General features: G+C 47.4%; 44 protein-coding genes (1 of these 44 only partly in view). 25 read left to right on the forward strand and 19 right to left on the reverse strand.

Going from position 1 to position 57,671, the window contains the following annotated elements; all coding sequences use genetic code 11:
• Nucleotides 1-431 carry the 5' portion of a UDP-N-acetylmuramate:L-alanyl-gamma-D-glutamyl-meso-diaminopimelate ligase gene (gene mpl, locus H5647_RS01420; RefSeq protein ID WP_045855728.1) on the reverse strand. The gene continues 967 nt to the left of window position 1, outside the view, so 431 of the gene's 1,398 nt are visible here — the first part of the coding sequence; its start codon is at nt 429-431; its stop codon lies beyond the left edge, outside the window.
• 317 nt (nt 432-748) lie between these two features.
• Here mpl and H5647_RS01425 point away from each other — a divergent pair, with 317 nt between their 5' ends.
• Nucleotides 749-997 carry a DUF6316 family protein gene (locus tag H5647_RS01425; RefSeq protein WP_045855730.1) on the forward strand — a complete coding sequence of 83 codons (249 nt, stop codon included), beginning with the start codon at nt 749-751 and terminating at the stop codon, nt 995-997.
• A gap of 10 nt (nt 998-1,007) precedes the next feature.
• Here the strand turns inward: H5647_RS01425 and H5647_RS01430 are convergent, their stop codons facing one another.
• Together H5647_RS01430 and H5647_RS01435 are read right to left on the reverse strand one after the other, a co-directional pair.
• Nucleotides 1,008-3,947, reverse strand: a complete 2,940-nt coding sequence (locus H5647_RS01430; RefSeq protein ID WP_162926259.1) for a response regulator — start codon at nt 3,945-3,947, stop codon at nt 1,008-1,010.
• A gap of 95 nt (nt 3,948-4,042) precedes the next feature.
• Entirely contained in the window at nt 4,043-6,061 is a 2,019-nt protein-coding gene (locus H5647_RS01435) for a sodium-translocating pyrophosphatase (RefSeq protein ID WP_045860960.1), read from the reverse strand.
• 352 nt (nt 6,062-6,413) lie between these two features.
• Here H5647_RS01435 and ppa point away from each other — a divergent pair, with 352 nt between their 5' ends.
• Entirely contained in the window at nt 6,414-6,962 is a 549-nt protein-coding gene (gene ppa, locus H5647_RS01440; protein WP_045855731.1) for an inorganic diphosphatase, read from the forward strand.
• 42 nt (nt 6,963-7,004) lie between these two features.
• On the opposite strand, the gene H5647_RS01445 is transcribed toward ppa, so the two are convergent.
• Nucleotides 7,005-7,751, reverse strand: coding sequence for a hypothetical protein (locus H5647_RS01445; RefSeq protein ID WP_045855732.1), 747 nt, complete (start codon nt 7,749-7,751; stop codon nt 7,005-7,007).
• Nucleotides 7,752-7,969: 218 nt separating this feature from the next.
• Here H5647_RS01445 and H5647_RS01450 point away from each other — a divergent pair, with 218 nt between their 5' ends.
• On the forward strand, nt 7,970-8,284 hold the full coding sequence (locus H5647_RS01450; protein WP_236074733.1) for a hypothetical protein: 315 nt from the start codon (nt 7,970-7,972) through the stop codon (nt 8,282-8,284).
• Between the two features lie 3 nt (nt 8,285-8,287).
• Here the strand turns inward: H5647_RS01450 and H5647_RS01455 are convergent, their stop codons facing one another.
• Nucleotides 8,288-8,944 carry an HAD family hydrolase gene (locus H5647_RS01455; protein ID WP_045855733.1) on the reverse strand — a complete coding sequence of 219 codons (657 nt, stop codon included), beginning with the start codon at nt 8,942-8,944 and terminating at the stop codon, nt 8,288-8,290.
• Between the two features lie 67 nt (nt 8,945-9,011).
• Nucleotides 9,012-9,701, reverse strand: a complete 690-nt coding sequence (locus tag H5647_RS01460) for a M15 family metallopeptidase (protein WP_236074734.1) — start codon at nt 9,699-9,701, stop codon at nt 9,012-9,014.
• A gap of 238 nt (nt 9,702-9,939) precedes the next feature.
• Between H5647_RS01460 and H5647_RS01465 the strand changes: the two genes are divergently transcribed.
• Both H5647_RS01465 and H5647_RS01470 read left to right on the forward strand, forming a co-directional pair.
• On the forward strand, nt 9,940-10,236 hold the full coding sequence (locus tag H5647_RS01465; RefSeq protein WP_045855735.1) for a TfoX/Sxy family protein: 297 nt from the start codon (nt 9,940-9,942) through the stop codon (nt 10,234-10,236).
• Between the two features lie 35 nt (nt 10,237-10,271).
• The gene (locus tag H5647_RS01470) at nt 10,272-10,589 is read left to right on the forward strand and encodes a Rieske (2Fe-2S) protein (RefSeq protein WP_045855737.1); all 318 of its coding nucleotides are present in this window, start codon (nt 10,272-10,274) and stop codon (nt 10,587-10,589) included.
• Between the two features lie 20 nt (nt 10,590-10,609).
• Here the strand turns inward: H5647_RS01470 and sfsA are convergent, their stop codons facing one another.
• Complete coding sequence (sfsA, locus tag H5647_RS01475) at nt 10,610-11,335, reverse strand: DNA/RNA nuclease SfsA (protein WP_045855739.1); 726 nt, start codon at nt 11,333-11,335, stop codon at nt 10,610-10,612.
• Nucleotides 11,336-11,664: 329 nt separating this feature from the next.
• Here sfsA and dksA point away from each other — a divergent pair, with 329 nt between their 5' ends.
• The 13 genes from dksA to H5647_RS01540 all read left to right on the forward strand — a co-directional run bounded on the left by dksA (nt 11,665) and on the right by H5647_RS01540 (nt 30,455).
• Nucleotides 11,665-12,105, forward strand: coding sequence for an RNA polymerase-binding protein DksA (gene dksA, locus H5647_RS01480; protein ID WP_045855741.1), 441 nt, complete (start codon nt 11,665-11,667; stop codon nt 12,103-12,105).
• Between the two features lie 6 nt (nt 12,106-12,111).
• Complete coding sequence (gluQRS, locus tag H5647_RS01485; RefSeq protein WP_045855744.1) at nt 12,112-13,035, forward strand: tRNA glutamyl-Q(34) synthetase GluQRS; 924 nt, start codon at nt 12,112-12,114, stop codon at nt 13,033-13,035.
• 77 nt (nt 13,036-13,112) lie between these two features.
• Nucleotides 13,113-13,295 (forward strand): hypothetical protein, encoded by a 183-nt coding sequence (locus H5647_RS01490; protein ID WP_082086922.1) that lies wholly within the window; start codon nt 13,113-13,115, stop codon nt 13,293-13,295.
• An 11-nt stretch (nt 13,296-13,306) separates the two neighbouring features.
• Nucleotides 13,307-16,303: an ATP-binding protein gene (locus H5647_RS01495; protein WP_045855747.1), complete on the forward strand. Its 2,997-nt coding sequence runs from the start codon at nt 13,307-13,309 to the stop codon at nt 16,301-16,303.
• Between the two features lie 50 nt (nt 16,304-16,353).
• Nucleotides 16,354-17,766 (forward strand): sigma-54-dependent transcriptional regulator, encoded by a 1,413-nt coding sequence (locus H5647_RS01500; protein ID WP_045855749.1) that lies wholly within the window; start codon nt 16,354-16,356, stop codon nt 17,764-17,766.
• 760 nt (nt 17,767-18,526) lie between these two features.
• Entirely contained in the window at nt 18,527-19,894 is a 1,368-nt protein-coding gene (pcnB, locus tag H5647_RS01505) for a polynucleotide adenylyltransferase PcnB (protein WP_045855751.1), read from the forward strand.
• Between the two features lie 8 nt (nt 19,895-19,902).
• Complete coding sequence (folK, locus tag H5647_RS01510) at nt 19,903-20,385, forward strand: 2-amino-4-hydroxy-6-hydroxymethyldihydropteridine diphosphokinase (protein ID WP_045855754.1); 483 nt, start codon at nt 19,903-19,905, stop codon at nt 20,383-20,385.
• Nucleotides 20,386-20,410: 25 nt separating this feature from the next.
• A complete protein-coding gene (locus tag H5647_RS01515) occupies nt 20,411-21,109 on the forward strand; it encodes a deoxynucleoside kinase (RefSeq protein WP_236074736.1) in 699 nt (232 codons plus the stop codon).
• A gap of 71 nt (nt 21,110-21,180) precedes the next feature.
• On the forward strand, nt 21,181-21,993 hold the full coding sequence (gene panB, locus H5647_RS01520) for a 3-methyl-2-oxobutanoate hydroxymethyltransferase (RefSeq protein WP_121495405.1): 813 nt from the start codon (nt 21,181-21,183) through the stop codon (nt 21,991-21,993).
• A 179-nt stretch (nt 21,994-22,172) separates the two neighbouring features.
• Nucleotides 22,173-24,803 carry a phosphoenolpyruvate carboxylase gene (gene ppc / locus H5647_RS01525; RefSeq protein ID WP_045855756.1) on the forward strand — a complete coding sequence of 877 codons (2,631 nt, stop codon included), beginning with the start codon at nt 22,173-22,175 and terminating at the stop codon, nt 24,801-24,803.
• A 114-nt stretch (nt 24,804-24,917) separates the two neighbouring features.
• Nucleotides 24,918-26,837 carry a 1-deoxy-D-xylulose-5-phosphate synthase gene (gene dxs, locus H5647_RS01530; protein WP_045855758.1) on the forward strand — a complete coding sequence of 640 codons (1,920 nt, stop codon included), beginning with the start codon at nt 24,918-24,920 and terminating at the stop codon, nt 26,835-26,837.
• Nucleotides 26,838-27,460: 623 nt separating this feature from the next.
• On the forward strand, nt 27,461-28,036 hold the full coding sequence (locus H5647_RS01535; protein WP_045855763.1) for a YfiR family protein: 576 nt from the start codon (nt 27,461-27,463) through the stop codon (nt 28,034-28,036).
• Complete coding sequence (locus H5647_RS01540) at nt 28,026-30,455, forward strand: bifunctional diguanylate cyclase/phosphodiesterase (RefSeq protein ID WP_045855765.1); 2,430 nt, start codon at nt 28,026-28,028, stop codon at nt 30,453-30,455. The genes H5647_RS01535 and H5647_RS01540 overlap by 11 nt, the downstream gene beginning before the upstream one ends.
• A 32-nt stretch (nt 30,456-30,487) precedes the next feature.
• Here the strand turns inward: H5647_RS01540 and H5647_RS01545 are convergent, their stop codons facing one another.
• Entirely contained in the window at nt 30,488-32,131 is a 1,644-nt protein-coding gene (locus H5647_RS01545) for an alkaline phosphatase (protein ID WP_052692252.1), read from the reverse strand.
• A gap of 534 nt (nt 32,132-32,665) precedes the next feature.
• Between H5647_RS01545 and hemB the strand changes: the two genes are divergently transcribed.
• On the forward strand, nt 32,666-33,661 hold the full coding sequence (gene hemB, locus H5647_RS01550) for a porphobilinogen synthase (RefSeq protein WP_045855767.1): 996 nt from the start codon (nt 32,666-32,668) through the stop codon (nt 33,659-33,661).
• 31 nt (nt 33,662-33,692) lie between these two features.
• On the forward strand, nt 33,693-34,688 hold the full coding sequence (locus H5647_RS01555) for a hypothetical protein (RefSeq protein WP_045855768.1): 996 nt from the start codon (nt 33,693-33,695) through the stop codon (nt 34,686-34,688).
• Nucleotides 34,689-34,804: 116 nt separating this feature from the next.
• Here H5647_RS01555 and H5647_RS01560 read toward each other — a convergent pair whose 3' ends face one another.
• A complete protein-coding gene (locus H5647_RS01560) occupies nt 34,805-35,923 on the reverse strand; it encodes a polysaccharide deacetylase family protein (protein ID WP_162926260.1) in 1,119 nt (372 codons plus the stop codon).
• Nucleotides 35,924-36,066: 143 nt separating this feature from the next.
• On the opposite strand from H5647_RS01560, the gene H5647_RS01565 reads away from it, so the two are divergent.
• From H5647_RS01565 to H5647_RS01575, 3 genes are all read left to right on the forward strand, one after another.
• Nucleotides 36,067-38,226, forward strand: a complete 2,160-nt coding sequence (locus tag H5647_RS01565; protein WP_052691806.1) for an MltF family protein — start codon at nt 36,067-36,069, stop codon at nt 38,224-38,226.
• Nucleotides 38,227-38,390: 164 nt separating this feature from the next.
• Nucleotides 38,391-39,926 (forward strand): toll/interleukin-1 receptor domain-containing protein, encoded by a 1,536-nt coding sequence (locus H5647_RS01570; RefSeq protein WP_045855774.1) that lies wholly within the window; start codon nt 38,391-38,393, stop codon nt 39,924-39,926.
• A complete protein-coding gene (locus H5647_RS01575) occupies nt 39,923-42,703 on the forward strand; it encodes an nSTAND1 domain-containing NTPase (RefSeq protein ID WP_052691807.1) in 2,781 nt (926 codons plus the stop codon). The genes H5647_RS01570 and H5647_RS01575 overlap by 4 nt, the downstream gene beginning before the upstream one ends.
• Nucleotides 42,704-42,755: 52 nt before the next feature.
• Here the strand turns inward: H5647_RS01575 and H5647_RS01580 are convergent, their stop codons facing one another.
• On the reverse strand, nt 42,756-44,159 hold the full coding sequence (locus tag H5647_RS01580) for an MATE family efflux transporter (RefSeq protein ID WP_052691808.1): 1,404 nt from the start codon (nt 44,157-44,159) through the stop codon (nt 42,756-42,758).
• A gap of 182 nt (nt 44,160-44,341) precedes the next feature.
• Here H5647_RS01580 and H5647_RS01585 point away from each other — a divergent pair, with 182 nt between their 5' ends.
• Together H5647_RS01585 and H5647_RS01590 are read left to right on the forward strand one after the other, a co-directional pair.
• Nucleotides 44,342-45,193 carry a helix-turn-helix transcriptional regulator gene (locus tag H5647_RS01585; protein WP_045855776.1) on the forward strand — a complete coding sequence of 284 codons (852 nt, stop codon included), beginning with the start codon at nt 44,342-44,344 and terminating at the stop codon, nt 45,191-45,193.
• A 40-nt stretch (nt 45,194-45,233) separates the two neighbouring features.
• A complete protein-coding gene (locus H5647_RS01590) occupies nt 45,234-45,719 on the forward strand; it encodes an FKBP-type peptidyl-prolyl cis-trans isomerase (RefSeq protein ID WP_045855778.1) in 486 nt (161 codons plus the stop codon).
• A gap of 133 nt (nt 45,720-45,852) precedes the next feature.
• Here H5647_RS01590 and H5647_RS01595 read toward each other — a convergent pair whose 3' ends face one another.
• The 9 genes from H5647_RS01595 to H5647_RS01635 form a co-directional block, all read right to left on the reverse strand.
• Nucleotides 45,853-47,310: an MATE family efflux transporter gene (locus H5647_RS01595; RefSeq protein WP_045855781.1), complete on the reverse strand. Its 1,458-nt coding sequence runs from the start codon at nt 47,308-47,310 to the stop codon at nt 45,853-45,855.
• A gap of 117 nt (nt 47,311-47,427) precedes the next feature.
• Nucleotides 47,428-50,544: an efflux RND transporter permease subunit gene (locus H5647_RS01600; RefSeq protein ID WP_082086923.1), complete on the reverse strand. Its 3,117-nt coding sequence runs from the start codon at nt 50,542-50,544 to the stop codon at nt 47,428-47,430.
• Nucleotides 50,545-50,648: 104 nt separating this feature from the next.
• Nucleotides 50,649-51,815 carry an efflux RND transporter periplasmic adaptor subunit gene (locus H5647_RS01605; RefSeq protein WP_045855785.1) on the reverse strand — a complete coding sequence of 389 codons (1,167 nt, stop codon included), beginning with the start codon at nt 51,813-51,815 and terminating at the stop codon, nt 50,649-50,651.
• An 85-nt stretch (nt 51,816-51,900) separates the two neighbouring features.
• Entirely contained in the window at nt 51,901-52,146 is a 246-nt protein-coding gene (locus tag H5647_RS01610; protein WP_045855787.1) for an acyl carrier protein, read from the reverse strand.
• 41 nt (nt 52,147-52,187) lie between these two features.
• On the reverse strand, nt 52,188-53,759 hold the full coding sequence (locus H5647_RS01615) for a condensation domain-containing protein (RefSeq protein ID WP_045855789.1): 1,572 nt from the start codon (nt 53,757-53,759) through the stop codon (nt 52,188-52,190).
• A 301-nt stretch (nt 53,760-54,060) separates the two neighbouring features.
• Nucleotides 54,061-55,002 (reverse strand): amidohydrolase family protein, encoded by a 942-nt coding sequence (locus H5647_RS01620; RefSeq protein WP_052691809.1) that lies wholly within the window; start codon nt 55,000-55,002, stop codon nt 54,061-54,063.
• On the reverse strand, nt 55,003-55,254 hold the full coding sequence (locus tag H5647_RS01625; protein WP_045855790.1) for an acyl carrier protein: 252 nt from the start codon (nt 55,252-55,254) through the stop codon (nt 55,003-55,005).
• A 5-nt stretch (nt 55,255-55,259) separates the two neighbouring features.
• The gene (locus H5647_RS01630) at nt 55,260-56,738 is read right to left on the reverse strand and encodes an AMP-binding protein (RefSeq protein ID WP_045855791.1); all 1,479 of its coding nucleotides are present in this window, start codon (nt 56,736-56,738) and stop codon (nt 55,260-55,262) included.
• A 138-nt stretch (nt 56,739-56,876) separates the two neighbouring features.
• Nucleotides 56,877-57,563, reverse strand: a complete 687-nt coding sequence (locus H5647_RS01635; RefSeq protein ID WP_045855793.1) for a hypothetical protein — start codon at nt 57,561-57,563, stop codon at nt 56,877-56,879.
• Nucleotides 57,564-57,671 lie beyond the last annotated feature (108 nt).

The raw sequence follows: 57,671 nt of genomic DNA on the forward strand, positions 1-57,671 counted from the left end.
TCAAAGTTCGTCGGTACACCACCAATGAGGTAACCTGGCGCCATGCCCGCATATTCGAGAATCCAGGCCAGCATGCTAGCGGTGGTAGTTTTACCGTGCGTACCCGCGACGGCCAACGTCCAACGCCCGCCCAAAATATGATCGCTCAACCACTGAGGGCCCGACGTATAAGGCAGGCCAGCGTCCAGTATCGCTTCCATGAGGGGGTTGCCTCGCGAAATCACATTGCCAATCACAAAAATATCGGGTTTTAAACGAATTTGATCTTCAGAAAAACCCTCGATCAGCCCAATTCCCGCGCGCTCTAATTGAGTACTCATTGGCGGGTAAACCCCTTTATCCGATCCCGTCACTTTATGCCCCGCCGCTCGCGCCAACTGCGCCAATGACCCCATAAAAGTGCCACAAATTCCAAGTATATGAATATGCATAAAAAACCGATATAAGTCCGTTGTTAGGCCGAATGGCGCGAGCTTAACATGCCGATAAAGTCTGAGCCACGCACAGCAGAAAACAAATAATAGCGGCTACTTTTATTAACCCTACAAAACATAAGAAAACTGAATACTCTAAAAAACCAGTTCGCTTTTAACTGAAAACTATTAAAAACATTAAAACACCCTTTTTCATGCCAATTAAATACGATTTCGCCATTATCGAGCACCAAAAAATCTAATTCGCCGAGAACCAGTTCATATACTGAGAATATTCAGTAGTAATTATCACCAGATGTAGCGAAGGGTTGTTCATGGCTGTAAGAAATGGCGAGATTGACGAAAAAGTTTGGTACCGTAACGAGCGTTTTTTTTGTGTTGACGGCAGTTGGTTTTTCTCCACTCGGGAAGGAACAGAAATAGGCCCTTATACCACTCGGCTTGGCGCGAGTAACGGCCTACAACTTTACGTACATTATATGCAAGCAAGCCCGCCACAAGGTCAGGAGTATGCGAGCAAGATTGCCAAGCAAGGTCTATGGGCCACAACACTGTGGCACTAATGGCGGCCGCTTATTTCAAGTAGTGGCGTAAAGTTGCGAGCAGCTTGTCTTGATCCACTGGTTTCGGTATCACAGTATCTATTCCACAAGATTTCAACTCTTCTGTATCTGCGGCTGCGTTCAATGACGTTACGGCAATAATCGGCGTGTCACGATAAGACTTCGTGGCGCGTAAGCGACGGGTGATCTCGCGGCCGTCAATATCCGGTAAATTAATATCGAGAAGCAACAGGCTATAGCTGTGGATTAGCACCTGTTTGAGCGCTTCTCTGCCACTATACACACAGTCGTAATGAATGTTTGCCCCCTCTAGTATCCAACCGACCAATTCAGAATTATCGCGGGAGTCTTCTACAACCAATATACGTTCCGCTCGCACCTCTTCCTGCTCCAATATTGCCGACTCTTGCTGAGCAACACTCCCGCCTCTATCATTAAGACTTCTGTTTAACGTTTGAATACGCACCAAACTAGTCTTTACACGTCGACGTAAAGTAAATATTGCCGAAAAAATACTCTTGGCATCAGGCTGAACCAAAGCCAGCTCTTCCTGCGTATCATTACTGAATATTACTTTTCGCTCTTGATTCATTCCGTTATACAAAACTTGAGGTAATTTTCGGCATTGCTCATCATTATTCAGTGACACCATTAAGCGAGTGGATTCGACCGTAGGATTGCCCAAATTAATCACCAAAAAATCTGGCAAACTCAAATGCATTTCATGTAGTGCCTGCTCGGCCGTTTCTACGAATATCAGCTCAATATTTAATATCGAAAATTCAATGTCCAACGCATTTTTGTGCAATGGCGTAGCGCCAATGACCATCGCTCTAGAAAAGTCTCGATAGACTAGTTTAATCAGAGCCTCTGCAATAGACGCTTTCTCCCATGGCTTGCAGACAAATAAGTCGGCCCCTTCCAGAATAATTTTCTTTTCTTCACTTGGGTTGGTACTAAAGGCTACTTTAGGAATGTCGGCTAATAAATGATGGCCATATAATCGCCGCAGTATTTCACTCCCCGCCAACTCAGGTAAGTCCATATCAAAACCAACAATATCGGGTAAGTTTTCTTCACAATCCTTAATGATCATAACAGGGTCTTGCTCAGTAAAAACGGTGAAACCATCATGTTTTAAATCGTCCTCCATTAACGGAAGATACACAGTGCTATTATCAATATATAAAAAGGATAGGCCTCGTCTATCCCACTGCCCTTCATCAAGAAGAGTCGGTTCTTCCGCGCCATAATTGACCGGAATATAGATTCGAAATTCACTGCCAACACCATATTCACTATCAAAATCAATAAAACCGCCTAAAAGATTGGTTAATTTTGCAGTGATCATTAACCCTAAGCCAGTCCCTTCAATTGCCAGTTTTTGTACCTCTTCTGCACGACCAAACTCCGTAAACAATTTATCTTTGTCGGAATCTGCTATACCAATCCCTGTATCTTTAAACCCGATTTTAACCGTATTACCTAATGGCCCCGCTTTTTCTCGTTCGACAGAAATAATAACGGAGCCGCGCTCAGTATATTTAATGGCATTGGAGCCCAAATTCAACATGATTTGCTTTAGTTTTGTGCGATCACTCATTACGGCAATATTGCGAGCGTAATTTACAATTTTTATATCCAGCTTTTTTTCTTCTGCCAGAGGTAGGAGTTCAGCCGTTATTTCACTGACAATATCGCTTACCGTAAAACTATCGTGTTTAACGGTCATTCGACCAGCATCTATCTTTGATAGATCCAAAATATCGTTAATAAGCCCTAACAGATGCGTGCTATTACGAAAGATTGACTGGACGGCTCGGTCACCGCGAACATCATCAGATACCGCAAGATCTTTGCGCAATATACGACTAAAACCAATAATGGAGTTCAGCGGTGTTCGAAGCTCGTGCGACATACTCGCTAAAAACTCAGATCGATATTGATTAGTTTTTTCGAGATTTTTATTACTTTTAGTAAGCTGCTGCGTTCTTTCTTCTAGCTCTCGATACGTTCTATGGAGCTGTTCTGTTTTCAGTTTATCCTTACGGTAGGTCATATAGTAATCGAGAAGCAGACCCAAAAACGGCACCATATACACCAGTACTTTTAACATATGCGCAGCATAGTAATGGCTGTCGTATAACGACGCCGAGCCAAACACCATATGCAGCTCAAGTATCACCGCGGGAACAGTACTTAAAACAAGTGAGTCACTGAACACCCCTGGAAAGCGCTTTTTAAACTTTGGGAAAATAAATGCGCCGGTGAATATATAAATAACGAGAGGCAGTACATCAAAAGGACGACGCACGAAATCATCGGGGAAAATTGATTTCGGAATATTATCTGTACTGATACACCATTGAATAATCAGATACCCTAAAAGCACAAAGGCTGCGGTTACCCCGAGCAGAAAACGAAGTGGGTTAGCATTGGACGCAGGCTTATCGACAAAAATTAATGTACTGACGCCCAACATGACGATAAGCGCATTAAAGGTTCTCGCTACCGCCCAACTAAAAGGCGCTAATACGCTACTATCCGAAACGGTATCGAGCATTCGAGTGGCAACTAAAGAATGGAAGGCGTCCATAGCACCTGCACACAACAACGAAATACCAATGACAGGCGTTGTAATATTAGCCGTCATACTAAAATGGCTAAACGCTAAAAGCGCCGTTAAAATAGCGGCGACAATAGCGCTCCATTCTAGCAACGTATGAAATTGCGGCCCAACCATAACCAAATGTAGGTTATTGAGCATATCTTGCTGTGGTAATAATGCTAACTGCTCAAACGACTGAAGCCGTTGATCTGCACCGAAGTCCACACCCAATAGAATCAACAGAAATGGCGCTAAACTCAGGCCAATAATCGCCGCTACCGCCGAGATTGATATTTCCGGCACCAGTAATGGCGAAAAAGACCCGCTAACTTCCTTATTCAAACCAGCCCCTAACGGTTTTGAGTTGGTGGCGTAACAATGTATGTTCGCTATAAACAAAAGCGGCCAACCTATCTATAGATCAACCGCTTTACCCTTTAAAGCAACGGTGCAATCACAAGGCTCACAATGGCCATAACATTAATTAGAATATTCATGGCTGGGCCCGAGGTATCTTTAAATGGATCCCCTACGGTATCGCCGACGACTACAGCAGAGTGCACAGCAGAACCTTTCCCGCCATAATGTCCTTTTTCAACATACTTTTTCGCGTTGTCCCATGCACCACCGGCATTCGCCATCATGAGCGCCATAAGCACACAGCAGATGAGAGCACCACCAAGCATTCCACCTAACGCGGCCGGCCCGATAAGAAATCCCACTAACACTGGGGACACAACAGCCAATAAACCAGGTGCTATCATTCGTTGTAATGCAGCTTTAGTCGCGATATCAATACAGCGCCCAGTGTCTGGCTTCGCCTTTCCTTCCAATAACCCAGGTATTTCACGAAACTGACGACGAATTTCTTTAATCATGTCGAATGCGGCATCACCAACTGCACGCATTGTCATGGCACTCACGAGATAGGGAAAGATTGCGCCTAAAAACATCCCCATTAAGACGGTGGGGTCGTTAATATTTAAATTAAAATCAGGATTATTAGTGCTCACGGTTTCAATAAATGCAGCAATGATCGCTAGCGCCGCAAGCCCTGCAGCACCAATGGCAAAGCCCTTACCTATTGCAGCAGTGGTATTACCGACCTCGTCTAAGCCGTCCGTAATCTTGCGAGTTTCTTCACCAAGACCTCCCATTTCAGCAATGCCGCCTGCGTTATCCGCGATAGGCCCGTACGCATCGATGGCCATTGTTATACCAACTGTTGCAAGCATGCCCACAGCACCAATACCAACACCATAGACGCCCGCACCCGTGGGCAACAATGAACTCGATACATAGATAATAGCGGCAATTGCCAAAACCGGAACCACTACTGATTCCATGCCCGTGGCCAATCCAGAAATCATGACAGTCGCGGGGCCGGTTTCACCATCTTTCGCTATCTTCTGCACAGGCTTACCGCCAGTATAATACTCCGTCACAAGGCCAATAATAATACCGCCAACGGCACCAGCCACAACGCACAACCAGACAGAATCACTTACCCCCATAAAATGAAGTAACGCATAGGACGCCGCCATAAAGATTAGCGTTGCACCAATAGTGCCTGCTCGCAACGCCGCCTCCGGCGATTTACCCGACATTATCTTGACTAATAAAATACCAGCGATAGAACAAAGTAGGCCCACGGACGCGAGAGCCAACGGCGCGAACATTAGATCGCCTCTGTCCCCCGCCAAAACAGCCACCGTAGATAAACCCATTGTTGAGGCTATGGCGATGCTCGCAATCATCGAGCCGCAATAGGACTCAAAAATATCAGACCCCATACCGGCCACATCTCCGACATTGTCACCAACATTATCGGCAATAACACCTGGGTTGCGAGGGTCATCCTCTGGGATTCCAGCCTCCACTTTGCCGACAAGGTCAGCGCCTACGTCGGCGCTCTTGGTAAAGATGCCTCCACCTACACGCGAAAATAATGCAACGATAGAAGCGCCCATACCAAAACCGTGAATTGCTTCTGCATGCGCAGGGTCTGCGCCAAAGAGGTGATAAAGAAACCCCAAGCCGAGCAACCCCATAGATGCAACAGTTAAACCCATTACGGAGCCACCGAAAAAGGCAACATTCAACGCTGATGACGCACCCCCCTCACTAGCGGCAATAGTGGTACGAACATTTGCTTGAGTCGCAGAATACATACCGATGTAACCCGCGCTTGCCGAGCATACCGCTCCGACCACAAACGCTAACGGCGTATGCCATGACTGGAAACCAACGAAGAGGCCAAACGTAATGATGACAACAAAGATGACTAGGATTGTATATTCACGACGCATAAAAACCATTGCACCGTGATGAATCTCCGCGGCTATTTCGGCAACAAGGCCTTCACCTGCAGGGTACTTCAATACAATCAAGTAAATAACAAAAGCGACAAGCAATCCAACACCACCCAGAACAGGCGGTAAAATTGTAAAATCCATGTAACCCCCAAACTCAATTATTGTTTTAAGTAAATCATCGCGCCTGCGAGATTTCTTTTTTACGGCGGGGATACTGCGTGCCGTAACATTTAATATAGACGCTTTATTGCGACTACAACTTTCTATTGCTACGGCAGGGAATAATAAAAAGCCGTTCGATTCTACGATACGACAGAAAAAGGGTAAACCCAGGAGGCCTCTCAACGATTGTTCAGTGGTAGGCTTGTGTTACAATCGCGCCCTTCTCAAAGGCCCGCGTTTCTATTCGTAACCGAATACGACCAAGGCCGATGACTACACCGCGCAGCATCGGCTGCACATAGACAAACGAATTACGTACAGGATTTTGAGTATGAGCCTTCACCTCGTGCCTACAGGCGATAAAGCACCAGAAGAAATTAACGTTATCATCGAGATCCCGATGGGCGGCGACCCTATTAAATATGAAGTCGATAAAGAATCAGGCGCCATGTTTGTTGACCGCGTTCTGGGTACCGCAATGCATTACCCAGCCAACTACGGATACATCCCTCATACTTTAAGTGATGATGGCGACCCCGCCGACGTTTTAGTCTTTATGAATCGCCCTTTACTGCCAGGCTCGGTTATCACATGCCGCCCTTTAGGCATGCTAAAAATGACAGACGAATCGGGTGAAGACGCAAAAATTCTGGCCGTTCCCGTTAGCAAAGTGACTAAGTATTACGATGATGTCGTCAGTATTGAAGAGCTTCCTTCCATCAAAATAAACCGTATTGCGCACTTTTTTGAGCACTACAAGGATCTAGAAGAAGGCAAGTGGGTTAAATTGGATGGCTGGGCCGGTGTTGACGAAGCCAAACAAGAAATTTTAGATTCTATCGAAAACTTCAAGAACCAACCTAAAGCGCCACGCTTCTAAACACAAAAGCTCACCGTTTAAAAGGCTCGACTGTAGGCGGCTTTAAGGCTCTAGAAGCGTTATGCCGCTTACATCCGGCGCCGGTGCTGACACCGGTTTAGGTGGTGCTAAATTGCCCCCTAGCTCTGCAACGCTCAAACTACTTATATCCACATCTACAGCTTTAACGCTTTTCCGTTCTTCAGGTTTTAGCAGCTCAGCTCCCGCCTCTGCAATATTGAACGCCGTTAGATCCAACTCAAGCGCCGAGTCTTGCTCGTATTCAGAAGCCTCTAGCAAATTTCCGCCGCTTTCTTTTAGTGACAACGCCGATATATCGACCTCAACAGTCTCAACCACCGGCCGCTCTTGCGCCGCGATCAAATGACCTTCCATGGGCGCCAAAACTAACCCCACCTCAACCTTAGCGGGCACCTCCGTGCCGGGAATAGCCCCCACTGCTGGCTCCGTGCAGGGAATAACCCCAGAGGGCGCAGAAAAAGAAGGCGGCTGAACATCGAACGCACCAAAGCTTGCTTTACCCTGCGGTTTACCGGCTGCTGCCACTTGAACTTCTACATCCACAAGCGCGCCAGCTTTTTTTATCGCTACGCGATATTTCGTAGCCGCGTCAAACGCCAAACCTCGTTTTAACACTACTGCTTTGCCGCTGAACAAGGCCTCAACTTTTGCTGCATCAATTTTAAACAGCTGTCCCATATTACGCTTGGCAGCATCTAACGCTACACCTTTCGCCAAGGCTCCACGAAAAACTAAATTATACTTTTCTTCGGATGTTTCTGAGGACATAACACCACCTTACTAGAATAATTATGCTTTACACGCTCATGAAGCGCGGGCTTTAACCTCTGCTATATTACGCATCACATGGGCACATGCTTACGTACTTTGGCGCTGATGACCGCTGGCAGAAGTCTGAACAAGATCCATACTTTTAGGCAACAATCTCAAGAGGGGGGTGAGATTGGGTACACACCACCTGCCTTAAATGTAGAGATGTATTTATTATGAGCAGCATTCCCGATAACACGCAACTTCACCACCCTTCTTTTACACCAAAAGACCCCGTTTTAACTATAAATGATGACAAGGTTATTGCCGTTGGCCAACAGAGGGTTCATGTGAGCGCCGTCACCACTAAAATTTGTGAAGATATCGCCTTTCTTGAAGATAGAATTCATCGCTTGGAAGAAATGAAAGCGCCCAGCGAAACGGTTATAAACACTTATCGTGCCATGTTAGAAAGCCGACAATCTGTGCTGGAGTGGCTACAAGAACATCCGCTGGAAACATCTCAAACAACAGAGCCTAAAATAGGTTAAACCTTAGTTAACCTCCGGCTTTATGAGCTGTTTCAGCACATCACTCATTGTAAAACACTGCCCTTCAACCTGCCGCTCATGCTTAGGCGAAGGCACAAACCGTACTAGACTCATACCCGCCGCCTGCGCCGCCATAAACCCCGCTGGAGAATCCTCAACCACCGTACAGCAATCGGCAGGCACACCCACGACATTCGACGCCAGCAGAAATAACGCTGGCGAGGGTTTCCCTTCATTGACGTCTTGAGCGCTAAATCTACGGGTAGCGCCACGCACTTCCGGAAAAAAACGGTCCAAGCCAGTAATTGCCAACGAATGTTTTATTTTGGCGTGAGCCCCATTCGACGCGACACAAAACGGTATCTCATTTTCCTGTAGCGTTTCCAATACGCACTCTATGCCTGCCACTGGCGTTAGATCCTCCGCAAATCGGCGCTGTGTTGCTGCAGCCAGTTGTTGATCAAAAGTATTAGGTAGAGCGCGCTCAAATCTTTTTTCAATCCAGGCGTAGCAATAAGACAAAGAGTGCCCGTGGAACGCTTGATAACAATCGGCAGGTGGAATATCCATGCCTTGCTCGGCAAGCAGCAACGAAAACACCTCCGCGGCCAACCCTTCGCTATCAACAAGCACTCCGTCACAATCAAAAATCACTAACATAATACTGCCAAGCCCTACTGTTTGTTAACGTGTTTACAGAGCATTTTAAATACGACCACACCCACCTCTAAAGCACAACATAACGTTCAAAAACATCGTTAAAGCAAGCCTTTAGTGCCTCAGACAGCATAAGGTCCGCACTTTCAACAAGCCCAAACAACAACTCCGGTGTTAAGCGCTCTGCATATTGAGTGGCCAGCGGCGCACAACTTAAATGCCATGGCTCCGGCGATACACCACCCGTGTCTAGATTATAGGGGCGAATAAAGTAATCTTGCGCTGCGAGATATTCCGTCAACCATTCATACAAGGGGGCAAAGACTCCCTCACATTCTGCCACCGTCAATTGGAGCCGCTCGCCATCTGGCAGGGCCGCTGCATCGTAGATATCAAAATCCGTTCCCCAATGATGTCGCGAACCACCCGGCAAAGCCGACCAACGTAAAATGCAGTGCATTAACTGGTCAGGTGAAAGCGTATTGATATCCAACTGATGCCCATTAACATCAACAACAGGGCGCTTACCCAATGCCTTTTGATTCCAAATAGATAACTGGCGGTCAAAGCTTCGATACCCACTCGCAATACGCAAATCGAACCCATTCTGGGCCGCGAGACGTTTAAGCCCAGCAATGGGCTCCACTGCCATTCGGTGAACAGGGCACTCAAGGGTATCAAAATCAACGTGAGAATTATCACGCCCGCAGGCCTGCTCAAATGTCGCGAAAGTCACGGGAGTTGCTCCCATTTTGACCATATTGTCCCCTTAACTAATTGCGCTACCAGTATAAGTCTGTATGATTGCCCGCTACTGGTGACCGATCTCCGGCTATATTAGCTGCTGCAGCATGCTGCGATAAGCACTAACATTACGAGATTGTACGCGGTAGTTGCTAACTTAAAATAATAATCAGCAACCAACTGCTAAACTAATTCTATATTCACCAGAACCCCAAGACATTCTAATAATAACAACCCATGGGAGATCGGACCTCATGACTTCCTCTAACGGTAGCCAAGGTATGCAGGGAGAGTTGCTCGGGCTTAAAAACCTCGGCATGGCGTCAGTCAATATTCTTCATGCAATCGGTGTAAACAATTACGATGATTTATCTCGAATGGGTGCAGTTGAAGCCTATTGTCGAATAAAAACACGTGGCATTCACGTATCCAAAGTCATGCTATATGCGCTTCAAGGTGCACTAATGGATGTTCATTGGAACGATTTATCGCCCGATTTAAAGTCGCAATTGGTTGAAGAAGCAGAGCAATCTGTTAGCACGGGCGCTTAAACCGCGCCCAAGAAACCGAGCCATAAAGTACATTCGTGACAATAAAGCTGTTTGACCACGCACAATTACCCGAAGGCGCAGCCCTATCTTTTGCTCTTCACGACGAGCCGTATTTCGCCGTGCGAAAAGATGGTTGTGTTTTCGCGTATAAAAATAAATGCCCACACTTAGGCATTCCACTTGAGTGGCAACCTAATGAGTTTCTTGATGCCGAGGGAGAGCTAATTCAATGCTCCACCCACGCGGCTCTATTTCTTATCGACTCTGGCGAATGCGTTTCAGGGCCGTGCACTGGCGAAAAACTAACACCTGTTGCCATCACCTGCGACGACACTGGCGTTTACTTAACATAAACACCGGTATTTCTTAGCCGCTAATCCAATACCACCGGCAACCTCTGCTGCAAAATAATTCCCTCCACCGTGATCGCGGCACGATAAGCGAATAATTCCACTCCCACCATAGACGCTTCGCGCAATAAAACACCATAATGTGGGTCGATATCGTCCGCAGGTGAAACACTGTCTATTCCTGTGTGCTGCACACAGTACAACAACACGGCTCGATGCCCTTGCGACTTCACGCTCATCAGCTCCCTCAGATGCTTGCTTGCACGCACACTCACAGAATCGGGGAAACACCCTCTCCGCCCCTCCACTGCCAACGTCACACTTTTTACCTCAACAAAACACTTATCCTCAACAAAACACTTATCCTCACCCGTAGACAGCAATATATCGATACGGCTGCCCTCGTCACCGTACTTCTGCTCTCGCTGCAAGGTTTTATATCCCTGCAACTCTTCAAGTCGACCGCTCTCAATCGCCTCAACCACAAGCGCATTGGCCCTACCCGTATTAATACCGGCAACACCGCCACACGGCGTGGTCGCCAATTCCCAACCGTAACGATATTTTCGCTTAGGATTATTCGAGTCGTACAAATAACACTCAGAACCCGCAACGATACAATTTTTCATGCTGCCGGTATTCGGACAGTGGACCGTTATTTCACGGCCATCAGGCATTACTACGTCGGCCAAGAAGCGCTTGTACCGTCGCAACAGTGTGGCCGAGACTAAAGGGGGGGAAAACTGCATAAAAACCTCTATTTAAATAGGCCAGAACCACAACTCACGACCGATTACTTTTGTTGTATTTGATGCCATATCACTCACCAAATCGAGACCAAGACTTTCTACAGTAAAATTTATCTGCTGACTATCCTCTCGTTAATAAGCGAAAAAACTAGCGCGCAAAATGCGAATCTGGTAATTTTCTCCGCTTGATTTTACTCGACTGTATTTATAGGGTGGAATCTGGGGCAAATCAGTCGCTTTACACTTAAATAAAATGTTGGGCGGCCTTGAAAATACCTAAAACACCCCCATTTGACTGCGATTATTCAGCAATGAGGCGCAAATAACTTATGCCGGAATCTCAAGCTAAAACCAACTTCGCTTTTCGTGATATCCCCGCTTACGTGGAGAAGAAAGGCGAAGAGTATATGGGCGATGACCAACGTGATCACTTTCGCAAGCTATTACATGCTTGGAAACATGAACTCATGGAAGAAGTCGATCGAACTGTAAGCCACATGAAAGACGAGGCCTCGAATTTTCCAGACCCTGCCGATCGCGCAAGTCAGGAAGAGGAATTTAGTCTCGAGCTACGTACGCGAGACCGCGAACGTAAGCTCATTAAAAAAATTGATAGCACTCTTGAACTACTAGAAACCGACGAATACGGCTATTGTGAAGCATGTGGCGTAGAAATTGGTGTGCGTAGATTAGAAGCTCGCCCCACTGCTACACAGTGTGTCGACTGCAAAACTATCGATGAAATAAAAGAAAAGCAAACCACACTCTAAACGGGGTTGCCTACTATCATTAGACAGCCGGCTACACCTTATGTAGGCCGGTTCGCCCCCTCACCTTCTGGCCCTCTTCATATGGGTTCGCTAGTTTGTGCACTGGCGAGCTATCTTGATGCTCGAGCTAACAACGGCCAGTGGCTCGTTCGCATCGAAGATATTGACCCCCCCCGCGAACAAGCAGGCGCCCACTCACTGATTTTAGAATCGTTAGCCAAGCACGGCCTCGAATCAGACCAGAGAGTATTATTTCAAAGCCAGCGACACGACGCTTATAGCGCAACGCTAAACACACTTGCACAGCGGCAATTATCCTATCGATGCAATTGCACTAGAGCACGGCTAAAGCAACTCGAAAGTCTATATGACCAGCACTGCCTTTCATTAGCCCCGCCGCCAAATAGCCTTAGCGCTATTCGCCTTAACCAACAGGCGGCTCTTTTGTCGCTGGACAAACCCACACTTGACCCGCTCATCGATGGTGTTTTAGGCCCCCTGCAGCTCCCTCTAGATCCGCACGACGATTTTGTCATCCACCGTAAAGATGGATTATTTGCCTACCAACTCGCCGTCGTCGTAGACGACATAGAGCAAGGCATCACTCATGTCGTTCGAGGTGCAGACCTACTGAGCACAACCAACAAGCAGCGCTTACTGTTTTTCACGCTGGGCAGCTCGCCACCACACTACAGCCACATTCCTCTGGTGACCGATAGCCGTGGTCACAAGTTGAGCAAGCAAAATCACGCCCCCGCCATCCAATCGACAGAAGCAACGGCAAACCTTACATTCGCGTGCGAATTACTCGGGCTTTGCAATAATAAAGAGCGCACCACACTCCAACACAAAAGCGTAACGACCATTCTTCAATGGGCCACTGGGAAATGGGATATCCGAGCCCTTCCTACACACCCAATCATCGGCTAATACCACTACCTCGCGACACACTAACGTAACGCCCACCATTTTGTTAAGGTACAATTCGCGCCCCAAGAGGAAGCTGAATGAAACGACAACGCCCCCTACTCTTAATGCTATTGGTGATCTATATATTCGCACCCGTGCTCTTCAGCTGGATAGTTCACCCCGACGGCGGCTGGTACAGGCCATTTGTTATTTGGCTGCTCGTCGTGCTCATCGCTTTTATCATTCAATATAAGTCGACAACCACCCCCCCCCAACCTTGAGCCCCAATTCCATGACATTTAGCTTTTTACAAGTTGGGCTTGTCTGCCTCGTCTATCTCAGCATGCTGTTCACCGTGGCCTACTGCACCGAAAAAGGCTTGATCAGCCAACGTATCGCCCGCCACCCCGTCACTTATATTTTTTCATTGGGTATTTTTGCGAGCGCGTGGGCGTATTACGGCGTCATTGATCTCGCCAGCAATTTTGGCTACGGGGCTCTCGCTTATTATATTGGCACTGGTGCCCTCTTCTTATTTGCTCCGCTAGCATTGAAACCCCTGATGGAGCTAGCGCGCCGCTTTCAAATTAATTCCACCGCAGACCTCTTAACCTTCCGCTACGACAGCCACGGAGTGGGCGGTATTGCGACTCTTTGTATGCTACTGGCAATGGCGCCATTAATTGCGCTACAAATCCAAGCCGTTGCCGATACGATTCACATACTCACGCGCAACAATGGCATCAGTATCGATATGAATAACGAGGATTTCGGCACTCGTCAACTACTAGCGCTTGTTTACTGTGTCGCGGTTGCCTGTTTTGCCATGACCTTCGGCTCTAACCGAGAGCATCACAAAGGCCTCATTACCTCAATGGCCTTTGAATCTCTCATTAAGGTATTCGGTTTATGCGCAATAGGGCTATTTGCCGTCTATCACGTATTTTCCGGATTCGACGGGCTCGACCAATGGCTTGCCGCGAACCCTGAACAACTCGAAAATTTAAACCCGCCAGCCGCTCACCAATCGTCACACACCTTGCTACTGGTCTTTATTGCCACAGCAGTCTCTATGCCACACATTTTTCATATGACCGTGGTCGAGAACCCTGTCAAAAACGTCGCTAGAACCATTAGCTGGGCCTTCCCATTATTTCTTCTGGTCATGGCGTTACCCATCTTTCCTATCTATTGGGCAGGCATTAAGTTGGGCGGCCAATTTCCAACTGAATACTTCCCTCTTGCCGTGCCTATTGCCTCCGGCAGCACCACTTTCACGCTGATATCCTTTGTAGCGGGCCTATCAGCAGCCACCGGCGCAATCGTTGCGATCTCTCTCGCTATCGCCACAATGATTCTTAACCACTGGATTTTGCCCGCTACACCGCTGCGCACTCATCGTGAAATTTATGGGCAATTAATTTGGATGCGAAGAGTACTGATAACGGTCGTTATTCTGGCCGGCTACGGGTTCTATTTAACGCTTGGCAATCACTTTAATCTTACAGATTTAGCGCTCACGTCATTTATAGCAACACTGCAGTTTTTACCTGGGATTATAGCCGTAGCCCATTGGACCCGAGGCAATCGCAAGGGCTTGCTAGCAGGGCTAAGCATCGGCATGTTTGTCTGGGCAACAGGACTACTACTACCAATGCTGAGCGGTATTCAGCACTACCCCCTCCCATTCTTAACCAACCCTCTCGCCGTCGGTATCGACTACTGGGAAACCGTGACACTTTGGTCGTTGGGGCTTAACACCCTTATATTTGTGGGCGTCTCATTGACCACCCATCAAACCGATGATGAAAAGTACAGTGCAGACCTTTGCGCCGAAGACGAACTCAGCCACCCTGTACGCATGGCATTGGACATTCGGTCACCAGAAGAAATAGTAGAAAGACTCTCCAACCGAATAGGCGAGACCACCGCCCGAGTTGAAGTCAATCGAGCACTCGAGCAACTAGGGCTCAATGCCAGCGAAAGCAGGCCCTACGCACTTCGACGCCTCCGCGACGAAGTCGAGGCCAACCTATCCGGCCTTATGGGTATTAGCATGGCCACCGAAATTATGGACGGACAGATACCGTTTAAGGTGCCAGAAAGTGAAGGTGTCGCTGATATCAACCTCATGGAAAGCCGTATCAATGACTACCGGGATCACTTAACCGGCCTCGCGGCGGAACTCAATAATTTGCGTCTCTATCATCGCCGAACACTCGAAGAGCTGCCTATGGCCGTATGCTCTGTCGGTAAAGATATGGAAGTACTGATGTGGAATAGCGCCATGGAGCACCTCACTGGTATCACCAGCGAAACCGTCACAGGCTCTAGGCTCACCGATATTCTGGACCCATGGGGCGAATTGATGGAACGGTTTGCAAACTCAAGATCGGCCCACTTCTACAAACAAGAAATTGACCTCGCCGGCCGAACTCATTGGATCAGCCTGCACCAAGCGTCTATTCCGTCGACCAATAGACAGCAACCCGATGGCCAGGTCATTCTGCTAGAAGACGTCACAGAGCTACAAGTACTCGAAAAAGAATTAATGCACAGCGAACGGCTAGCATCGGTCGGGCGATTAGCTGCGGGCGTTGCACACGAAATTGGCAACCCCGTAACCGGTATTGCCTGTCTTGCACAAAATATGAAATATGAAACGGAGGATGAAGAGCTCTTAGAATCCGTTGCGCAAATTTTGTCCCAAACAGACAGAGTTAGCCGAATCGTCCACTCTCTCGTTAACTTTTCCCACTCAGGCCAAGAAAAAGAAAGCGCCTTCCAACATGCGTCTGTCTATCAATGCGCTCAAGAAGCCATCGACCTTATTCGCCTTCAAAGAGAAAAAGGCCAGGTAAACTTTATTAACGACGCTGACCCAGCCATTCGAGTGTGGGGCGACAGCCAACGCTTGATCCAAGTGTTCGTCAATCTGTTGTCCAACGCCCGAGATGCCTGCACCGATGCAGGGGACAAGGGCACGATTACCGTCTGCACGAACGCAAAAGCCCATTGGGCAGAAATATCGGTCTCTGACGATGGCCCCGGTATCCCGCAAGACCTGCAAGATAGAATCTTTGAACCCTTTTTCACCACTAAAGACCCCGGAGAAGGGACAGGGCTTGGCTTGGCGATGGTTTACAGCATCGTAGAAGAGCACAAAGGCACTCTTGAGATTATCAGCCCAATTGATAAAGTGTTACAAATAGGCACAAAATTTGTGATAAAGCTCCCCACAGCGCTTGAATCTGACGCCACTACGGGTAACACTAGGCATCAGTTGTAACCGAATTACTCGGGACTTGGTTTTAACGAAGTAAACGCAGCAGACGATCTATGAGCAAAATACTAATTGTTGAAGACGAAGATATTATCCGCACAGCCTTGCGGAAGTTACTCACTCGCAATAAGTACGTTGTGGAAGAAGCTAGCTCTGTTAGCGAGGCCACAGGCAAGCATAAGCTCGACACTTTCGACCTTATCATTAGCGACCTACGCCTACCGGGCGCCCCCGGCACAGATCTCATACAGCTCGCAGGCGACGTTCCCGTATTGATCATGACCAGTTACGCTAGCTTACGCTCCGCCGTAGACTCCATGAGAATGGGCGCCGTCGACTATATCGCTAAACCGTTTGATCACGATGAAATGCTCGCTGCCGTCAAACGCGTTATAGGCAAGTCCGACAGCCGCAAGGCAAAATCCCCCATTCGCACCAGCGAAAACCACAACGCCATCGAAGGCATGATTGGTAGCAGCCTCGTGATGCGAGAGCTATACGCCAAAATTCACAAAGTTGCTCCTACCACCGCTACCGTACTCGTTCACGGCGAAACAGGCACCGGTAAAGAACTCGTTGCAAACGCAATTCATAACGAAAGCCCACGCAAAAACAAACCGCTCATTTCCGTAAACTGTGCCGCAATCCCGGAAACATTAATTGAAGCCGAGCTTTTCGGCCACGAAAAAGGCGCATTTACCGGTGCAGCCACCAACCGTGAAGGTTTAGTCGCCGCAGCAGACGGCGGCACATTATTTCTCGATGAAATAGGCGAGCTACCACTCGAAGCCCAGGCACGCCTTCTACGGGTGCTGCAAGAAGGTGAAGTTCGCCCAATAGGCTCCGTAGAATCACATAAAGTCGATGTGCGGCTAGTTGCCGCCACGCACCGTGATTTGGGCAAGCTATCGCGTGAAGGCCAGTTCAGAGAAGATCTTTACTTCCGTATCAACGTTGTTCAGTTAAAGCTCCCACCGCTACGTGAACGAGGCAAAGATATTTTGGCCCTCGCCGAAACCTTTGTAAAACGCTTTTGCGCCGAAATGCTTAAGCCTGCACTCACCCTCACGCCAGAAGCCATACAGGCCATTACGACCTACACATGGCCTGGCAATATCCGTGAACTAGAAAATGCCATTCAACGCGCTGTCATATTGTGCGATAACGACACGGAAATCGATCACGCTCAACTCGCTATCGACCTAGACCTAGTAAAAGTTGACGACGAACGCCATCAAGACGCTCCCGGTCGCGCCAGCCACCCGAGTAACAGAGCCCCCTCAAACGAACCTAACGAAGACTTATCCCTTGAGGACTACTTTCAGCGCTTTGTCCTCGAACACCAAGACACCATGAGCGAAACCGAACTCGCAAGAAAGCTCGGCGTCAGCCGTAAATGCCTATGGGAACGTAGGCAACGCTTAGGCATCCCTCGCAACAAACCGACGCAAAACGCTTCCAACAAATAGCCTTATAAACGGCATAGCTTCGCGCATTCGTCTCAGCACACTTCCCTGCCTGCTATAGGTGTTACTCGATGATACTAGAGACAATGCTCGGGCCCCGAGCATTAAGCCGATATTCGCGCCACCCCCACTATTGGTTATAAAACACCCAAAACCTAGAAAAAACCCTGTCACCTAAAATCACTTGTGGAAGTAACCGAAATATACAGTTTTGTTACCTATACCGCAGGTGTTACCCCTTTCATAGTGTTCGTAACAACCTCGAGACAGAAAGTAACGAATCGAAATAGCTAAACATCATAAAAGCGATACCCGAAACCCTTAACTCATTGATACATAAGGGTTTTGTATTGTTGGCACGACATATGCTCTAGTTAGCGTCACAATAACAACAATAAAGAATAATAAGAAAAGACTACATAGCGAATAACAACAATAAATAATAAAAACAAACGTAAAAAACAATAATAACAACAAGAAATAATAAGAAAACAAAGCGTATATACTGACTTGTGTGCCTTTGGAGAGGTGTTGCTGAATAGCAAATGTAACGGACAGGGACGTGTCCAGTTGATAAAAAATTATAAAAAATCACATCCAGATTAAACGGGAAAGCCAAGGCTTTCCCGTTTTGGGTTATAGCCCTCACTCAAATCAGGCTCCTAGCACCCCCTTAATAGCCATAATGTCCACCGTACACTTGTGTTAGACTGCGTCACAATTAAGCGTCATCACCCTATTATCTAACCACAATCTCATCACCATGCTAAATAAGCTGCGGCAGCTCAAAAACTTATCCCAAAAATTATTCGATAACACTGATGGCCCTATGGGCGCCAAAGTCATCGAAGCAAAAGCTCATGGCATCCAAAACAAATTCATTAGCAATGCGGCAATCAAAGTTATACGACAGCTGCACGAAGCGGGCTATGAAGCATACCTTGTGGGGGGAGGCGTACGAGACCTACTCCTCGGCGCAAAACCTAAAGACTTTGATGTAGCCTCCAGCGCCACGCCCGAGCAAACTCGGGCGGTCTTTCGCAACTCTAGAATAATTGGCCGCCGCTTTCGTATCGTGCATGTTCGTTTCGGTCGAGAAATCATCGAAGTGACCACTTTTCGTGATAGCCACGAAGAGGTGGGTGAGGGCCAAGAAGCTCAACAATCCGAAAACGGTATGCTACTGCGCGACAACGTCTACGGTAACTTACGAACCGACGCAGAAAGACGCGACTTCACAATCAACGCCCTCTATTACAACCCCGAAAACGGCGAACTACTCGAATTCAGCTCTGGCCTTGAAGACCTCAATGCTCGCACACTTCGTATTATCGGTGAGCCCGAGGCACGCTACAAAGAAGACCCCGTACGACTCTTACGCGCAATCCGCTTCGCGGCCAAGTTAGGGTTTTCAATCGAAGCAAAAACCGAAGCCCCCATCCGTGAACATGCCGATTACCTCAGCCATATACCGTCGGCGCGCTTATTCGAAGAAGTGTTAAAGCTGTTTATGGCTGGCTCAGCCACCGCTACACTCTCCTTACTTCGGGAATATCACTGCTTACAATATTTATTTCCCAGTACCGACTACTGCATGGAGAATGGCCGCGACGTCGATGCACACATTATTAGCTGCGCCACAACCAATACAGATAAGCGTATTAGGCAAGATAAAAAAGTAACGCCAGCATTTATTTACGCCGCCTTTCTTTGGCCAGCATTACGCGCCAGCATGCGTCATTTAATCAACGAGCAAAAACTTTCAGCTCAAGAAGCGATGCAACAAGCTGCGCAGGGCATTATTACTCAGCAACTGTCCTACACGGCGATACCCAAGCGCTTTCTCATCCCTATGCGAGAAATTTGGACGCTACAACTGCGCTTACCTCGACGCCAAGGCAAACGCGCCTATGTACTCTTTGAGCACCCGCGCTTTCGTGCAGCCTATGATTTTGTATTGCTTAGAGAGCAAGCAGGAGAAGATCTCAGCGGCCTAGGCGAATGGTGGACTAACTTTCAAAATGTAGACGATACGGGTAAGGCCGAAATGATTGAAGCGCTTGGCAGCCCTCGCCCTACTGGGCGCCGTCAACCTCGTCGTAAACCCAAGCCAAAACCTGCCGCTGAATAACGCCCGTAATGCACGTTTTCATTAGCCTAGGCAGCAATTTGGCGTCACCCTTACAGCAGGTCACACAGGCCTGCGAAACACTGCAAAAGCACCCCAATATCACACTTACACGCTGCTCACCGTGGTACAAAAGCCGAGCAGTAGGCCCGCCGCAACCCGATTATATAAATGGGGTTGCGGCGCTAGACTGTACGTTAAGCCCTGAAGCGTTACTCGATGCATTACAATCCATCGAAAGACAACAACAGCGTAAACGCGGGGTTCATTGGGGCCCCCGTACACTCGATTTAGATATTTTGTTATACGGTAATAGTGTTATTAACACCGACAGGCTAACGGTGCCACACCCGTGGATGACCGAACGAAACTTCGTACTACAACCCCTTCTCGATATTGCACCGCAACTAACGCTACCCAATGGGCTCACAATTACGTCATTATTGGCCGCTATAGGACATGACGGACTAACGCTGCTATCCCACGACAATTGAGTACGTAACGCGTCAGGAGAACACTTTGGACAACAACAGTCGCGATGACCAATTCTTGCAACTGGACCTAACCGGTAAAAACATCCCCCAGTACATTGCCGTAGAGGGCCCCATTGGCGTGGGCAAAACCACGCTCACGAAAAATCTCGCCCGTACCTTTAACTACGACACTCTATTGGAGCGTGCTGAAGACAACCCTTTTTTAGAACGCTTTTATGCCAACGAGAAAAATGCTGCGCTTCCAACCCAACTATTTTTCTTATTCCAGCGCATGCAACAACTAAACGAAGTGCGCCAAAGCGATATGTTTCAACCCGTACGAGTAGCCGACTTTCTGATAGAAAAAGATCAGCTTTTCGCGGAGGTCACCCTCAACGAAGACGAGCTACATCTATACAAGCAAGTGTATGACCACCTCACCATTGATGCGCCCCAGCCTGACTTGGTTGTTTATTTGCAAGCACCTACAGACGTGCTGCTCGAACGCATTCACAATCGCGGTATTCGCGCAGAGCAAACAATCGACCACCGCTACCTACTGCAACTGAACGAAGCCTACACACATTTCTTTCACTACTACGACGCAGCACCACTGCTAATCGTAAATGCCGCCGAAATTGATTGGGTCAACAACCCAAGTGATTATCGAGAACTCGTCAACTATATGCTCGATATCACCCGCGGCCGCCATTACTACAACCCGCAACCCACTATACTCAAGTAAAAAAACCGTTACGGGCAGTAACACTCTGAAGTAACATAGCGTCTTTGATGGGCCCAATAGGAAATATGACCATGGCTTATACGGCACAACTGAACAAAAACGTCTCGGTTCGAACCTTAAAAACCCTGAAATTAAAAGGCGAGAAATTCGTTACCGTCGCGCTATATGATGCCCCCATGGCAGCAATGGCCCAACGCTGCGGCGTACAAGTAGTACTCGTAGGCGACAGTTTAGGTATGACCGTGCTCGGCTACGACAGCACCATACCCGTAACAATGGAACAAATGATCTACCACGTTGAAGCCGTTGCCCGTGGAAATTCCAAATCACTGATTATTGGCGACCTGCCATTTATGACCTACGCTACACCCGAACAAGCGATGACAAACGCAGCCCGCATCATGCAAGCAGGCGCCAACATGGTAAAACTAGAAGGCGGCAGCTGGTTGGCAGAAACGGTCAATATGCTTAGCGAACGCGGGATTCCCGTATGTGCCCACTTAGGCCTAACCCCCCAATCGGTGAATAAATTCGGCGGCTTTCGCGTCCAAGGCCGTGAACAAGAGCAAGCAAAGAAAATGGCGCGAGACGCACGCGTTCTGGCCGACGCCGGTGCCGACTTATTGGTACTCGAATGCGTTCCGTCTGAACTTGCCGCCAAGATCACAAAAAACATCTCTATTCCTACGGTCGGCATTGGTGCAGGCCAAGACACTGACGCGCAAGTATTGGTCATCAACGATATTCTCGGTTTAACAGAAACACCCCCAAGGTTTTCCAAAAACTTTTTGGTGGATGCCGCCGACATCCCTTCGGCACTCCAGCAATTTGTTGAAGACGTGCGTGAGAGACGATTTCCCGAAGTTCAGCACACCTTCGATTAAGCTCAATGCATTCCAAGACGCTACCGACGCACTGAACCCTAGAGGGAATGGAATCAATTTTGCAATTTCCATACAATGGCGCGCCTCAACTATCACTGCGCTCCCTCTGCGTCGCACCGAAGAAGTAATAAAACCTCACAATTATTATTCCATAACATTTACAAGGTTATTGAAACGCTATGCAACAACTCCCCGAAACATTGCGCGATAACGTCCGCCTACTAGGCGAACTGCTAGGCGAAAACCTACTCGAACACGAGAGCCCAAAATTATTTCGTAAGGTAGAAGAAATTCGCGCACTTTCTAAAAAACTGGCGCACACAACTGGCACCGCAGACGAACAAGAATTCGCCCCCCTCGTTGAAGCCCTCAGCCAACTAGAAGACGCCGATATACTCCCCATAGTGCGAGCATTTAACCAGTTTCTTAATCTAGCCAATATTGCCGACCAACATTATTTCTATGGCCCTGAAGCTATCAACGCACACGCTCTTGATGAAGCCCTCGAGAATCTCAGTGAAGTACAAGGTAAAGACGCCCTCTTCACTCTCGTCAGCAGCCTGAAAATTGACTTGGTGCTAACGGCTCACCCAACCGAAGTAACCCGTCGTACGCTCATTCGTAAATACGAGCAAATTGCCGACTCACTCAATGACCTCAAGCGAACCGACTTGCTCCACCACGAAGCTGTTCGCGTAAAAGACCACCTATACCGCGTTATTGAAGAAATTTGGCATACAAACGAAATTCGCACTGCACGCCCAACCGCTGTAGATGAAGCCAAGTGGGGATTTGCCGTAATCGAAAATAGCCTATGGCACGCAGTACCCGATTTCATACGGCACCTTGATAGCCTCAGCCGCAAACGACTCGGCCAACCGCTGCCACGAGATATCGCACCCTTCCAATTTTACTCATGGATGGGCGGCGACCGAGATGGCAACCCCAACGTAACCAGCAAAGTAACCGAAGAAGTCATACTACTCGGCCGCTGGAAAGCCGCCGACCTTTACTTGCAGGACGTCAACGGGTTAGCGGGCGACCTAAGCATGCATTCTGCCACCGAAGAAGTTTTCACAGCCCTTGGTTTCAGAAGTAACACCCCCTACCGCGACCTGCTCCATCATTTGCGTAGTCGCTTACAATCCACACTTGAGTGGTCTGAAGAACGCATTCGAAACCCTTATGCTCCAGAGCCCGAAAATATCATTCGTACTCGCGATGAACTGCTTCAGCCTCTCCTTATTTGTTACCGCTCCCTCGTCGAAAAAGGCCTCTTGCACATTGCCGACGGCCCCGTCATCGATTTAATTCGCCGCATTCACGCCTTCGGCATTAACTTAGTGCCCCTGGATATTCGTCAAGATGGCGACCGTCATGTCGAGCTACTTGATGAACTTACCCTCTACCTTGAACTCGGCAGTTACCGAGAGTGGGACGAACCGAAACGCCAACAGTTTTTACTTCAGCAGCTCAACAGCAAACGCCCCCTCTTGCCCCAAAACTGGCCAGTAACCGCAGACTCTGCCGAAGTCATTGCTACCGCCCATGTTATTGCTGCTCAACCAGAAGAAACACTGGCGCACTACGTTATCTCTATGGCTCAGCAGCCATCCGATGTATTAGCGGTCGCACTTATACTCAAAGAATGCGGTGTAAGCTGGAAAATGCCCATCGACCCCCTATTTGAAACACTCGACGACCTCGATCGTGCACCGGGCGTCATGAATAGCCTCTGGCAGATGCATTGGTACCAACAATATATCGATGGTCAACAAACCGTCATGATCGGCTATTCCGACTCAGCCAAAGACGCCGGAAAATTTGCCGCAACCTGGGCGCAATACAAAGCACAAGAACAGCTCGTGAACCTTGCCGACCAACACGGCGTACTCCTAAATTTGTTCCACGGCCGCGGTGGTACTGTTGGCCGTGGTGGTGGCCCAGTCGAAAAAGCCATGGCCTCCCAACCCCCAGGGTCCGTTAACGGCCGTATTCGAGTTACCGAACAAGGTGAAATGATTCGCTACAAATTCGGCATGCCACGCGTCGCATTTGCCAGCCTCAGTAACTACGTATTGGCCACCCTAAAAGCCACAGTTACGCCTGCAGCAGCGCCCACACCGGAGTGGCGCGAGTTGCTTGAAGGCATGGCAGAGGCTAGCTTAAAGGCCTATAGAGGCATCGTACGCGGCCACGAAAAATTCGTACCTTATTTCAGAAGCCTCACGCCAGAACAAGAACTGAACAAGTTAGCGCTGGGGTCTCGCCCCGCAAAACGCAAAGCTAGCGGCGGAGTGGAAAGCTTACGTGCCATCCCATGGGTATTCGCTTGGACACAAGTACGCTTAAACTTGCCCGGCTGGCTGGGCACTCGCCAGGCACTCGAATACGCACAAGAGCACTCACCCGAATTGTTAGATGAAATGCACCAGAACTGGCCGTTCTTTTCGAGCTTTATTGATCTCCTCGAAATGGTGCTCGGCAAGGCCGACACCACCATTTGCGCGCACTACGAAGAACAACTTGTAGACCCTGATCTACAAAGCCTCGGCAGACAATTACGCGGTGATTTGGAAGCAACTGCCCAATTGATCAATCAAATGAAGCAGCAATCTAACCTGCTCGATACGACTCCGCTGTTGCAGCAATCCATCAATATTCGTAAGCCTTACCTCGACCCCTTGAACTATCTACAAGCAGAATTACTGAAGCGAGAACGTAGAGCTGGTGAGATCAGCCCAGAATTGGAACAAGCACTTAAAGTCACTATGACGGGAATCGCCGCCGGTATGCGCAACACAGGCTAGTAAAGCCACCACACAGGCCATACAATGGCGTGCTCTGCACCAACGACTGGCACACAGTCGTTGGTGCCTTTCTCCTGTAAATTCAGTGCCACGTGCGGCCGCAGTAAAAAATAGATGTTTGACGAAATTCCCACAGAACGACCCGCGACGCCACTGCTCGACGAAGTTAACACCCCCGCCGACTTGCGCAAGCTGGACGAAAAACAACTGCCATCGCTCGCCGAAGAGCTACGCGCGTTCCTCTTATATAGCGTGGGTCGCACAGGTGGCCATTTTGGCGCTGGTTTGGGCGTTGTTGAATTAACTATTGCGCTTCATTACGTGATGAATACCCCCGAAGACCGGCTAGTATGGGACGTAGGGCACCAAACCTATCCCCACAAAATTCTAACGGGAAGACGAGAAGAGCTGGATAGCATACGTCAACTTGACGGCCTTTCAGGCTTCCCAAAACGCGCAGAAAGCGAATACGATACCTTCGGCGTGGGCCACTCAAGCACCTCCATAAGCGCGGCACTGGGAATGGCTCTCGGAAGTGAAGTAACCGATACCCAACGAAAATCAGTTGCAGTCATTGGCGATGGCGCCATGACCGCCGGGATGGCCTTTGAAGCGCTCAACCACGCCGCCCATACAGGCAGTGACATGTTGGTGATTCTGAATGACAACAACATGTCCATCTCCAAAAACGTAGGCGGCCTTGCCAACTATTTTTCAAAAATTTGGGCCAGCAAGACCTATACCGCTTTGCGAGAAGGTAGTAAGCGTGTACTTACAAATATCCCGCAGGCGTGGGAATTGGCGCGCAAAACAGAAGAACACATGAAAGGCATGGTGTCGCCAGGTACCTTGTTTGAAGAGCTTGGGTTTTATTATGTCGGCCCAATCGATGGTCATGACGTGCACCGTTTAACCCACGACATTCGCAATATGCTGGCCATCAAAGGCCCCAAACTACTGCATATAATTACGCGCAAAGGCAAAGGTTATGCTCCCGCCGAACGCGACCCTGTAGGCTATCACGCACTGAATAAAATCGAGCCGAAAAAGCCCAAGGCAATGCCAACACAACCGGCTGCCACCCAAAAAGTTAAATACCAAGATGTATTTGGCCAATGGCTATGCAATACCGCCGAAAAAGACCCCACTCTTGTTGCTATCACGCCTGCGATGTGTGACGGCTCCGGAATGGTTACATTTGCCGACCGTTTCCCCGACCAGTTTCACGATGTCGCCATTGCAGAACAACACGCCGTTACATTAGCCGCCGGTTTCGCCTGCGAAAACCTAAAACCTGTTGTGGCAATCTACTCTACCTTTTTACAGCGCGCCTACGACCAATTGGTGCACGATGTTGCGCTTCAAAACCTCGATGTCTTGTTTGCCATAGACCGAGCAGGCTTGGTTGGAGAAGATGGGCCCACCCATGCCGGTAGTTTCGACACATCGTTTCTACGCTGCATCCCCAATATGATACTCGCCACGCCCAGTGACGAAAATGAATGCTACCAGCTACTCGAAGCCGCCTATCAACACTCCGGCCCTGCTGCTATACGTTACCCTCGTGGCACCGGCCCCGGCGCACCCATTGACCTGAATAGCCCGCCCTTAACCGTGGGTAAAGGCCGCGAGCTACGTAAGGGGAAACGGCTCTGTATTCTAAATTTTGGCGTTCTCTTACCCCAAGCCATAGACGTCGCAGAACAATACAACTTTTCTATTTGCGACATGCGATGGGCAAAACCTCTCGACGGCACTTTGCTAATACGCCTAGCCGCAGAACACGATTATTTCGTCACAATTGAAGAAAACGCCATTGCCGGCGGCGCCGGTGCAGCGGTTATGGAACTGCTCGCAACATTGGGCTTAAACAAACCTGTTTTACCTCTCGGCCTGCCCGATACCTATTATGATCACGGCAAGCGCGAACAATTATTAGCAATGGCAGGCTTAGATAGCGCAGGAATCGACGCGGCTATTAGTCTCTGGCTCCAGCGATTAATAGCCAATGGCGCGCCCAACAAAGGCCTGTAGCCCCAGTAATACATCAGGCTTTTTTGACATTAATTCAAACAGTACGGTAAGCAAATTTGCGCAAGTAATAATAAACACGCCAATACAACCCAGCCAAGGCCATAAGGCTTTGGTTGCCCACTTAAGGGATCGTACTCCCCCTTGTGTTGCCACTCACATTTTCGCCCCACCACTTTATTTTTTTCCACTTCCATTTTATTTCCAACGGTCATCATCACGCTCAAGGGTAAGACTTATCGCGCCTTACCCCACGAAACGTCATCAAAACAATCAAAGCGGGCAAAACGGCCACCCAATCCTCACCGTTATCTGATCAATAATGGCGAATTCCGGCCGCACTAAAGTGGTAGAAACATCGGTTAGCGTTATACTGTACCAAGGGAACCTATGGACAACCCTCAACCCCCTTCCAAAAACCCCACTTTTTTTGACCATTTAACAGGCCGAAAGAGGGAAGCGCGTGTACTGAGAAAAAATATTAGTTGCGGCAGCGCGCGTATGGAAAAGGAGCACATGAGGAAAGTTCGACAACACGGCACAAACAGATGCATATTTGTGCTTACCGGATAAAAATCAGAACGCAACCATCACCATTCAAAAGGTTGCGCGGATAGAAATTGCGAATGAAGAACAAGGGTTGTTCATCAAGCGTTATCGCCTTCAAGCTCCCACGCTTGATAATAGGGTTCTGTTGTCTGATATTAACACTCCCATCTGCACCGTGGGCCAATGCCCAAGACACGCGCCGAGAAGAAGCCACCCTTCGCGCACTCATCATCCTTAAGATTATTCACCAAGTTAGCTGGCCAGAAAAAACAGGCAAACAAATAAATTTGTGTTCTGCTGGCAGTAGCCAATCTTCCAGCAAACTGCAACAACTTATTGCCAGTGGCAGAATCTCAGCAAATCTCTCCGGTGGACGCTTTATTACCAATAAGTACGACAAAGACGATACCGCGTGCCATGTGCAAATTATGGGAGCGGGCACGACACCGTCAACAACACGCGCCCACGAACCCCTACTCACCATCTGTGATAATTGCGGTAATACGGCAAAAGAGGCTGCTGTCGAAATTATTCGCCATGGCGATCATATCGGCTTTAATCTCAACTTAGCCGAGGCAAAACGTAAAAATATTCGCTTCAAAGTATCACTAATGGAGCTAGCAATTAATATTGAGGGGCACCATGAGCGCTAAAGCGTCCCCACAACAAAAACGATCCACTATAAAACGGCGTTTAATGCGCAGCACGGGTTATACGCTCATTGTCGCCATACTACTCGTAGCAACCGTATTATCATGGGTGGGCAATAAAGATGCGAAGAAAAACCTGATAGGTGATTTGAGTGTCATTGGGCAAATTATTGCAAACCGTTCGTCAACGGCAATGTTTTTTGCCGAGTTTGCCGATAAAGAAGCTATCCAAGAAAACCTAGAATCAGCCAGCTTTCATAGCGATATTAACCTTATTTGTGTGTTCGACCGCCAAGGTGATCTGTACCATCATTACACTAATCACCCTACCGCGAACCGCTGCGACCTGACACAAACGTATATCAAAACACTCAATGTTATCGACGATGGAAATCTCATCCGCGTTCGCATCCCCATCCTGCATTCCGACGAACATTACGGTACTATCGAAATTTATTCCAACAACAAAGGCGCCAATCAAGCTTTCTTGCGGTTCGCGCTTACGCTGGCTTTTACCCTCGCCATCGCACTGTTTGTCGCCTACTTTATTGGCGGCCGTCTCGTTACATCATCGCTAGGCCCCTTAACAAAATTATTCAAAACATCACAAGAAATTGCCGCTAGCCCATACGCCAATATCCGAGCGGGCAAGCACAGTAACGATGAGATTAGCGATCTCGTAGAAGTGTTTAATAATATTTTGGATAACCTCGAAAGCGACAATGCCGCACTCACCGCATCCGAGTCCCGGTTTCGAGTGCTCGCCGAACACGCCCCTATCGGCATATTCCTCAAAAATCACGCGCTAGATCTTGATTACACTAATGAGCGCTGGGCCGATATTACTGGCCTCAGTAAAAACCAAGCCGATGCGTTTTGTAACAACATAGACACCAAAGACAGCAGCCTTTACGAGAGCGTACAAGAACGCGCCCGCAGCCAACACTCACCACAAGTTATTGAATACAGCTATACAACCCCACTCGGCAGCCGCAGAATATTAATGGAACATATCGCCCCGCTGTCAGACAGCCAAGGCTTTAGGGGATTCGTGGGTTCGTTACTTGATGTTACCGAATTAAAAACAGCACAAATGGAATTAGAAAAGTTAGCCTTCTACGACCCACTAACCGATTTACCCAACAGGCGTTTCTTCCGTGGTCATTTGGAACTCACCATCGCATCCGCCAAAAAATACGATAAAAAACTAGCCGTATTAATGACCGACCTCGATGATTTCAAAAAAATTAACGATACGTTTGGCCATGACGCAGGCGATAGATTACTAACGAAAATTGGCTCTCGGTTAAAAGCCGCCGCCGCCAGTATTGATGTTGTCTCCAGAATGGGCGGAGACGAGTTTATGGTGCTTATTAAAAATGTTGAAAGTAGTTCGCAGCTCGAGCACAAAACGCAGCTTATTTTAGCGGCACTTAATGAAAAAATTGAACTTAATAATCAGCTCGTTGAGGTTGGCGGCTCAATAGGTGTTGCTGTATTCCCCAACGACGCCATCGCTTACGAAGAGCTTATTCGCTACGCCGATATCGCCTTATACAACGCGAAAGCCCAAGGCGGCAATACGGTCTCTTACTATTCCAGCGATCTAGACAAACGCATTAAAGATAAAATGCGCCTTGAACAAAAATTACGTCAGGCACTCGAAAACGATAAGCTAGACGTTTTTATTCAACCCATTTACGATGCACAAACACGGGAGATGTATAAAGGTGAAGCACTAGCGCGATGGTTTGACGAAGAAGACGGCTATATGCGCCCCGATATTTTTGTCCCTCTCGCGGAAGAATCAGGTTTAATTTATGATTTAGGGCGTATTGTTCTTGAGAAGGTCTGTATTTTTATTCGAGACAATAAAGACAAACTGCAATCACTCGGCATGCACAGTATTGCGGTTAACCTTTCTGCGCGCCAATTCTTCTCATCGCAGCTGCTCACATTTATTCGTAACAGCTTTATCCAATACGAAATAGACCCCACGATGGTAGAGTTCGAATTAACCGAATCAATGGTCATGGATGACGTTAGTGAAGCCATTGGGATTATGCGATCTATCCGGAATCTCGGTTGTAAATTGTCCATCGATGATTTCGGCACAGGCTATTCGTCACTGTCATATTTAAAACAATTCCCTATCAATACGTTAAAAATTGATAGGTCCTTCATTAAAGATATTCCAGAAGACAAAAACGATATTGAAATTGCCTGCACCATTATTGCAATGGCCCACAACATGGGGTTAACCGTAGTGGCCGAAGGCGTTGAAACCCGCGAGCAATGGCAAATGCTCAAAGACCAGAATTGCGACCACCTACAAGGCTATTATTTTTCAAAACCTTTGCCCATGGCCGAAATACTCGCCTTAGACAATATACTTAGCTTCACCAACGATTCCAGTGCCTAACCTCTCGCTTTAATCTACCCAATAAATAGATCCTAAGGTTTTTTAGATAAGGCTTTTTCGGCAAGTTCCGTCAGTGAGCCCGCATAATTCATCGCATGAAAAACAACATTTTGCTCATGACTACCCGACAATAAATAAGCGCCCGGCCCTTGTGCATAAATCGCCACATCTTCGCCACCATGCGTTTCCGCCTCCATGCCAATTAGCGCCTCTTGATGAAAACCTACATTTTCCGTGTCTATCTCACGTAAATCGCGGCGACCTGGGCTAATAGCCTGTTGATAACCACTATCGGCATTGGTGTCTCCTAGCTGTAACGACAACCCACGGCCATTCATATAACCCAAGGTGGTGTAAGGCATACCCAGCTCGTCTAGCGAATATTCATCGCTCGGTTTACCCGCATTATCCAAACCTTTCACCTTGCCCAATATTGGGTTGCCGCGCTGAGGATAACCCGCCATTGTGAACACATGACTATGATCCGCTGTGACAATAATCAACGTTTCCTGTGCGTTGGTGTGTGCCACCGCAGCTGCCACCGCCTCCGACAATGCCACCGTATCAGACAAAGCATTAAACGCGTTGCCCGCATGGTGAGCATGATCAATGCGGCCCGCCTCTACCATCAAGAAAAAGCCTTCTTCTTGATGGTCTAAAAACTCAATCGCCGTACGCGTCATTTCCGCTAACGAAGGCTGAGTGCCTACGACTGTTTTTTGAGTAACGCCTTCTCTGCGCTGTGCCTCGTACGCCATATGCGACGGGCTAAAAAGCCCCAATATTGCCGTAGCGTTTTGGTTTCCTATAGTCGCAAGCGCAGAGCGATCATGTAAAAGAATTCCATCGGGATGACTACGCTGCCATTCTGCCATCAGGTTTCGGCCATCGCTGCGCTTACCTTTCGCTTTTATATTGTGAATAAGGCTTTGATTGTTTTTCGGTAAAAAACTTCGAAAGCCTCCGCCGAGAATAATATCAATACCGTTCACGTGCGCTAATTGCGCAGCAGAAAAAGAACGAGAGGGGAACTGCTTCGCGACATGCTCTCTTAAGCGCGGTGCAAAATTCATCATTTGGCTTGCGATATCTTCACAACCCGCACGAATTGCCGCTGCGGGCATATCACTATCATTTTCCCAATCGCGCTCTACCGAATGTGCATAAGTCGCTGCCGGTGTGGCGTGCGTTAGACGTGCCGTAGAAATAATACCCGTTGCTTTGCCAGCCAGTTCAGCCAGAGCAACCGCACTAAGTAACGTGTTCCCCGTTTGCGATTGGCAATTTTGACGTAACGCAGCATCACTCACACTCAGCAGACCAGATTTGGTTTTAACTCCCGTCACAAGGGCCGTCATAGTACCAGCCGAATCTGGCGTTTGAGCATTGGTGGTATAGGTGCGCGCCAACCCAGAATACGCAAAACGATCAAATGACAATTCATATTCTTCGCCACTCAATCCTTTTTGTTGGCCTGCAAAAATACGCGCAGCCGTAATAGTACTGACCCCCATTCCGTCGCCAACAAATAAAATAATATTGCGCGCTTTACCTTTACCTAAAGCGTTATGGTTACTCGCCTTTTGTTCAATTTTTTGTGCAGCTGCCGAGTACCATTGTTGTGCATCGTTCGAATATTGCTTTAGCCCACCACCAAAACCAACAGGGGTATACATAAACATTGACGTTAAAACGGAAGTACGTATTAAAAACCTGAAATTCAAACGACAAACCATAATAGAAAGCCCGTAAAGAAACACCAGTAGAAGGAGCGATAATATTCACGCGATCGTACGCCAACAGAAAAACAAACCTGTGACGATAGGCGCAGCTACACGCTCCCCAGAAGCCCCCATAGTAAATCAACTACACCAAAAACAAAAAGCCCCCGTCTTCTTCAAGACGAGGGCTTCTGCTTGCTAGACCCTGTGAGTGATGTAGCAAAATCACGTAGCTGTGAGCTGCGCTTTAGAGCTGATAACCTCAGCGGTTGTCGCTATTGGCGGAAATAATCCTAACTCAGTGCGACCTTTCTGACTAAATTATAGCCTTGCCAGCGCGCATCACATAAGAATGAATACGTATGGAAACCCGATAACGCCACTATTTGACGCATAAGCTTATACTGCGCCCGCTACACCGCTGCGCTTGCTCCCAAGAGGCACTTTTACTATAGTCTGGCACCATCTAAATCTGAACGAGAGCCGTCAATGTCACGACAATTCCCCCACACTCGCCTACGTCGAAACCGATTTTCTGATTTTTCACGCCGCTTGGTACGTGAAAACGAGCTCAGCGTTAATGACCTCATCTATCCCGTATTTGTTTTAGATGGCCAAAACCAACGGCAAGCCATTGACTCTATGCCAGGACAATACCGGTTATCCATTGAAGAGCTGGAACGTGAGGTAGAACACTTACTTGAACTGGGCATACCGGCAATCGCACTTTTCCCCAATATCGACGTCCACCTGAAAACCGAAAATGGTGAGGCCGCTTTCGATGAAAATGGTCTTGTCGCAAAAACAGTTCGTCATCTAAAAGCCGTTTACCCCGAAATGGGCATAATTTGCGATGGCGCACTCGACCCCTATACCACGCACGGCCAAGACGGCATTATTAACGCCGACGGCTATGTGCTCAACGACGAAACCGTTGTCGCCCTGCAACGGCAGGCACAAGTCTGCGCGCAAGCCGGCGCCGACATTATTGCCCCCTCCGACATGATGGATGGGCGCGTAGGCGCCATCCGCACAGCCCTCGATGAACAAGGGTTTATCAATACTGCCATCATGGCCTATTCAGCTAAGTATGCCTCCGGTTACTACGGCCCGTTCCGCGATGCTGTGGGCTCTGCAACAAACTTAGGCAAAAGTAATAAATTTAATTATCAGATGGACCCCGCAAATAGTGACGAGGCTCTGCACGAAATTGCTCTAGACTTAAGCGAAGGGGCCGATATGGTGATGGTGAAACCAGGCATGCCCTACTTGGATATTGTTCGACGTGTAAAACAAGAATTTGGCGTACCAACATTTGCTTACCAAGTAAGCGGTGAATACAGCATGCACATGCTAGCGATTCAAGCCGGCGTCTTAGCCGAGTCCGTCATAATGGAATCGCTAACCTGTATTAAGCGCGCCGGCGCCGATGGCATTCTCACCTATTTTGCTAAACACGCCGCCGAGCACATTAAGGCCCAATAGAACCCGTCGATTCACTAAAGGCTTTCATTCTTTGCTGCAACACACCCTTAACGCCATCATTGCCACCGCAACACGAGTGGCTCGAATCATCATATTAGTAGCCGTCATCGCGATGGCTATTGTTGTCTGGCATCATTATTCCACCCCCCCAACTCCAGCCTCCAACGTTCCCGCGCCAAACACGGTACCACCAAGCATACATGACGCCCCCTTGCCGGAAGCCTCTAACGTAACCCTTGTTCGCTTTCCATCGCCCACCTCCAATACCGACAAGCGCAACGACTTTACCATTGCACTGCTACACAGAATTCTAGAGGCTACAGTAAACAGCTACGGCCCATACAAAATTGAAATGGCCTCCAGTATGTCTCGGGAACGGCAACACACAGAACTCATCAAAGGCAACGGCATCACTCTAATCGATAACGCCGCCAGTATAGAGTGGGAAAAAGAACTAAAAGCAATCACCTTTCCACTGAGACGCGGCCTACAAAACTACCGGCTATTACTGATACATAAAAAGAATATTGCACAGTTTTCAGCACTGCGTTCATTAGAGGAATTAAAATTATTACGCGGGGGATTAATGTCTGATTGGATGACCGCCTCCGTCATGAAGGCCGCCAACTTCAACCTTGTGCTAGGCAACGATTATGAAGGACTCTTTCATATGCTAAACCACGGTCGTTTCGATTATTTTCCTCGCGCACTCAATGAAATTCATATTGAATACAATGCGCGTAAAGCACAACTACCCTCTCTTGCGATAGCACCCGGTATAGCGCTTCATATTCCCTCGCCTACGTTCTTCTACGTGAATAAAAATAACACAGTGCTTCACGACCGCTTAGAGACAGGTTTATGGATACTTCACAAAAACGGCGAGCTAGATACTCTGTTTAAAGAACACCATAATATCGACCACCTACGGAACGCCTTACGCAATCGAATATTATTTAAACTGGATAACCCCTACCTACATCAACATTCTATTTATGACACACCAGAATTGTGGTTTACGCCATGATCAATGCCCGAAGGCACTGCACAATTTTCACTTTACTGTATTCACTGCACGGTTTTCACAACACGCCTCTCACCGCGCTTCCTTCACCGCCCTACCCTTACTAAAAGCAAAAAACACTAATACTCTTGGTACCAGGCGCCGCTATTTAAGCGCCGAATAAAGACATGAGAATACCAATAAAAACGCCCGCCACCAGCGTGCACCGTACAGTTATAACGGCTGCGCCCCACGGGCAGCGGCCCTGCCGGTCGAGCCACTAAGCTGCTCCCTTTAAGCTGAACCGCCATCGCGCCTTGCCCCGAGGCAAAGCACTGCGCTTGCTTAGAAAAGCGTAAAATGGGCGAAGACAACGTTAAGACAGGCTGATGCTCTCCCAGAGGTAACTCGGGGTTCACCAGTAAACGGCCTTGTGAATCCTGTACCATCGCGGTTAATTTTGGAAACGGCAAACTGTATAACTTTGCTGCTAGATCGTCGCCACCGTATACGCCGCCAAACGGAAACCGAGGCAATAATTGAGGGTGAGACTCTAGGCTCAGTGGCCCTGATTGCTGACCGAAGGCCAAATAGCCTTTATCTGAAAGGTGCTTCAGCAAGGCCTCATCGTACTCGCCGTAGGTATGCGCATACATTTTTACCGCACGCCCTATTTCCTTTTGAATACGTTTTTGTGCAAAAGCAATTTCTGCTTCACGTCGTTGTTGCCAGCCACTCAACGATTCACCTTCTCGACGGCGTAAAAAATGCGGGTGGCTATCACTATGATTCGCAATAGTCACACCCCCTTTACTCATTTCACGTAATTGCGCCCAACTCATATACCGTGGGTTTTTCACGTCGTGCGGCTGACTATTCACGAAGACAGCGGCGGGCCACCCCCGCTTTTTTAACAATGGCCATGCATGCTCATAAATAGAACCGTAGCCATCATCAAAGGTTATGATCGCGGTCTTATCGGGCAAATGTGCACCGGTCTTTCGCGCCTCATCCAGCAATGCCGGTAGTGTTTCGATAGAGATAACAGAAAACTTTTCATTCTCCAAAAACTGTAAATGCTCGGCAAAAAGCGCCGGTGAAATACTGGTTGATGAGGGCGTTTCCGTCGATACATGGTGATACTGCAACACCACCAAACTAAAAGCACTACCGCTGAGCACACTCAAAAAAAACAAACTACCAATACGTACCAACCCACTAAAACCCATTACTCTGGATAACATCTTCACCATTCTCATTCTTATCAAACGCATTGGAACCATTCTCAGTTAAATCAATCTGCGCCGTATTGCATACGGCATAACAGGGTATTATTGTGGCTTAGTCGATTTACCCCTGACTTGCCAACGTTTTACAACGAAAGGCGGGAGAGAACAACACTATGCTCAACCCTACACGCGCGAATAGCACGCTAACAAAGACTTCATGGTTAAAACGCTTTAGCTTCACTTGCTGTTGTTTTCTCACACTTTCAGCTTGCGATTCCACTAAAGAGCCTACTCGCCCGGCCAATAACGGCGTATTAACCCCTACCGTGCAACCGATAGCGATCGCCGCGAAAACGCCTTCATCCTACATCGAACAAGGCGATTTAACGGCAATAGCAACTCACAACACCCTGCGAATATTAGTGCCTCGCTGGGAAGATACTGGGCTGCCTCGAGCAGGCTTACCTTCACACGGCTTTAGAGAGCTGGCCGAAGGCTTTGCCGCATCACAAGGCCTAAGCGTGCGGTGGATACTCAGCGATAATCATACACAGTTAATTGAACAACTCGAAAAAGGCGAAGGTGATTTAATCGTCGCGCACCTCACCCAAACCCCGGCACGCGAAACACGCCTTGCATTTAGCGTTCCCATCTCCAGTGCGCACGAACAAATTATTGGGCCAGCCGAGCAACGCTTTTCTCAACCCGCACACTTGGCCAACAAACATATTGCCGTGGGTGCTGGCTCCTCTTTCGTTGCGTCTTTATCTCACTACGTAACCCAACACCCCGACCTAAATCTCACCATTAGTGAACACCCTAATGGTGACCCCGAATTCTATGTAGACGACATCCAAAGCGGCCGTATAGATGCAACCGTCATGGATAACAACGTCGCCGAGTCGCTTAGCCAACTACGCGACGATTTTAGCGTGGGCCTCACCATTACACCCACACGCCCTATCGCATGGGCTGTACGCAAAAATAACCCTCAATTGTTAGCCAAGCTCAATACGTACCTCACCGAAGCACGCATTACGCACAATAGAGACAGTCGGTTTACGGGTGACTTTAACGCTATTAAAGCACGTAAAACCCTACGCATGATTACCCGCAATAGCCCAGCCTCCTATTTTGTCTGGCGCGGTGAGCTAATGGGCTACGAATACCAATTAATGAAAAAATTTGCCGAACGCCAAGGCTTACGTTTAGAAGTTGAAGTTGCACCGCCTGGCACAAGCATGATCGACATGCTTAAAAATGGACAAGGCGACGTTATTGCCGCGAGCAGTACCATTACCGACGCCCGGGAAGCACAAGGCATTGCATACAGCCGCCACTATCATCTCATCCACGAACAGCTCATCACCCATACCAATGCGCCGCCACTGGATTCACTCGATGCACTAAACGGCCGAACACTCACTATTCGCCCCGACCATGCCTTCTGGTCAACCGCCTCCGCACTATTAAATGAAGGGTATAAATTTACACTAAAGGCCGCCGACCTCACTCAAACCTCTACCGATTTAATTACCGCTGTCGCGCTAGGCGAACTTGATGCAACCATCTCAGATAGCCATCTGGTATCCATAGAACATAAGTTTAACGAAACCCTTCAGCCAGGTTTAATGCTAGAGCCCGAGCGCTCGCTTGGCTGGGCCGTTCGCGACAATAACCCCGAATTGTTAACGGCACTCAATCGGTATATAGATTTACATTACAGAGGTACTTTTTTTAACGTTACCTATAACAAATACTTTCGCAATGAAAAGCGCATTGATAAATACCAAGGACAACGCTTAACCGATTCCTCACAGCTTTCACCTTTCGACAACCTCATCAAACCGCTCGCAGAGCAATACCACTTTGATTGGCGCCTGCTAGTTGCCCAAATGTACCAAGAAAGTAAATTCAACCCGCAAGCCGAGTCCTTTGCGGGTGCGCTAGGCTTATTTCAAGTTATGCCGCGTACGGCAAAGGAATTGGAAGTGCCATTACCCTTTACACCCGAAAGCGGTATTTACGCCGGTATACGCTACCTAGATTGGGCACGCGACCGCTTTGAACCCACCCTGCCACTGGAAGAACGGCTTTGGTTCACCCTAGCCGCTTACAACGCAGGCTTTGGCCACGTTAACGATGCACGTCGGTTAGCGCGACAGCAGGGGCTTGACGGCGATCGCTGGTTTGGGCACGTAGAACACGCCATGCTCATGCTATCCAAACGCCAGTTTTATACAAAAGCACGGTTCGGTTACGTGCGCGGCACAGAGCCCGTCAATTACGTTCGGCAAATTCGCAACCGCTACTATGCGTACTTAAAACTCTAAGAGTAGGGCAATAGCGCGCATACGCTTCAAAGGCCTTTAATCAGCGTTAATATCACTGTAATGTTAATTGTCTTAGCACTCTATACTTAGCCTAGTGATTAACCTAGTTATCAGCCGTTGCAATCAACACTTACAATGAACACATCATTGAAAAAGGAAAGACTTTGCCAGCCAATAACGAAATCTTTATAAGCTATGCGCATACCGATAACGAAAACCCCATCGGGGCTGGCTGGGTGGAGCAGTTCCACAAAACGCTTAAATTACGCATTAAGCAAATATTGGGAGCAAGACAGCCAGACGATATGCCCGACATATGGCGCGACAAAGAACTACAGGGCAACGATGAATTGTCCGATATTCTGGTCGACAAAATTAACCACGTTGATTTACTCGTTTCAATATTATCCCCTAGCTATATCAATTCAGACTCGTGCCTAAAAGAGCTCAATACCTTTTCCGCTATAGCGGCACAAAATGGCGGCCTAACCGTCGATAACAAAGCACGAATATTTAAAGTTATCAAAACCCCTGTAGAACTCGAGCAGCAACCAGCACCGGTGCGCGGGCAACTCGGCTACCCCTTCTTTTATTTCGACGAAGATGAAGAGATTACTCGCGAATACACCCTTATGCCGGGCGACAAACATACCGCGCAAGCGCTGCAAGAAATTAACGATTTAGCCCACAATATTATTAAAACACTGCGTACATGGCGTGAGCACAAACCGGGTGCTGCCGTAGGGCGTAATGTAAACAACGAACCTAGCCCCCTAAAACCCGCCGCCAACGAGCCAGCCTCTACTACGGCTAAAACAATCTACCTCGCCGAAACCTCCTACGACTTAGACGATCACTACAAAGCCATGCGACGCGAACTCGAAAGTCGTGGTCACCGTGTTTTGCCGGAAGGTGAGCTACCCATTCGTAACCCCGACCATTTCAACGAACACGTGAATAACGCCCTCAACCAAGCCGACCTTGCCATACATATGATTGGCGCTAACCGTTCCGCGTGCGTCGCGGGAGGAAGCCAAGACATTGTTGAACGACAAAACACCCTCGCATCAGAGCACCTCACGTTAAAACGAATTATTTGGCTACCCTCGCATCAAACGGTTACCGATGAGGCCCAGCAGGCGTTTATTCACCAATTGCAATTTGACCCTGACGTACAAAAAAATGCCGACGTATTAAGGCAATCATTGCAAGACTTAATGACCAGCGCCCACGATACACTTGCCCGTAAGCCCGACATAACACCTACGGCAAAACATCACGATAACCGCACCGTTATTTATGTCGCTTACGCACAAGAAGATTACGACTACGCTCAACCGCTCATAACCGCACTCTTTAAAGACGGTTACGATGTGCTCGAACCCCTATTCGACAGCGGCATTTCAGATGAACAATTCTTAGAGCTACACAAACGCAATGCCTGCAACTGCGACGCCCTCATTCTGTACCACAATGCAGCCGGCATTTTTTGGCTACACACCCAAAATAGTGATTTCCAGCGTCTAGAGACCGAACGTCAAGATCGCCCACTTAAAGCAAAGGCGATTTTTCTCGGGCCCAACTCTGCCGCACGGCAACACCCGCTCCGCACCCACAACTTGGTTATTGATGGCAGCAATGCATTTACCGCTTCCCAACTTTCACCCTTCCTTTCATTGTTAACGGAAACGCCTAAGTGACTGACGCGCCAACGCCTCTATTCAACCCATACCCTGGCCTTCGCCCTTTTGGCAGCAACGAATCCCACCTATTTTTCGGCCGCGATACGCAACGCACAGCCTTACTAAGACGCCTGCGCATGACACGCTTTCTTGCCGTTGTTGGCTCTTCTGGAAGCGGCAAATCATCTCTGGTCAAAGCAGGCCTATTGCCAGGCTTACACGGCGGGTTTATGTCCGGCCACGGCAGCCAGTGGCGCATTGTAGACACTCGCCCCGGCGGCAATCCCATTGTTCGGCTCGCCACCGCCCTCGACTCGCCCGGCGCACTGTCCGATTCAGGTTTTCCACAAGAGGAGTTCAGTTTTACCGAAGCCACTCTAAGGCGCAGCTCGTTAGGCCTTATCGAAGCCGTTACCGAAGCACAGCTGGAACCGGGTGAACGCGTACTAATTCTCGTTGACCAATTTGAAGAAATATTTCGTTATATTGATGAAGGGAACGAATCCGATCGCGCGGCAAACGAAGCCTCAGCCTTCGTAAAATTATTACTCGAAGCTGCCGCGCAAGACGATGTTCCAATCTATATTGTGCTCACCATGCGCACCGATTACATTGGCGATTGCGCACGATTTAGAGGTTTACCCGAAGTCATTAACGAAGGCCAATATTTAGTTCCTCGCCTAACGCGAGAGCAATTACGCGAAGTGATTCTCGGCCCGACAAAATTAGCGGGTGCATCACTCTCTGCCGTGCTCCTCAATCACTTGCTCAACGATATCGACGATAGCGCCGATTACCTGCCCATTTTACAACACGCGCTCATGCGCACATGGGAATACTGGCAACAAAAAGGTGGCCAAAACTCACTCGATATAACCCATTATCAAGCCATCGGCGGCATGGCCAAGGCACTGTCGCTACACGCCAAGTCAAAATATAATTCACTCAGCAACGACGAAGCTAAACGCATTGCCTCATGCCTCTTTAAAAGTCTGACCGACCGAGGCGAAGGCGGCCAATTGGTTCGACGCTTAGTGTGCATTGACGAAATTGCACACATCGCCTGTGCCAGCGGTGAAGACGTCATCAGCGTGATTGACGTTTTTCGAGAAGCCAATACGTCTTTTATTATGCCGCCAAAGGAAGTTGCACTTACGCCCAGCACCATTATCGATATTTCCCATGAAAGCCTTATTCGCAATTGGAAAACGTTAAAAGATTGGACAAACGAAGAAGCCGAATCGGCGACAAGCTACAAGCGTATTTATCAAACCGCAGCGCTCTATCCAGAAAAAGAAGATCTTTTAAGTGGACGACGCTTAAAAGCGGCAAAGGAATGGTTTAAGCAACAACAACCCAACGCCAACTGGGCAAGACGATACGATAAAAGTAATTCCTGCTTTAATACCGCGATGACTTTCTTGTATGAAAGCCACACGGCCAACCAAATTCAAATAGAACGCGCAGAAGCTTCCCGACGAACAAAGCGTAAATTATTCTCGTTTATAGGCATGATAATACTCGCCATTACTTTAGCGGGTACGTTAAAGCTTGCGAACAATTTCGACGATATTCAGCAAGATATTCAATTACGCCATAATGCCGACAAAATCTTGCAGCAAAGTTATGCCACTTTGGTACAGCGGCTCAATGAAAAACAAGATTATTCAAAACGGGCCAGAAAGATCGATGTTGCAAGCTATGCCAACGATAGAGATGACGATTTCAAGTCCAAACTGGCTTCAGACTTTTTACAAGTCAAGCGCGCAGGATCGTCCTACTACACCGTAGCACTGTCCCAACGTAAAAGACTTAAAAACAACAATGAAATATCGTTGTATGAAAATGAAAAGCTACTGTTCACCATTTATCAAGATGTCGACAGCGCACAAGCCTATAGCAAGCTAACATCCTCCAATGCTCCCAGCAGTGGCAACCACAATTTTGACGAAGCCATTATCGAAATTGCCCACTCCCACATGAGGCGCAAACATCAGTCTATACAAACCTTTGTCGATTCCCTCTTCAACAACGAACAACAAACACAGATACTGAATTACTGGAATCGATGGGGCATTTTTCTACAAGGCTTTGGTCTTTTTCTACTCTTGCCTTTATATCGATGGTTTCAAATATACCGACAAAAACCTGCGCGCTTCCCTACTTTAGCGCGCTGTTATGCCGCGCTAATCGACATTGGTATCGGTGGTATATTCGGGTATATCGTGGGTATATCGGCCTTTATGTTTTTGAGTGTATTGGCGCCTTTTTACCCATGGTTAGCAAACGATATACCTTCCGCGTTCGGCGCGTTTATGGGTGTGCTGACAGGGCTTACCTACCTGTCATTTCGCGACGCAATGCACCTGCGTTATAGGCGCTCATTTGGCAAGATTGTTTTCGGGCTATGCCCGGTATTCAAAGGCCAACACCCTCTAACGGCTAAAGTGGCTTTTTTAAGAAATACGATGATTATCGCATTTGCAACGCTGGCACTAACTGTAGGAGGTATTTGCAGCGTGCTTAAGTCAGACGACCCCTTGACGGTGGCCATAATTGGGTTTTTCATCATCATGCTCGGATGGAGCATAACGTGGCTAATACTTGTCAGTACAGGGCGAAAACAATCATTGGGTGATCGCGTCGCTAACACTCAAGTGCTCGATACCTGTAGTGAGGAATTTAGTTGGCTAACGGCGCAAACTCGTCATTACTTTAGCCATGAAAATGACCTTAATATTCCTTTAAGTACACCCGTACTACGCGATCATTTTACCGCCCAGCCAACAACCTAAAAGCTAACGAATGAACCTTACAGTTTTCATTGGCCGTATCTAAACTTGCGGGTCAACGAGCCAAATTATTCATCCAAACACGCAAGCCAATGCGAATTCTTACCGGTATAAACTTCGCTGCATCCTCCACAAACATGAGCGCATAAATCGTTAAAAACGAAACACCACCAAAAAATACGGCAAAGGTATACAAAGGAATACCCACACCCCACATCACAATGGCATCGGTAATCAGGCAAAAACGATTATCACCCCCCGCCCGCAATACGCCCAATATGCGCACCATATTCAGCACTTTCACCCAAATAAGCATACAAAAAATCGCTAGCGTGTCCATTAATAGCGCGGCGGTTTCACTATCAAGCTCATCGAAAATACCCACCACCCACGCACGGCTCAGCCACAAAATACCACTCAAGGACACCACTAAACCAATGGTTAACTGATCAAAGAAACGGTGCAGTAACCACGCCTGATCACTCTTATCGCCGCCAAGCGCCCTACCAATCAGAACCGTCGACGCATTCGATAACCCCACAAACAAAGAAAAGAATAAACTCTCAATGGGCACAATAACCCCCATCACCGCTAGCGCTTCCGTTCCTGCGTAGCCCGTGAGTATGTGGTAGGCCGCGTTACCCAACCCCCAAATAATGTGATTAACCACCACGGGTAAAGAAAAATTAATAAATCGCGATAATTCAAAACGATTGAAGGCCGCCGCAAAATGACGAGGCATTAATGCAAAAGCGTGTTTCGTACGGTACAGCCACGTAATTGTGGCTATCAACTGCAACACTCTCGAAAATAATGTGGCCCACGCAGCGCCCTCTACACCCATCGCGGGAAAACCCCAGTGGCCAAAAATTAAGGCGTAGTTCAGCACCACATTCAATGCCGCCGCCAAGGCGCCCATTACCAGGGGTACCCCTGTATTCCCCAGTGCACGAAGGCCCGCCTCAAAAACGACAATAAGCTGTGCTAACAACAAAACAGGCGCGGTAATCGTCAAATAACGCGCCGTGAGTGCGGCAACCTCAGCATCGGGATTAATCAGCGGTACCCACCACTCACTAAAAAAGCCAAACGCTACAGTGAATGGAATCATCACAACCGCGCCGACCATTAACGTTAACGCTACCGTGCGCTGGCAGGCGAGAAAATCTTTCGCGCCGGTATATTGCGCCACCAAAATACTACAGCCCGCGCCAATGCCCGCCATCAAAACCAATAACAGAAAATGCAGCTTCGCCGCCAACCCGACAGCCGCCAACGCTGTTGGGCCAAGGCTACCCACCATCAGTACATCAGCCATGCCTAAGAAGGATTGCAGCATCATTTGTGCAGCGACGGGCAAAGCCAGCGTCATCACACTCACCCAAAGGAATTTATTCTGAAGTGGCGCGAACGATTGCTGACAATAGCGGCTCGCTTTTTTGAAGAGCTCTACGGGCATTACATCTACCGGAATAATTGAAAATACATTGTTGGAATTACGGTGCAGGGCTATCTTAAAGACTACCCTACACATCCAAAGTGGCGCACACTATAAAGACTGGCCTGCATGCTGGCTATGTTTTAACCTATCAACCCCATGTTCTAAACTATCATTTAGGCGATCTACAAATAAAGAGCACCATGCAAAGCCAAGAGTGGGAAGACCAACTGGAATTAGGCCCCGAATGCCACGAACGCTTTTTAAACAGCGATAACGTCCCAGAATTACCGGCACTGGGCATCGGCTTTGCGGGGGTCTCACAATTAAAAGGGCGCTATTGGGTAGGCCGTAAAGCCTCCGATTATCATACGCTGCTCTTCACCACAGAAGGTCGAGGAAAACTGTACACACCCTCCGGCGAGCAGGCTATCGAAGCGAACACGCTCACCTTACTGCCCTGCGGCAAGCCCTTCCTTTTTTCACTCGACGCCGAGCATTGGTCCACCGCATGGTTTTGCCTGGACGATAGCCCACACTGGCATCACCTAAATCAAGAACCCAGCGATGTCCATTACAGCGCGATCGCGGCGCCTATCTATTACCTGTTGTGTCAGCTGTATTACGAACCCAATGAAGCCATGCGTCAATCGCCTGTCAAACAACTGAGCCTTTATCTCAACCAAGCGCTCGGTACACCCACTGCCAGCCGTACGCATCTCGATCAAGCCAAACGGCTGGAAGGGCTGTTTAATGAGCTACAACAACAGCTTCACGTAGAATGGACCGTTGCGGATATGGCAAGCCGCATCCATTATTCGGCCCCACATCTGCACCGGCTCTGTCAACAGGAATACAATCAAAGCCCCATGCAACGCCTTATTAGCCTGCGTATGGACAGAGCACGACAACTGCTAACCGACACCAACTGGCCACTCGGCCAAATTGCCAACACTTTGGGCTATCAAGATGTGTTTAACTTTTCGAACCGGTTTAAAAAAGTCGTGGGCATTTCACCCACAGGCTATCGCCAGCAGCACCCGAAATCTTCGTAATACGGTGATATAATGACGGTTTTGCCAAGAGACAAATCCCATGCAAGTGTCTAAAGACAACGTAGTAAGCTTCCACTACACCCTAGGAGAAGCCGGTGGCCCGCCACTAGAATCCAACCACGACTCTGTACCTATGGCCTATCTTCACGGGCACGGCAACCTATTGGCCGGTTTGGAAGACGGTATGGAAGGCCTCTCCGTTGGAGAAACGAAAAAAGTCACCCTCTCTCCAGAACAAGCTTACGGTCCGCTTCGAGAAGACGCATCAAAGAAAGTACCCATTAAGCATTTGGCTGGAAAATATAAACGTTTACTTCCCGGTATGATCGTAAAAGTGAATACCGAAAAAGGTGTCATCAATGCCACTGTCATTAAGCCGGGATTAAAAATGGTCACAATAGACCTCAACCATCCGTTTGCCGGCAAGACATTAGAATTTGATGTGGAAATAAAAGATATTCGCGCTGCGACCGAAGAAGAAATTACACACAAACACGCCCATGGTGCAGGTGGGCACCACCACTAGAATCCATACAAAAACGTCATTTTGAAAAACAACACAGAATGACGTTTTCTGTGGCTACACACCTCGGCCAACACCGCACTACGGAAGAGTAACCGCCCTGCTCACTAGCCGGTGCACGCTGATACGACAACGATTAACCACCGCCCTCACCAGACAGCATCTGTTTTTTATTCCGAGGCAACACAAGTCGCATTAACTCCGTTCTCATTACAGAGAAAAATCCCCCCTGCAAACCCGCGTGTTTAGAATACCAGCGCGATAAATTAGCGATCGAACGCAATAACTCATCCAAGAATATCGCCCATAAAATGCCGAGTAAACCCAACTCAAAATAGAGCGTTAATAGGAACGCACTGGGTAACGCTATAATCCACGTAATAATACAGGACCTAAAGGTGATAACCCACGCATCACCAACCGCTTTAAGCGAACCCGTCACCACAATATTAATCGTTCGTGGTATTTCCGTTAGGAAATAAATCATAAATACCGTAGCCGCCATTTCTATTACATTGTCGTTTTCCGACAAGTAGCGAATAAGACTATCGGCATTCAACCAAAATAGAATCGAAAGAGCACCTATAATTAAGCAGCTAATTTTAACACTATGAGTGAGCTCTAAATGCGCTCGCCTCAGCTGTTTCGCCCCGTACAACTGCGCAACGATCATTTGCGTAGCAATCGAGAAAGAAATGCTCACAACCAAACAAATAGTAAAAATATTATTCGCGTAAACCCGCATCGTCACCTCTTCCACACCGACACGCGCAATCAATAAATTAAGAATAAAAGCGTAAACGTGATAAGACAGAGGTTCAATCGAAGACGGGATGGCAATGTTTGCTATTGGCCGCCACATTGACCGCATGGAATCTAACGACGGAAAATCATATAACCGAATACCAAATTTGTATCTAACAACAATCGCCAAAAATGCCAATGATACAAATGCTGCAATTACACTAGAAATCGCCACACCCGTAACACCCATTTTGGGAAAACCAAACAAACCGAACACCACAATTGAATTTAACGAAATATTAACAACCGTCAATATAGACGTAGCCGCCAGGTTCCACTTAGGGTGCCCATACAAATTAAGTACGCTTTTATAAGCCGCCGCTGCGCCCCAGCCAACGAGAATAAAGGCACCAATTGAAAGGTATTGCTCTGCCTCCACACTCACGGCCTGCGGCAAGTGCATTAATGCCACAAGAGAACCAGAGAAACTACCCAGCAACGTCGCCAATAGCGCTAACACCACTGTGACAACAATCAACATAAAAGACAAAGTTTCTCTAGAAACTGTAGACTCGCCCTTCCCCATTTTTTGGCCGGCAATGCTTACGCAGGCAATACAGATCGCCTCAATAACAACAAAACAGCCTAAAATATAAGGCGTAACCATACCCACACCGGCTGCTGAATTATCCGATATCCTACTGAGAAAAAATACATCGGCAAAAGGTACGGAGAGCAATATAGCCCACTCAAAAATCATAGGGGGCACTAACCCCTTAAGGCCCTTTTCAATAACGCTACTTTTCTGCTCTTGTGGCTTCGTCTCTTCATTTGCTGCATCATCGATCATGTTATTCGCCCGTCAATACCCAATGTTGTTCGCTCATCTAGCGCCTAGGTCAATACCACTATAAATGCGTACTGAACGCTACAATAAGATGGCCTATCTTCTTATAGTTAAACGCTACTATTTCGGCATAGTGAACCGATCCCTTAAATAGCGCGAGGCACGATAATTAAACACCACAACGGCAGGGAAAAAGGCAACGGCGAAAAGCACCGTAGCCAAAACCATGCCGGTAACGGATATACCTAAGGCAAATCTAGCCCCCGCACCTGCGCCAGACGTAAAGACCAATGGCATAACGCCAGCAATAAAAGAAATGGATGTCATTAAAATTGCGCGACCACGCTCGTTAACGCCCTTAATTGCTGCACGGTAAATGCTCGCTCCTGACTCAAGACTTTTATAGGCTCTATCGACAACAAGCACCATCGATTTCACATAAAGTGCCACACCCAAAATCAAACCAACTGTCGAATAGATGTTTAAATCTGAAGAGAACAACACCAATAAGGCTAAGCCGCCAATAACTGCAACCGGGATACCAGCAATAATGGCGAATGGCGTAACCCAACTGTTATACAAAATCACCAACACCAGATAGATGCACAGTATTGCGCCCAATAACAACAGGTTACCGTAATCAGATTGAACGCTGGTCATCGCAGCCTCACCGCTCCAGCCCAACGAATAGCCTTGAGACATTTCATTCTTAATTGCTTCTATATCGGCAACAACTTCGCTTATAGAATATCCAGACGCTGCAGAGCCGCTAACGCCAATGGACAATCGACCGTTATAACGACTCAACGAATTGGGACCTTCACTCACAACAATTTGAGCAAAAGACGTAACGGGAATGAGATCGCCCACTTTATTTCTTACACGAATAAACTGTAACGAATCTTTATTAGCTCGATACCCCGATTCCGCCTGAACAATTATGCGGTAACTACCCTTAGCTGCAGCAAGGTCACCAATATAACGCGAGCCCCATAAGGTTTGAATGGTTCGATTAAAGCTCCCAATATCAACACCCAAAGCTTTCGCTTTTAACGAATCAACTTCAAGGGAATAACGAACAGTATCAGCATTAAAATTGCTATTCGCAGAACCTACAGATGGCAGAGCCGATATTTTTTCAACGAATTTTTTTGCCTCAACATTCAATTCTCTCATCGACTGATTGTTGTAGCCAAATATTTTTAAATCAAAACCACCAGCCTGGCTCAGGCCCGATATTGCCGGAGGCGCAAAAACATAGACAGTGCCATGAGCGCCCAAAACCGATAATTTCTCGCGTAATCGATCTACGGTACTATTCATGCCTAAATGGCTTTCCTGACGATCAGACCAATCATTAAGCACCGCAAAAGCCAAACCGTTATTAGAACTATTGCCCCCAATAAAACTGTAGCCATTAATAACGATTGTAGAATCCACGGCGACATCATCAGTGACAATAGAGGACAGCTCGTCCATAATTTTTGTTGTCTCACCCAACGACGAATTATCGGGTAGCACCACAGCCATCACCACGTAACCGGTATCCTCCTGAGGAACAAAGCTATTTGGTAAGCGAAAAAACAACACAACGTTAAGCGCTAAAACAACAATAAATACGATAATCGAAATAAGCCAGTGTCTAATAAAGTAAACAACAGCAGCATTCAACCAACGCGCCAATATTTTAGCCAAACGATCAGTACGACTACTTTCTATTTGCGCGACACTTAACTCCGGTAGCTGGCTACACATTACGGGGCTCAGTGTTAAGGCCAGCACAGAGGAAATTGTTACCGATATAATAAGGGCAAAAGCAAATTGGCCATAAAGAATGCCTTGTACACCGGGGAAAAGATAGAATGGCAAAAATGCAATAACGAGAATTATCGTGGTAGTAATAATGGGCTTACTAATATCCCGCATTGCCCTTAATGTCGCATCGTAGCTGGATAATTTATACGCCGTTTTTAGGTGGGTTACGCGCTCAACTACAAGAATCGCATCATCAACCACGACCCCAACAGACAAAATCAAACCCAACAATAATATGAGATTAATACTTACACCGGCGACAAATAGAATAAATATGGTACCCAACAGAGAAATAGGAATAACTAAACCAGGTACCAGTGTAGCCGCCGCAGAGCGCAAACAGATAAAAACCACAACCACCACAATAAAGAACGCTAGCGCCAAAGCAGAAAAAACCTCATTTGAGGCTTGATCAACAAACAACGATGTATCGTATTTTATCGCGTATTCAACACCTTCCGGCAGGCGTTCGTTATACGCTGCCATACGCTCTCTAATTTCACGCGAGATTTTTACGGCGTTACCATTACTGTCTTGAAAAACGCCGAGCATAACGGTCGAAAAATTATTAATCTTCGCCGTCTCGTCGTAACTCTCGGCGCCTTTATTGATTCGAGCGATATCACTAAGCCGTATAGCACCGCCTAACGAATCCATTTTTACAATAATTTCAGCAGTTTCAATTTCGTTGCTCGGGTAATTATTTGAAACAACAATCACTTCGGACTCGCTATCATGAACACCCGGAGACTGCCCAAGCCTACCCACAGACGCCACTGCACCCTGCTCTCGAATGGCCTCGAGAACTTGGTCCGCATCAATATTAAACTTGTACATTTTAACGGGATCTAACCACACCCTAATAGAGTGTTTCATCTCACCAAAAATGGTAACCTTTGAAACACCCTGAATGCCGCTAAGTTCGTTCAGTAATTCTTCACTGGCAAAATTACTTAAATAAATTCGATCTAGCTCCGGCTTCGTTGACAGCAGGTTTACCGTCATCAATAGACTGCCACCACCTTTTGCAACTGTAATCCCGTTTCTAGCGACTATAGCAGGCAAACGTGACTCTAACTGAGCAACCACACTCTGAACATTGACTAGTGCTTCAAGCTCGTTCTCTCCAGGTGCAAAAATTGCCGTTACGCTCGCGGCACCACGATTATTGGCGCTAGACTCGGTATAGATAACATTTTCTATTCCCAGTAATTTAGGCTCTATTAACGCATTAATGGAGCGATCGGCAATTTCCGCACTCGCACCAGGAAAATTAGCCGATACGGTAATAGCGGGAAAAGCAATATTGGGGTAAGCGCTCATTGGAAGTTTAAAAAAAGCATAGACTCCAGCGCATACAATTAGCAGACTCGCTATAACCGTGAATTTTGTATTATTTAAGCACAAGGATGTAATTTTCATAGATACTCATTAGAGGCTAACAAAAGGTCTTGCCAACGTTTCACAGACCACCCAAAAGCGCCCAAATGGCCGCTAAGAAGGTTGCTGAAAAACCAGGGTTTACACTATGGCTCTACAGTTACACGAGCGCTATCTTGGATGGACTGTAAATTTGTAGACGCCAAACGAACGCCTAGAGCCAAATCACCTTCTACCCAATAGGTATTCGCTGTCTCCTCGACAACACGCACCAACAGTTTTTGCACGACATTATTGTCGTCTATTTTAAACACGTGTTGGCTTTCATTGTCCTTTACGACGATATTTCGGGGAATGGAAAATGGTGCTTTTTTATTGGCGACTCTTACCTCAACGCCCACAAACGAGCCATCAATAAACAGACCGTCGTCATTGGAAAACTCTGCCCTAAGAATTACCGCCCCTTGATTTTCCTTTATTCGTCTAGCGCCTATATTAAGAGTAGCTGCCACTTTTCTATCACCATTTTTCGACACTAAAACTGTCACACGCTCGTCAAGAGCGTCGTTTTTATTACCCACAAAATAGTGATTAAAAACGAGCTCAGGCATGGCGAACTCTACGTACATGCGACTATCATTTATTAATTCAACGAGTTTTGACTCGCCGGCAACCGCAAAATCACCTTCCGTAAAATCAGTAAACGACGTTCGACCAGCAATAGGCGCCTTTACATAAGTTTCGGCTAGATTGTACGCCGCCGATTTTTTTTCAACTTCACGTTTCCTTAGATTCAGCTCATCAACCTCTAATCGTGTTTTAAGTAAATCTATATCCGATTCGCTCACCGAACTGCCCGCACTCAATACAACATTCCGATCAAATTCACGCTGAGATTGCTGATAAGTTGCCCGTTGTACCGCTACGTCGTAATGTGCTTTCTCTGACGCATAGCCATAGGATTCCCTCTCGATCTCGAACAATACAGCGCCGGACGCTACACCATCACCCTCGACGAAGTTTCGTTTTATTACCACGCCCGATACTTTTGATATAACATCAATCCGAGTTGCAGCTTTGGCAAACCCCGTATAGAAATGGTCATTAAAATCTTTCTGGCTAGACACGGTATAAACGCCCACCGATACTTGTTCGTCTTCGGCCTTGGTTTCGTTTGCACCGCTATCCGTGCAGCCGCTTATAAACGCAACTACAACCATCAAGCACACGCAGGTCAAACCGGCACGTAGCGACTGTCGTCTTAACGTATTGGTGTTGCGTATTGCGTCTATGCGCGAAGCTAATTTATTCATCTTTTTATCACATTATGTTGAGTTCACCGCTAGGGTACCGACTTTCGCAATGTACTGGGTTTATATTCCACATTTAATCTAATGGCTACTGCGCCGCTATATCATTCACTATTGCTATAATGTCGCCGACCGTATTCGCCTCAATAAACTGCTCCGCGTGCTCGGCCAGATCTAATGAAGTTCTGGATTCAAGCTCCACGATTATTGATACAAGCGAAATGGAATCAAAATTCAGATCATCGATTAAATGAGACGCTAATTCTACGGATTGTGGGTCAACATCCGGTTTAATATCGAAACAAACCTCTCTAAGCAGGTCAATATCTATCATTGCTGTGTCTCTCCATACTTGTTTATAATTTCACCAGCCAATCATTGTTGCCCAAAGTTTTGCTCTGCACAAAAGAGTATATCGTCCATCTTGTTCGTCATAAGTAGCATTTTTTCTCGCTTATGGTACTTGGCACTGTAACTAACCGAGAAACAAAAAACACCGTTCTTTTTATAGACTCTTACCCATACCAGCTTCGGCGACGTATTGTGATCATTTTTAACGCGCGTTAATTTTTTATCTAAACTGAATTGTTCATACTCAATACTGGATAGCTCACGATAAAATTCGCCAGAGAAAATCAGTGTCGAATTAACATGTTTTGTCAATCGAGAATCAATTGACGAGACTCCCAGTGGCAGAAGGTCGGTCGAGTTAACATTGAGCCTAAGCTGAAGGCTCAACAGTAACTTTCCTAGCTTTTTAGCCATTGCAACTGCATCGGTAGGTGAGTCTACCCTGCTTTTAACAAATACCATTTCTGCAAAATGACCGGCAATAGTCTGTGTTTCGGGCAAAAGACGCCCCGTCATAATGGTTGGAATAGTGAGGTCTTGCTGGTCCAACGTGTCCGCTAGCACCAAGAACACAGCACCAAATAAGAGGTTAAATTCCGACACTTTGGCCGAAGCTGCAGCCGCTGTAATACGAAGCGAATGCTCTTCAGAAAAACGGTAGTGAATAAATTCGGTTTCATCGGCCTCGTTTATGTCTGTGTCATGAGGAATTGGGCTAGATATCATATCAGCATAATATTTTTCCCAGAACTGTCTTTCCTTTAACGTCCAGACCGATTGCGGGTTATAAAACGTATTATGCCAGTCAACGTAATCAAGGAAAGGCAACGTTTTTTTAAGCGGCGACTCAATGCCTTCTAGCGCGTTTACATAAAGGGTATGCAATTCATTACGTACCAATTCAACACTTAAACCATCTGAAATTAAATGGTCTGTATACAGTGCAATTTCCCAACGTTGATCTTGAGTTTTAATCACTGATACACGAAACAGCGGTTTATCTGTTTTTAATAGTGTTGCCTCGGTGGGCAGATCGCGGTATTGACGAGTATATTCATGAACAAACTCGTAGGTGGCCGAGTAGCCCGTGGTACCAAAACGTTCCATTATTTTGGTAAGCTCTACTTCATCGGAAAGATTATAATAGGGTATGTCAAACTCATCCCATCTATGCACGTATTGCACGATGGTATCGTGCTCCCCTGGCCTAACGCATAGAGCCAAAGCATCATGCCGCTCCACCAACTTCATAAGTGCCACTTGCAACACTTCACGATTAATTGTGCTGTACGACACTACAGGCTTAAAACCAATCCCCGAAAATCCCGTGCCGGCTTTAACCGCATTCCACCAATTTTTTTGCTTATAATGCAAGCCGCTCTCTGCACTGATACGCGGAGTAATTGGCGGTAATTTTCTATAGCTCCATCGCCGCTGCAGTAACAGCTCACTAATTTCTTGCTCGTGGTGAGCAATGGATTTTTCGTCATCGCTATTCAGATTAGCGAAATGATCAGTCACCATTATGCGCTCGTTTTCAAGTGAGATTTCAACTCCCTTGCACCCTAAGTCCCACAAAATATTTTGCACTGTCATACGTTAAGCCTACTGTTAGTCTCTGTTCGTCACGTTTACGCTCGACAAGCGGATGTCAAGCCGTAGTTGCTGGGGGCACATCACTTGTCGCTAAATCGGTATTGTAACTATTCATTTTTGTCAAACATCCTGATCTAGAAAGTATTGACGAGGGCACAACAGCGCAATGCCGCCTATGTTTTTACTCCGGCTGGGAAAGCAGCCTTTCGTGAATAACGGCTATTGAATACCGACACAAAGATAATCTATTTTTTATAGTATTGAACTGAATTGGAACCGGTTTTTTTGGCGTGAGTAATTTTTATAACGCCTCACCACCCAAAAGTCGCGGTGTTATGCGCTTAATATTATCGGATAGAATATAGATTTTTTCCTTTTCAGGAATAGCCTCAAGCGTTTTATCGAATTTAGACATTAATTGCTTTTGCCCACCCGGCGCTCTCGCTACCGGCCAATCGGTTCCAAATATAATTTTGTGGTTCACACCCATCCGAAATAATTCAGTAAGCGCATGCTGCCAACCATCTGGATGATTTATTGTGGTGAATCCGCCCAGGTCCAAATAAACATTCGGCCTGAAGACACACAGATCTACCACGGTATCTCGATTGAATACGCCGCCATGAGCGAGAATAAAATTAACATCCTGAAAGTTTCGGGCCGCCGAGTCGATAAGCTCAGGCGCAGAGAACTCGAAGCTCATTTCTGGCGACGTAGGGCCCGTGTGTAGTAGTACCGGAAGAGAGTATTGTCGACAAATTTCGTAGTAGGGAAACAACGATGGGTCGCTCGGGCTATAGCCGCATGGCGGGTAGAGTTTAAGGCCGGCAAACCCGTAGTCTGTTACGCCTTTTTCAAACAGCGACACACCATCTGCGCCCCATCGTGGATCTACCCCTGCAAATACTGAAAATTGTGTGCTATGTTTTTTTAGCAGAGTAAAATGCTCGTCGTACATTTCCGCAATCGTCAACTCAGACTGCATGCAATAGGTGAAATCAGGCAATAACAATACCGATTTTTCAATGTTCGCCTTCTTCATCTCAGCCAGTAATGCCTGTCCTTCATGGTCATTATGCTGACTTTTAACCATATTCGTGAGTAAATCAAGATCACGTTCTACGCCGTTTTTACGAAGGCTTACCTGTGTATTTCGGGCGATACCCCTAAAAAAATCATCCGGAATATAACGCGTAGATGATAAATGTGTATGTGCATCTATAATGATAGTGTTCTCCGACATTTACGAAAGCCCTATCATTAAGGTGTTGAGGTCACCCACCGTCGCAACATCTGGAGCCTCTAAGATCGCCGCTTGAATAGGAAGGTTAGTATCTTCCTCTAACTTAAAAACCATCGTTATAAGCGTAATGGAGTCAACACCAAGGTCGCCTTGAAGATCCGTTTCCGCATTAATGTCCGGTGCGCTTGCCGCAACAGGCGAGATCTCGATCAGAGTAGAAACGATCAGGGGAATGTAGTCAGTTATACTCATAGGGCCTATACCTCCACGGCTGATTCAGAGTTTAAAGACTCCAGAACCATCCTTCGTATTTCAATTCGATTTAGTTTCAGATTGGGCGTTAACATTTTGTTTTCTCTAGACAACGTCACGCGCAGTATTGTCCAGGCATGAACTTGTCGATTCGGGTCCAACCCCTTATTAACGCTCTGAATATGTTTTTCAACTACAGTGTCTATGTCGGCGCGCTCGTCTAGCGTAAAAATGGCCGCAAAAACATTTTGTCGAGCATCTGTTAGCACAACAGATTTATCAATACATTCCAACTCATCAAGTAACTTCTCAACCGTGACAGGCTGAAACTTCTCTCCAGATCGCGTTACAATGCCGTCTTTTTTACGCCCTTCTATATAGAGGTTATGAGCGGCATCAACACTAGCGATATCACCAGTAGCCACAAGTCCATCGTGCATAAATGTGTTACTAATATCGTCTTCCGAGGCTTGGAAATAATTAATAGTAAGTTTAGGTTTTTTTAACACCACCACTTCGCCGTCATCGCCTATTTTCAGCGATACGCCCTTAATAGGCTTACCTACAGAGCCCACGCAGTTATCGTTGGGTGTATTCACCGTAATGACACCCAGTTCCGTTTGCCCATAAACTTCAACAATGGGCAACCCAGCATTCGCTAACTTTTCGAGTGAAGATTTTGCAATGGGCGCCATGCCCGTTATACAAAAACGAATATTATTGCCGACCAATTTATGGAGAAATAAAGGCCTACTTTCCGGGCTGGCTCCACTGATAATCTTCAGTAGATTATCGTAGTAGGAGGGGGGCGCAATAAAAAAGGTGGGGTTTAAAGCCGAGGAGTCGGTATATGCAGCGCTTACAGGTGTAACAACAATACTGCAGCGTGCGAGTAAACAGGACCAATATAACAATCGTTGCTGATTATTGCTCAGGGGTAAAAATGTGAGCATCGAGTCTTGGCTGGTTAAACTATACAACTCCGCAAATACCGTAACATCATGCTGAAAACCTTGGCGACTAATCGTCAAGCCCTTTAAGTTTCCGCTACTTCCCGATGAAAAAACCAAACTAAGTACATCGTCGTCATCCACTGTAGCGGCTCGATTCTCAGTGGGTAACGTAGGGGGCGCATCAATACTGCAGTGATAAGGGTATTCATCATCACCACAATCGGACACAATCAAACTCAAACCATAGGTTTCAGTTAACTCAGAGACATTGTCATTCTCAAAATCATCCGTAAAAATAACCGAAGTTCTGCCAGAATAAAGTAACGCGATATCCCATACTAGCCAACGATAGGCATTTTTAGCCAACAAGCCTACCCTGCAACGCTTGGGCAACCCAATATCGTCTAACGTCTTTGCTAGCGCTCTCGCATCGGTATATAGCTCAGCTAATGTATTCGTACTAACGCTCTTGGTTTTCGCGTTCCGTATAAACACGGTACTTTCAGTACTAGAAAAATCAACATCAAACAAAACAGCTCCTCCGCACGCAACTCACGCACTCAATACTAGAATGGTTGGAAAAGCCAGACATCCGCTACAAACCTAACCAATGCACTTTGACGGGGACAATACCGGTCGAAATCAATTTTCGACGCGCCCAGCTCGAACTTAAAGGATGTCCCACTTATTACGACGCACAACTTCATCACGTTCGGTGTCCGATGGGATATCGATCACACAAAGAATTTGATCGTCTCGCGAAAGATGGGTCGTAAAATGATTCCAGATGGCTTCAACACTGGTTTTTTGCATATAGGGAAAGAAGTCCGGCGCTACAGCGGCTTGCCCGCCGTAAACAGTAGAACTTTCAGCGCAGTAGTCCAGTTTTGGTGCTACCAACCTTGCCACCCTTCCAGCATCTTCCTTTACTTTTTCACTGATCTCTCGCCCTACAAGGCTTGGATACATTGACACATTCGGCGTTTTGCAAAACATGATGTCCAGCAACCTGTAAACCAGGGGGTTGTATGTTTTGGTCGCGACAACAGCAGGAAATGGCGTTTCATCATTGAGAACACGATTAAAATGCACGCGTAACATCTCGGGAAAGCAAGTTGTACGTCGGTAGTCATTCCCCACAACCGCCGTCCAAATATACAGACATTCGACCTCCTCCGAACGGAGCCAGCGCGAGCCAATGAGACCTACAATTTTACCCGTAGCATCATCTATGGTCAGTACAAGATGGTCGTAATCTGAAAAGATAGTGGGTTGGGAGGAAAAGTACTGATCTATATTAAAGTCGGGAAGCGCTTCGGCCAAATCGTTAAGCACCCAGTCCTTCACCTCACCCACAATTGGCTCGTGGCAGTCAGTATAGTAATGGGAAAAGTTCTTAGTTTTATGACAAAACTCAAATGTATAACCGCAACTCATACTCGGCGAAACGACCACAACGTTAAA

This window comes from Teredinibacter purpureus, from assembly GCF_014217335.1.
GTDB lineage: Bacteria > Pseudomonadota > Gammaproteobacteria > Pseudomonadales > Cellvibrionaceae > Teredinibacter > Teredinibacter purpureus.

Excerpts from the sequence above, each read along its gene's own strand:
- dksA (WP_045855741.1), top strand. The coding sequence starts at position 11,665 with ATGCCGGAATCTCAAGCTAAAACCAACTTCGCTTTTCGTGATATCCCC.
- H5647_RS01580 (WP_052691808.1), bottom strand. The coding sequence starts at position 44,159 with ATGCCCGTAGAGCTCTTCAAAAAAGCGAGCCGCTATTGTCAGCAATCG.
- sfsA (WP_045855739.1), bottom strand. The coding sequence starts at position 11,335 with ATGCAGTTTTCCCCCCCTTTAGTCTCGGCCACACTGTTGCGACGGTAC.
- H5647_RS01615 (WP_045855789.1), bottom strand. The coding sequence starts at position 53,759 with ATGACAGTGCAAAATATTTTGTGGGACTTAGGGTGCAAGGGAGTTGAA.
- panB (WP_121495405.1), top strand. The coding sequence starts at position 21,181 with ATGGCTTATACGGCACAACTGAACAAAAACGTCTCGGTTCGAACCTTA.
- H5647_RS01465 (WP_045855735.1), top strand. The coding sequence starts at position 9,940 with ATGACTTCCTCTAACGGTAGCCAAGGTATGCAGGGAGAGTTGCTCGGG.
- H5647_RS01425 (WP_045855730.1), top strand. The coding sequence starts at position 749 with ATGGCTGTAAGAAATGGCGAGATTGACGAAAAAGTTTGGTACCGTAAC.
- H5647_RS01590 (WP_045855778.1), top strand. The coding sequence starts at position 45,234 with ATGCAAGTGTCTAAAGACAACGTAGTAAGCTTCCACTACACCCTAGGA.
- H5647_RS01565 (WP_052691806.1), top strand. The coding sequence starts at position 36,067 with ATGCTCAACCCTACACGCGCGAATAGCACGCTAACAAAGACTTCATGG.
- H5647_RS01490 (WP_082086922.1), top strand. The coding sequence starts at position 13,113 with ATGAAACGACAACGCCCCCTACTCTTAATGCTATTGGTGATCTATATA.
- folK (WP_045855754.1), top strand. The coding sequence starts at position 19,903 with ATGCACGTTTTCATTAGCCTAGGCAGCAATTTGGCGTCACCCTTACAG.
- H5647_RS01435 (WP_045860960.1), bottom strand. The coding sequence starts at position 6,061 with ATGGATTTTACAATTTTACCGCCTGTTCTGGGTGGTGTTGGATTGCTT.
- H5647_RS01445 (WP_045855732.1), bottom strand. The coding sequence starts at position 7,751 with ATGTCCTCAGAAACATCCGAAGAAAAGTATAATTTAGTTTTTCGTGGA.
- H5647_RS01620 (WP_052691809.1), bottom strand. The coding sequence starts at position 55,002 with ATGTCGGAGAACACTATCATTATAGATGCACATACACATTTATCATCT.
- H5647_RS01585 (WP_045855776.1), top strand. The coding sequence starts at position 44,342 with ATGCAAAGCCAAGAGTGGGAAGACCAACTGGAATTAGGCCCCGAATGC.
- H5647_RS01460 (WP_236074734.1), bottom strand. The coding sequence starts at position 9,701 with ATGGTCAAAATGGGAGCAACTCCCGTGACTTTCGCGACATTTGAGCAG.
- H5647_RS01495 (WP_045855747.1), top strand. The coding sequence starts at position 13,307 with ATGACATTTAGCTTTTTACAAGTTGGGCTTGTCTGCCTCGTCTATCTC.
- ppc (WP_045855756.1), top strand. The coding sequence starts at position 22,173 with ATGCAACAACTCCCCGAAACATTGCGCGATAACGTCCGCCTACTAGGC.
- ppa (WP_045855731.1), top strand. The coding sequence starts at position 6,414 with ATGAGCCTTCACCTCGTGCCTACAGGCGATAAAGCACCAGAAGAAATT.
- hemB (WP_045855767.1), top strand. The coding sequence starts at position 32,666 with ATGTCACGACAATTCCCCCACACTCGCCTACGTCGAAACCGATTTTCT.
- H5647_RS01450 (WP_236074733.1), top strand. The coding sequence starts at position 7,970 with ATGAGCAGCATTCCCGATAACACGCAACTTCACCACCCTTCTTTTACA.
- pcnB (WP_045855751.1), top strand. The coding sequence starts at position 18,527 with ATGCTAAATAAGCTGCGGCAGCTCAAAAACTTATCCCAAAAATTATTC.
- H5647_RS01545 (WP_052692252.1), bottom strand. The coding sequence starts at position 32,131 with ATGTATACCCCTGTTGGTTTTGGTGGTGGGCTAAAGCAATATTCGAAC.
- H5647_RS01535 (WP_045855763.1), top strand. The coding sequence starts at position 27,461 with ATGAAGAACAAGGGTTGTTCATCAAGCGTTATCGCCTTCAAGCTCCCA.
- H5647_RS01455 (WP_045855733.1), bottom strand. The coding sequence starts at position 8,944 with ATGTTAGTGATTTTTGATTGTGACGGAGTGCTTGTTGATAGCGAAGGG.
- H5647_RS01605 (WP_045855785.1), bottom strand. The coding sequence starts at position 51,815 with ATGAATAAATTAGCTTCGCGCATAGACGCAATACGCAACACCAATACG.
- H5647_RS01540 (WP_045855765.1), top strand. The coding sequence starts at position 28,026 with ATGAGCGCTAAAGCGTCCCCACAACAAAAACGATCCACTATAAAACGG.
- H5647_RS01595 (WP_045855781.1), bottom strand. The coding sequence starts at position 47,310 with ATGATCGATGATGCAGCAAATGAAGAGACGAAGCCACAAGAGCAGAAA.
- H5647_RS01500 (WP_045855749.1), top strand. The coding sequence starts at position 16,354 with ATGAGCAAAATACTAATTGTTGAAGACGAAGATATTATCCGCACAGCC.
- H5647_RS01625 (WP_045855790.1), bottom strand. The coding sequence starts at position 55,254 with ATGAGTATAACTGACTACATTCCCCTGATCGTTTCTACTCTGATCGAG.
- H5647_RS01600 (WP_082086923.1), bottom strand. The coding sequence starts at position 50,544 with ATGAAAATTACATCCTTGTGCTTAAATAATACAAAATTCACGGTTATA.
- dxs (WP_045855758.1), top strand. The coding sequence starts at position 24,918 with ATGTTTGACGAAATTCCCACAGAACGACCCGCGACGCCACTGCTCGAC.
- H5647_RS01610 (WP_045855787.1), bottom strand. The coding sequence starts at position 52,146 with ATGATAGATATTGACCTGCTTAGAGAGGTTTGTTTCGATATTAAACCG.
- H5647_RS01560 (WP_162926260.1), bottom strand. The coding sequence starts at position 35,923 with ATGAGAATGGTGAAGATGTTATCCAGAGTAATGGGTTTTAGTGGGTTG.